The sequence below is a fragment of the Enterobacter cloacae complex sp. SHL012 genome (genome assembly GCF_049237505.1).
Lineage (GTDB): Bacteria > Pseudomonadota > Gammaproteobacteria > Enterobacterales > Enterobacteriaceae > Enterobacter > Enterobacter kobei.
Genome location: NZ_JBMKIZ010000006.1, coordinates 57672 through 114009, shown reverse-complemented (window position 1 = coordinate 114009; position 56338 = coordinate 57672). Strand labels below are relative to the sequence as shown.

The 56338-nt window shown below is 53.9% G+C and carries 56 protein-coding genes (2 of these 56 only partly in view); 20 read left to right on the top strand and 36 right to left on the bottom strand.

All coding sequences use genetic code 11. The features are described from left to right. A protein-coding gene (gene gltS / locus ACOTY9_RS18425) for a sodium/glutamate symporter (RefSeq protein WP_014881973.1) crosses the window boundary here: on the top strand, positions 1-793 show its 3' portion. 410 nt of this gene lie to the left of the window's left edge; only the last 793 of its 1203 coding nucleotides appear in the window; the start codon falls outside the window, past its left edge; it ends in the stop codon at positions 791-793. A 2-nt stretch (positions 794-795) separates the two neighbouring features. On the opposite strand, the gene recG is transcribed toward gltS, so the two are convergent. From recG to gmk, 5 genes are read right to left on the bottom strand one after another with little or no spacing between them, the layout of a single operon-like run. Beyond that, entirely contained in the window at positions 796-2877 is a 2082-nt protein-coding gene (recG, locus tag ACOTY9_RS18420) for an ATP-dependent DNA helicase RecG (RefSeq protein ID WP_032629793.1), read from the bottom strand. A gap of 3 nt (positions 2878-2880) precedes the next feature. Further along, positions 2881-3570: a tRNA (guanosine(18)-2'-O)-methyltransferase TrmH gene (gene trmH, locus ACOTY9_RS18415; protein WP_014881975.1), complete on the bottom strand. Its 690-nt coding sequence runs from the start codon at positions 3568-3570 to the stop codon at positions 2881-2883. Positions 3571-3574: 4 nt separating this feature from the next. Next, on the bottom strand, positions 3575-5689 hold the full coding sequence (spoT, locus tag ACOTY9_RS18410) for a bifunctional GTP diphosphokinase/guanosine-3',5'-bis pyrophosphate 3'-pyrophosphohydrolase (RefSeq protein ID WP_014881976.1): 2115 nt from the start codon (positions 5687-5689) through the stop codon (positions 3575-3577). A 19-nt stretch (positions 5690-5708) separates the two neighbouring features. Beyond that, positions 5709-5984: a DNA-directed RNA polymerase subunit omega gene (rpoZ, locus tag ACOTY9_RS18405; protein ID WP_000135058.1), complete on the bottom strand. Its 276-nt coding sequence runs from the start codon at positions 5982-5984 to the stop codon at positions 5709-5711. Between the two features lie 54 nt (positions 5985-6038). Further along, positions 6039-6662 (bottom strand): guanylate kinase, encoded by a 624-nt coding sequence (gene gmk, locus ACOTY9_RS18400; protein WP_348566020.1) that lies wholly within the window; start codon positions 6660-6662, stop codon positions 6039-6041. Between the two features lie 251 nt (positions 6663-6913). On the opposite strand from gmk, the gene ligB reads away from it, so the two are divergent. Next, positions 6914-8584 carry an NAD-dependent DNA ligase LigB gene (gene ligB / locus ACOTY9_RS18395; protein WP_336228328.1) on the top strand — a complete coding sequence of 557 codons (1671 nt, stop codon included), beginning with the start codon at positions 6914-6916 and terminating at the stop codon, positions 8582-8584. Between the two features lie 2 nt (positions 8585-8586). On the opposite strand, the gene ACOTY9_RS18390 is transcribed toward ligB, so the two are convergent. Both ACOTY9_RS18390 and ACOTY9_RS18385 read right to left on the bottom strand, forming a co-directional pair. Beyond that, positions 8587-9204, bottom strand: coding sequence for a trimeric intracellular cation channel family protein (locus ACOTY9_RS18390; protein ID WP_023331717.1), 618 nt, complete (start codon positions 9202-9204; stop codon positions 8587-8589). 206 nt (positions 9205-9410) lie between these two features. Further along, positions 9411-10274: a YicC/YloC family endoribonuclease gene (locus ACOTY9_RS18385; RefSeq protein ID WP_008502687.1), complete on the bottom strand. Its 864-nt coding sequence runs from the start codon at positions 10272-10274 to the stop codon at positions 9411-9413. Positions 10275-10399: 125 nt separating this feature from the next. On the opposite strand from ACOTY9_RS18385, the gene rph reads away from it, so the two are divergent. Beyond that, on the top strand, positions 10400-11116 hold the full coding sequence (rph, locus tag ACOTY9_RS18380; protein ID WP_048996469.1) for a ribonuclease PH: 717 nt from the start codon (positions 10400-10402) through the stop codon (positions 11114-11116). Positions 11117-11181: 65 nt separating this feature from the next. Further along, complete coding sequence (gene pyrE, locus ACOTY9_RS18375; protein ID WP_023331719.1) at positions 11182-11823, top strand: orotate phosphoribosyltransferase; 642 nt, start codon at positions 11182-11184, stop codon at positions 11821-11823. Positions 11824-11907: 84 nt separating this feature from the next. Here pyrE and slmA read toward each other — a convergent pair whose 3' ends face one another. The 3 genes from slmA to coaBC all read right to left on the bottom strand — a co-directional run bounded on the left by slmA (position 11908) and on the right by coaBC (position 14272). Next, on the bottom strand, positions 11908-12504 hold the full coding sequence (gene slmA / locus ACOTY9_RS18370; protein ID WP_014881982.1) for a nucleoid occlusion factor SlmA: 597 nt from the start codon (positions 12502-12504) through the stop codon (positions 11908-11910). A 120-nt stretch (positions 12505-12624) separates the two neighbouring features. Beyond that, a complete protein-coding gene (gene dut, locus ACOTY9_RS18365) occupies positions 12625-13083 on the bottom strand; it encodes a dUTP diphosphatase (protein ID WP_015570042.1) in 459 nt (152 codons plus the stop codon). Beyond that, positions 13061-14272, bottom strand: a complete 1212-nt coding sequence (gene coaBC, locus ACOTY9_RS18360) for a bifunctional phosphopantothenoylcysteine decarboxylase/phosphopantothenate--cysteine ligase CoaBC (protein WP_348566041.1) — start codon at positions 14270-14272, stop codon at positions 13061-13063. Before coaBC ends, dut begins: the two co-directional genes overlap by 23 nt. A 171-nt stretch (positions 14273-14443) precedes the next feature. Here coaBC and radC point away from each other — a divergent pair, with 171 nt between their 5' ends. From radC to mutM, 4 genes are all read left to right on the top strand, one after another. Continuing rightward, positions 14444-15112 carry a RadC family protein gene (gene radC, locus ACOTY9_RS18355; RefSeq protein ID WP_059372042.1) on the top strand — a complete coding sequence of 223 codons (669 nt, stop codon included), beginning with the start codon at positions 14444-14446 and terminating at the stop codon, positions 15110-15112. Between the two features lie 218 nt (positions 15113-15330). Then, positions 15331-15567: a 50S ribosomal protein L28 gene (rpmB, locus tag ACOTY9_RS18350; RefSeq protein WP_002436699.1), complete on the top strand. Its 237-nt coding sequence runs from the start codon at positions 15331-15333 to the stop codon at positions 15565-15567. Positions 15568-15589: 22 nt separating this feature from the next. Next, the gene (gene rpmG, locus ACOTY9_RS18345) at positions 15590-15757 is read left to right on the top strand and encodes a 50S ribosomal protein L33 (RefSeq protein WP_003024094.1); all 168 of its coding nucleotides are present in this window, start codon (positions 15590-15592) and stop codon (positions 15755-15757) included. 72 nt (positions 15758-15829) lie between these two features. After that, positions 15830-16639: a bifunctional DNA-formamidopyrimidine glycosylase/DNA-(apurinic or apyrimidinic site) lyase gene (gene mutM, locus ACOTY9_RS18340; protein ID WP_014881985.1), complete on the top strand. Its 810-nt coding sequence runs from the start codon at positions 15830-15832 to the stop codon at positions 16637-16639. A 2-nt stretch (positions 16640-16641) separates the two neighbouring features. Here mutM and coaD read toward each other — a convergent pair whose 3' ends face one another. The 7 genes from coaD to rfaQ all read right to left on the bottom strand — a co-directional run bounded on the left by coaD (position 16642) and on the right by rfaQ (position 23533). Beyond that, positions 16642-17121, bottom strand: coding sequence for a pantetheine-phosphate adenylyltransferase (coaD, locus tag ACOTY9_RS18335; RefSeq protein ID WP_014881986.1), 480 nt, complete (start codon positions 17119-17121; stop codon positions 16642-16644). A 3-nt stretch (positions 17122-17124) separates the two neighbouring features. Then, on the bottom strand, positions 17125-17895 hold the full coding sequence (locus tag ACOTY9_RS18330; protein ID WP_059372041.1) for a glycosyltransferase family 2 protein: 771 nt from the start codon (positions 17893-17895) through the stop codon (positions 17125-17127). Then, positions 17895-19169: a lipid IV(A) 3-deoxy-D-manno-octulosonic acid transferase gene (gene waaA / locus ACOTY9_RS18325; RefSeq protein WP_014881988.1), complete on the bottom strand. Its 1275-nt coding sequence runs from the start codon at positions 19167-19169 to the stop codon at positions 17895-17897. Before waaA ends, ACOTY9_RS18330 begins: the two co-directional genes overlap by 1 nt. A 65-nt stretch (positions 19170-19234) precedes the next feature. Then, on the bottom strand, positions 19235-20224 hold the full coding sequence (locus tag ACOTY9_RS18320) for a glycosyltransferase (protein WP_014881989.1): 990 nt from the start codon (positions 20222-20224) through the stop codon (positions 19235-19237). A gap of 11 nt (positions 20225-20235) precedes the next feature. Continuing rightward, positions 20236-21336 carry a glycosyltransferase gene (locus ACOTY9_RS18315; protein ID WP_023331722.1) on the bottom strand — a complete coding sequence of 367 codons (1101 nt, stop codon included), beginning with the start codon at positions 21334-21336 and terminating at the stop codon, positions 20236-20238. Between the two features lie 2 nt (positions 21337-21338). Next, complete coding sequence (locus ACOTY9_RS18310) at positions 21339-22466, bottom strand: glycosyltransferase family 4 protein (protein WP_032635315.1); 1128 nt, start codon at positions 22464-22466, stop codon at positions 21339-21341. After that, positions 22463-23533, bottom strand: a complete 1071-nt coding sequence (rfaQ, locus tag ACOTY9_RS18305; protein ID WP_023331724.1) for a putative lipopolysaccharide heptosyltransferase III — start codon at positions 23531-23533, stop codon at positions 22463-22465. Before rfaQ ends, ACOTY9_RS18310 begins: the two co-directional genes overlap by 4 nt. A gap of 150 nt (positions 23534-23683) precedes the next feature. Here rfaQ and ACOTY9_RS18300 point away from each other — a divergent pair, with 150 nt between their 5' ends. Continuing rightward, the gene (locus ACOTY9_RS18300) at positions 23684-24640 is read left to right on the top strand and encodes a polysaccharide deacetylase family protein (RefSeq protein WP_032629639.1); all 957 of its coding nucleotides are present in this window, start codon (positions 23684-23686) and stop codon (positions 24638-24640) included. Positions 24641-24664: 24 nt separating this feature from the next. Here the strand turns inward: ACOTY9_RS18300 and ACOTY9_RS18295 are convergent, their stop codons facing one another. The 6 genes from ACOTY9_RS18295 to rfaD are packed head-to-tail and all read right to left on the bottom strand — an operon-like array spanning position 24665 to position 30862. Beyond that, positions 24665-25879, bottom strand: a complete 1215-nt coding sequence (locus ACOTY9_RS18295) for an O-antigen ligase family protein (protein ID WP_248197447.1) — start codon at positions 25877-25879, stop codon at positions 24665-24667. Next, positions 25867-26775, bottom strand: a complete 909-nt coding sequence (locus ACOTY9_RS18290) for a glycosyltransferase family 2 protein (protein ID WP_348566019.1) — start codon at positions 26773-26775, stop codon at positions 25867-25869. The genes ACOTY9_RS18295 and ACOTY9_RS18290 overlap by 13 nt, the downstream gene beginning before the upstream one ends. 5 nt (positions 26776-26780) lie before the next feature. Beyond that, positions 26781-27890: a glycosyltransferase family 9 protein gene (locus ACOTY9_RS18285; RefSeq protein ID WP_023331727.1), complete on the bottom strand. Its 1110-nt coding sequence runs from the start codon at positions 27888-27890 to the stop codon at positions 26781-26783. Between the two features lie 3 nt (positions 27891-27893). Then, on the bottom strand, positions 27894-28877 hold the full coding sequence (rfaC, locus tag ACOTY9_RS18280) for a lipopolysaccharide heptosyltransferase RfaC (RefSeq protein ID WP_023336550.1): 984 nt from the start codon (positions 28875-28877) through the stop codon (positions 27894-27896). Positions 28878-28880: 3 nt separating this feature from the next. Beyond that, positions 28881-29927: an ADP-heptose--LPS heptosyltransferase RfaF gene (rfaF, locus tag ACOTY9_RS18275; protein WP_248197438.1), complete on the bottom strand. Its 1047-nt coding sequence runs from the start codon at positions 29925-29927 to the stop codon at positions 28881-28883. A gap of 2 nt (positions 29928-29929) precedes the next feature. Continuing rightward, on the bottom strand, positions 29930-30862 hold the full coding sequence (rfaD, locus tag ACOTY9_RS18270) for an ADP-glyceromanno-heptose 6-epimerase (RefSeq protein WP_014881999.1): 933 nt from the start codon (positions 30860-30862) through the stop codon (positions 29930-29932). A 215-nt stretch (positions 30863-31077) separates the two neighbouring features. Between rfaD and kbl the strand changes: the two genes are divergently transcribed. The 3 genes from kbl (at position 31078) to ACOTY9_RS18255 (ending at position 35054) form a co-directional block, all read left to right on the top strand. After that, positions 31078-32274 carry a glycine C-acetyltransferase gene (gene kbl, locus ACOTY9_RS18265; protein WP_014882000.1) on the top strand — a complete coding sequence of 399 codons (1197 nt, stop codon included), beginning with the start codon at positions 31078-31080 and terminating at the stop codon, positions 32272-32274. A 9-nt stretch (positions 32275-32283) separates the two neighbouring features. Further along, complete coding sequence (tdh, locus tag ACOTY9_RS18260; RefSeq protein WP_047026793.1) at positions 32284-33309, top strand: L-threonine 3-dehydrogenase; 1026 nt, start codon at positions 32284-32286, stop codon at positions 33307-33309. 164 nt (positions 33310-33473) lie between these two features. After that, positions 33474-35054, top strand: a complete 1581-nt coding sequence (locus ACOTY9_RS18255) for a phosphoethanolamine transferase (protein WP_047026794.1) — start codon at positions 33474-33476, stop codon at positions 35052-35054. A 69-nt stretch (positions 35055-35123) separates the two neighbouring features. On the opposite strand, the gene ACOTY9_RS18250 is transcribed toward ACOTY9_RS18255, so the two are convergent. Beyond that, entirely contained in the window at positions 35124-36224 is a 1101-nt protein-coding gene (locus tag ACOTY9_RS18250; protein WP_047026819.1) for a glycosyltransferase family 9 protein, read from the bottom strand. A gap of 315 nt (positions 36225-36539) precedes the next feature. Between ACOTY9_RS18250 and ACOTY9_RS18245 the strand changes: the two genes are divergently transcribed. Beyond that, complete coding sequence (locus ACOTY9_RS18245) at positions 36540-37340, top strand: glycosyltransferase family 2 protein (RefSeq protein ID WP_180253874.1); 801 nt, start codon at positions 36540-36542, stop codon at positions 37338-37340. Here the strand turns inward: ACOTY9_RS18245 and ACOTY9_RS18240 are convergent, their stop codons facing one another. The 3 genes from ACOTY9_RS18240 to gpmM are packed head-to-tail and all read right to left on the bottom strand — an operon-like array spanning position 37341 to position 41114. Then, entirely contained in the window at positions 37341-38273 is a 933-nt protein-coding gene (locus tag ACOTY9_RS18240; RefSeq protein WP_047026796.1) for a divergent polysaccharide deacetylase family protein, read from the bottom strand. Between the two features lie 3 nt (positions 38274-38276). Further along, positions 38277-39536, bottom strand: coding sequence for a murein hydrolase activator EnvC (envC, locus tag ACOTY9_RS18235; protein WP_230278613.1), 1260 nt, complete (start codon positions 39534-39536; stop codon positions 38277-38279). Between the two features lie 33 nt (positions 39537-39569). Beyond that, the gene (gpmM, locus tag ACOTY9_RS18230) at positions 39570-41114 is read right to left on the bottom strand and encodes a 2,3-bisphosphoglycerate-independent phosphoglycerate mutase (RefSeq protein WP_045281321.1); all 1545 of its coding nucleotides are present in this window, start codon (positions 41112-41114) and stop codon (positions 39570-39572) included. Positions 41115-41360: 246 nt separating this feature from the next. On the opposite strand from gpmM, the gene ACOTY9_RS18225 reads away from it, so the two are divergent. The 5 genes from ACOTY9_RS18225 (at position 41361) to cysE (ending at position 44471) form a co-directional block, all read left to right on the top strand. Further along, the gene (locus tag ACOTY9_RS18225) at positions 41361-41792 is read left to right on the top strand and encodes a rhodanese-like domain-containing protein (RefSeq protein ID WP_014882007.1); all 432 of its coding nucleotides are present in this window, start codon (positions 41361-41363) and stop codon (positions 41790-41792) included. Positions 41793-41803: 11 nt separating this feature from the next. After that, positions 41804-42055: a glutaredoxin 3 gene (grxC, locus tag ACOTY9_RS18220; RefSeq protein WP_014882008.1), complete on the top strand. Its 252-nt coding sequence runs from the start codon at positions 41804-41806 to the stop codon at positions 42053-42055. A 32-nt stretch (positions 42056-42087) separates the two neighbouring features. Then, complete coding sequence (gene secB / locus ACOTY9_RS18215) at positions 42088-42555, top strand: protein-export chaperone SecB (RefSeq protein ID WP_008502716.1); 468 nt, start codon at positions 42088-42090, stop codon at positions 42553-42555. Beyond that, positions 42555-43574, top strand: a complete 1020-nt coding sequence (gpsA, locus tag ACOTY9_RS18210) for an NAD(P)H-dependent glycerol-3-phosphate dehydrogenase (RefSeq protein ID WP_014882009.1) — start codon at positions 42555-42557, stop codon at positions 43572-43574. The genes secB and gpsA overlap by 1 nt, the downstream gene beginning before the upstream one ends. A 75-nt stretch (positions 43575-43649) precedes the next feature. Next, positions 43650-44471, top strand: coding sequence for a serine O-acetyltransferase (gene cysE, locus ACOTY9_RS18205; protein WP_008502718.1), 822 nt, complete (start codon positions 43650-43652; stop codon positions 44469-44471). On the opposite strand, the gene trmL is transcribed toward cysE, so the two are convergent. From trmL to ACOTY9_RS18160, 9 genes are all read right to left on the bottom strand, one after another. Further along, positions 44468-44941 carry a tRNA (uridine(34)/cytosine(34)/5-carboxymethylaminomethyluridine(34)-2'-O)-methyltransferase TrmL gene (trmL, locus tag ACOTY9_RS18200; protein WP_014882010.1) on the bottom strand — a complete coding sequence of 158 codons (474 nt, stop codon included), beginning with the start codon at positions 44939-44941 and terminating at the stop codon, positions 44468-44470. The two genes, cysE and trmL, sit on opposite strands and share 4 nt — an antisense overlap. 45 nt (positions 44942-44986) lie before the next feature. Beyond that, positions 44987-46327, bottom strand: coding sequence for an MFS transporter (locus ACOTY9_RS18195; RefSeq protein ID WP_047625634.1), 1341 nt, complete (start codon positions 46325-46327; stop codon positions 44987-44989). A gap of 182 nt (positions 46328-46509) precedes the next feature. Then, on the bottom strand, positions 46510-47697 hold the full coding sequence (lldD, locus tag ACOTY9_RS18190; RefSeq protein ID WP_348566017.1) for an FMN-dependent L-lactate dehydrogenase LldD: 1188 nt from the start codon (positions 47695-47697) through the stop codon (positions 46510-46512). Further along, positions 47694-48467 (bottom strand): transcriptional regulator LldR, encoded by a 774-nt coding sequence (lldR, locus tag ACOTY9_RS18185; RefSeq protein ID WP_014882013.1) that lies wholly within the window; start codon positions 48465-48467, stop codon positions 47694-47696. Before lldR ends, lldD begins: the two co-directional genes overlap by 4 nt. Continuing rightward, positions 48464-50119: an L-lactate permease gene (gene lldP / locus ACOTY9_RS18180; RefSeq protein WP_014882014.1), complete on the bottom strand. Its 1656-nt coding sequence runs from the start codon at positions 50117-50119 to the stop codon at positions 48464-48466. The genes lldR and lldP overlap by 4 nt, the downstream gene beginning before the upstream one ends. A 271-nt stretch (positions 50120-50390) precedes the next feature. Continuing rightward, entirely contained in the window at positions 50391-50753 is a 363-nt protein-coding gene (locus ACOTY9_RS18175; protein ID WP_014882015.1) for a YibL family ribosome-associated protein, read from the bottom strand. Positions 50754-50811: 58 nt separating this feature from the next. Further along, positions 50812-51402, bottom strand: a complete 591-nt coding sequence (gene mtlR / locus ACOTY9_RS18170) for a mannitol operon repressor MtlR (protein WP_045269050.1) — start codon at positions 51400-51402, stop codon at positions 50812-50814. Further along, entirely contained in the window at positions 51399-52547 is a 1149-nt protein-coding gene (gene mtlD / locus ACOTY9_RS18165) for a mannitol-1-phosphate 5-dehydrogenase (protein WP_014882017.1), read from the bottom strand. The genes mtlR and mtlD overlap by 4 nt, the downstream gene beginning before the upstream one ends. Positions 52548-52649: 102 nt before the next feature. Continuing rightward, positions 52650-54557, bottom strand: coding sequence for a PTS mannitol transporter subunit IICBA (locus tag ACOTY9_RS18160; protein WP_045134455.1), 1908 nt, complete (start codon positions 54555-54557; stop codon positions 52650-52652). A gap of 661 nt (positions 54558-55218) precedes the next feature. Between ACOTY9_RS18160 and ACOTY9_RS18155 the strand changes: the two genes are divergently transcribed. After that, positions 55219-55575 (top strand): DUF3302 domain-containing protein, encoded by a 357-nt coding sequence (locus tag ACOTY9_RS18155; protein ID WP_045134454.1) that lies wholly within the window; start codon positions 55219-55221, stop codon positions 55573-55575. Positions 55576-55577: 2 nt separating this feature from the next. Beyond that, positions 55578-56338: the 5' portion of an HlyD family secretion protein gene (locus tag ACOTY9_RS18150; RefSeq protein WP_014882020.1), read on the top strand. The gene runs 376 nt beyond the window's last position; 761 of the gene's 1137 nt are visible here — the first part of the coding sequence; it begins with the start codon at positions 55578-55580; its stop codon lies off the right edge, out of view.

Here is a 56338-nt window from a genome sequence, read left to right as displayed (position 1 = left end):
CCATGGTACTGGAGCCGCGTGGAGTAAGCTGTTTATCGAGCGTTACGGCTTTGAAAACGCAACGGAAGTGGCGATGGCCTGCGCAACCTTTGGTCTGGTGCTGGGTGGCCTGATTGGCGGCCCGGTGGCCCGTTATCTCGTTAAACATTCCACCACGCCGAATGGCAGACCGGACGATGAAATGGTGCCCACCGCGTTCGAAAAGCCGGATGTCGGGCGCAGCATCACCTCGCTGGTACTGATTGAAACCATCGCGATGATTGCCATCTGCCTGACCGTGGGCAAAGTGGTTGCGCAATGGCTGGCGGGTACCGCGTTTGAACTTCCGACCTTTGTCTGCGTGTTGTTTATCGGGGTCATTCTGAGCAACGGTCTGGCGCTGATGGGCTTCTACCGCGTGTTTGAACGTGCGGTATCGGTGCTCGGAAACGTCTGTCTGTCGCTGTTCCTGGCGATGGCGCTGATGAGCCTCAAACTGTGGGAGCTGGCCTCGCTGGCGCTGCCGATGGTGGCGATTCTGGCGGTGCAGGCACTGTTTATGGCGCTGTACGCCATGTTCGTGACCTGGCGCCTGATGGGGAAAAACTACGATGCAGCGGTGCTGGCAGCGGGTCACTGCGGGTTTGGTCTGGGGGCAACCCCAACGGCTATTGCCAACATGCAGGCGATCACCGAACGGTTTGGGCCATCGCACATGGCGTTTCTGGTGGTGCCAATGGTCGGGGCGTTCTTTATTGATATCGTCAACGCGCTGGTGATTAAGCTGTACCTGATGCTGCCGATGTTTGCCTGAAATCAGGCGTTGGAATAGCGCTCGGTTTCCGGCATCCAGCGCTCAATTAACGCTGCCGCCTGTTCGGGGTAGCGTTCATGAATATGGCGTGCGAGGCGCTGAACTTCCGGGATCATGGCCTGATCGCGCAGCAAATCCGCCACCTTAAATTCGGCATTTCCCGTCTGACGCGTGCCCAGCAATTCGCCCGGGCCGCGTATCTCAAGGTCTTTTTGTGCAATCACAAAACCGTCGTTGCTGTCGCGCAGCACCTGCAAACGCATCTGGGCAGTTTTTGAGAGCGGCGCTTTATAGAGCAGCACGCAGTGGGAGGCCACTGCGCCACGCCCAACGCGCCCACGCAGCTGGTGGAGCTGAGCAAGGCCAAGACGCTCCGGGTTTTCGATGATCATCAGGCTGGAGTTGGGGACGTCGACGCCCACTTCAATAACCGTCGTCGCGACCAGTAAATGCAGCTCACCCTGTTTGAACGCCTGCATCACCGCCTGTTTTTCGGCAGGCTTCATGCGCCCGTGAACCAGACCCACGTTTAGCTCCGGCAGCGCCAGCTTTAGCTCTTCCCACGTTGCTTCAGCAGCCTGCGCTTCAAGCAGTTCTGACTCTTCAATCAGGGTGCAGACCCAATAGGCCTGACGCCCTTCGTGGGTACAGGCGTTGCGCACGCGGTCGATGATATCGCTGCGGCGCGTATCCGGTATGGCGACCGTCGTGACCGGCGTACGCCCCGGCGGCAGTTCATCGATGGTGGAGGTATCCAGATCGGCATAGGCGGTCATCGCCAGGGTGCGCGGGATTGGCGTGGCGGTCATGATCAGCTGATGCGGATGGAAGCCCTGCTGCAGCCCTTTTTCCCACAGCGCCAGACGTTGATGCACGCCGAAGCGGTGCTGTTCGTCGATAATCACCAGCGCAAGGCCGTTAAACAGTACCTGCTCCTGGAAGATAGCGTGTGTGCCGACAATCATCTGCACCTGGCCGCTGGCGATGGCTTCCTGCTGCGCAAGACGCGCTTTGCCTTTTTGCTTCCCGGCAAGCCAGCCTACCTCAATCCCGAGCGGCGCGAACCAGGCGCGGAAATTATTGGCGTGCTGTTCAGCCAGCAGCTCGGTCGGCGCCATCAGCGCCACCTGTTTACCGTGGGCAATCGCGCGCAGTGCTGCCAGGGCGGCAACCAGCGTTTTACCGGACCCGACGTCGCCCTGCACCAGGCGCATCATCGGCACGTCGAGGGCCATATCGCGTTCAATCTCGGCCGTTACGCGCGCTTGTGCGCCGGTCGGCTTAAACGGCAGAGAGGCCAGCAGCTTATCTTTGAGCGCATCATTCTGGCTTAACGGCTGAGCGTGGAAACGCTGCGCGCCTGCGCGAAGCGCCAGCATGCTCAGGTTATGTGCCAGTAATTCCTCAAGGATAAGACGCCGTTGTGCGGGATGTTTGCCGCTTTCTAAATCGCTGAGCTGTAATGTGGGTGGTGGACGATGCAGTGTGCGCAGTGCCTCGGGCAGGCTCATCATGCCCTGTGCCAGCTCGGGGGGCAGAAGTTCGGTAATCGCGCAGGTATCCAGCAGCTCCAGCGCCTGATCGGTGAGTTTACGCAGCGTTGCCTGCTTAATGCCTTCAGTCGTCGGGTAAACCGGCGTAAGCGTCTCCTGCAGTTCCGGTGTGCTGAGGTCGCCCTGCACGCGGTACTCCGGGTGGATCATCTCTGCGCCGTATTTACCGCGTTTGGCTTCGCCATAGGCCAGCACTCGGCGGCCTGTCGCCAGGCTGTTTTTCATCGCTGCGCTGAAGTTGAAAAAACGCATGGTGAGAATGCCGGTACCGTCGCTGATCTGACAGGTCATCATCCGGCGTCCACCAAACGTGATGTTGCAGTTCAGGACTTCGCCTTCAACGGTGGCGTAAATGGCAGGCAGCAGATCGCCAATTTTGTAGAGCTGAGTGCGGTCTTCGTAACGCAGAGGGAGGTGCAGGAGGAGATCCTGCACGGTATGCAGGCCAATTTTTGCCAGCTTACTGCTTTGCGCCGCGCCCACGCCCGTCAGGCTATTGAGCGGAATGGCATCCAGCAGGCGGCCTTTCATCAGTTACCCGGCGTACTGCATGGTGGACCACCACTCGGCATCGGCTTCAATTTCGCCCTGCGCGTTGACGTGGGGGTAAGGCAATTTTTTCTGCTTCGCGACGCGAGCCAGCACCGGATAACCGCCTTCAAACAGCAGGCGCTGCTGTTCCTCTTCCGGCAGCATACTGTTGCTGCGCTCGTACATTCCGGCGTTCTGGCGCTGGCGCTGCGCTTCATACAGAATCAGCGCAGAGGCAACCGACACGTTCAGGGACTGAACCATACCGATCATCGGGATGATGATGTCCTGATCCGCCAGATCCAGCGCTTCCTGGGTGATCCCGGTTTTCTCCTGCCCCATCAAAATGCAGGTTGGGCGGGTGTAGTCGATCTCGCGGAAATCCACAGCTTTAGCAGAAAGGTGAGTCGCAAGAACCTGCATACCGCGGCCTTTCAGGTGCGATACGGCTTCACCAATCGTCTGATGCGTTTTGACGGACACCCAGCTGTTGCTGCCTGCGGCAGCAGACACCATGTTTCGCATGCGGGTGCCCGGCCAGACGGCGTGCACTTCATGCACGCCGACGGCGTCTGCGGTACGAACGATAGCAGAGACGTTATGAGGCTTATGAACCTGCTCCATGCAGACCGTCAGGTCAGGCTGACGCCTGGCGAGCATTTCGCAGATACGTGTATAACGTTGTGAATTCATAAACCTAGTTTCGGTTTCGGGTAACTTTAATCACGTCCGGCATGACGCGGATCTTGCGCATAATATTCGCCAGATGCACGCGGTCGCGGGCGGTCAGACGAATAAAGGCGCTATAAACGCGGCCGTCTTTTTCTTCCGTATTCAGGCTCTGAATGTTGGACGAGGCCGTGTTGATCGCTGCCGTCAGGTTTGCCAGGGCACCCTGGTGATTGAACATATCCACCTTAATTTCGGTGATAAATTCCTGCGCCGTCTCTTTGTCCCACTCGACCGCCATAAACTTCTCGGCTTCTTTCTGGTAGCCGCGAATGTTACGACAGGATTCATGGTGGATAACCAGCCCTTTACCGGGGCTGACGTGCGCAATAATCGGGTCACCTGGTATTGGACGGCAACATTTTGCGAAGGTGATCAGCACCCCGTCCGCGCCTTTGATTGGCAGATGAGCGTGGCCGGATGCGCCTGGAGCAGAAGGTATCGCTTCGCCCTGCTGCAGGTTTTTCGCCACCACGACGCTCATGGCGTTACCGAGACCAATTTCCGCCAGCAGATCGTCCAGAGACGTGAGCTTCATGCGGTCGAGTTCGCGCTGGATATGCTCTGGTGGAATTTCAGCCAGCTTACGGCTACCGCCCAACGCGTGGTTGAGCAGACGGCGTCCCAGGCTGACGGAGTCGTCGCGCTTGAGGTTTTTCAGCAACTGGCGGATTTTGGCGCGCGCTTTGGAGCTCACCACAAAGTTCAACCAGGCCGCGTTCGGGCGTGCGCCCGGTGCGGTAATAATTTCTACCGTCTGGCCGCTGGAGAGCGGCTGAGACAGCGGGTAAGGCTGTCTGTCGACGCGTGCGCCCACGCAGGCATGCCCGATATCGGTATGTACTGCGTAAGCAAAGTCGACCGGCGTTGCGCCCGCAGGCAGTTCGACAATGCGACCTTCTGGGGTGAAAACGTAAATCTCATCCGGGAAGAGATCGGATTTCACGCTCTCGATAAATTCAAAGGAGCTACCCGCACTCTGCTGCAGTTCCAGCAGGCTCTGCATCCAGCGCTGGGCGCGGATCTGTGCAGTCGTGCTGCTTTCGCCACCGTGCTCTTTATACGCCCAGTGCGCGGCGACACCCATCTCTGCCATCTGGTCCATGTCTTCGGTGCGGATCTGCACTTCGACAGGCACGCCGTGTGGACCGATCATCGAGGTATGCAAAGATTGATAGCCGTTCGCTTTTGGAATGGCGATGTAATCTTTCATGCGCCCCGGACGCGGTTTGTAGAGGCTGTGCATCTGCCCCAGCACGCGATAGCAGGTATCGGCATCGTGGACGATCACGCGGAACGCGTAAATATCCATGATCGAGTGAAAACGCTGCTCTTTGAGCACCATTTTGCAGTAAATCGAGTACAGATGTTTCTCGCGACCGCTGACGCGGCACGGAATACCCGCTTCCTGTAAACGCCCTTCAATTTCCGAGAGGATCTTTTGAATCATCTCTTTACGGTTACCGCGTGCGGCTTTCACCACCTCTTTAATGACGCGATAGCGGTTCGGGTATAACGCTTCAAAACCCAGCTCTTCCAGCTCGGTTTTAATGTGGTGAATACCTAAACGGTGCGCCAGCGGACTGTAAATTTCCAGGGTTTCACGAGCAATGCGGCGACGCTTGTCCGGGCGAAGTGAGCCCAGCGTGCGCATGTTGTGGGTACGGTCAGCGAGTTTGATGAGAATGACGCGGATATCCTGCACCATCGCCATAATCATCTTGCGGAAGTTTTCGGCTTGCGCCTCTTTCTTGTCGCGGAATTTCAGCTTATCAAGCTTAGAGACCCCTTCCACCAGTTCGGCAACGCTTTTGCCAAACAGCTGTTCCATATCCTGGTAGGTGGCAGGGGTATCTTCGATCACGTCATGCAGCAGCGCAGCCATCAGCGTTTCGTAGTCGAGTTTCATCTCGGCCAGAATGCAGGCTACCGCAACAGGGTGCGTGATGTAGGGTTCACCGCTTGAACGTGTCTGGCCCTCGTGAGCGTCACGTGCAACGAGATACGCCTGCTGAAGACGCTTAATCTGGTCTTCAGGCAGGTAGGTTTGAATCAGTTGATTCAGGCTTTCAAACAGATACAAGGGCGACCCGCAGGTTTAATTAACGACGACCTTCAGCAATGGCGGTTACGGCCTGCAGTTCTGCGGCTTCCTGCTCTTGCTGCTCCTGGCGCTCACGCACGTCGAGGATCTGGTTGTTGATCAGACCTTCTTCGATTTCGCGAAGTGCAATAACGGTGGTTTTATCGTTTTCTTCCGGTACCAGCGGATCTTTACCGCCTACCTGCATCTGACGAGCGCGACGCGCGGCGACCAGTACCAGGTCAAAACGGTTACCAATTTTCTCTACAGCGTCCTGAACAGTTACGCGTGCCATACTTAAAATGCTCCACAGGTGAAGAAATGACTGGGCATGATACTGAAAGTGGGTTCAGTCTGCCAACAGTTTGGTGATTAATGCGTCATGTCGCTGCTTCTGGCGGCTCATACGCAGACGTTCTGCGCGAAGGATGGTTTTGAGATCGCTCAGCGCGGCATCAAAATCATCATTCACAATAAGGTAATCATATTCCGCGTAATGGCTCATTTCTGCAACTGCCTGGGCCATACGCTTTGCAATCACGTCTTCGCTGTCCTGACCACGGCCACGCAGACGGCGATCCAGCTCATCTTTCGATGGCGGTAAAATAAAGATACTGCGTGACTCCGGCATTTTCTTACGAATTTGCTGTGCGCCCTGCCAGTCGATATCCAGGAAGACATTCACGCCCGTGGCCAGAACCTGCTCAATGGTTTCACGCGAGGTACCGTAGTAGTTACCAAACACTTCAGCGTGTTCAAGAAACGCATCCCTGGCGATCATCGCTCTGAACTCGTCGTGATCCACAAAGAAATAGTGTTCACCGTGCACTTCACCCGGACGCGGCTTACGCGTGGTGTGAGAAACAGATACCTGTGTGTCGTACAACGGTTGGGTTTTTAACAGTGCCTGAATAAGGCTGGATTTACCCGCGCCACTAGGGGCAGAAACAATATAAAGCGTGCCTTGAGCCATGAGAGTCTTTTGTATGTGTTAGCGAAGAAGTCCTACATACGGGCTTATTATACACGTCGGCGCAGTGTGACGTAGCCTTTGTCACACTTTTTCCCCTGGATTATTGAATTTTGCGTACCGTTTTCAGGTTTTACCCGCGGTTTGCTGCAATAAAAATGAATACTGGATAGCGTCTCGCATGATGAGAAGTTGTTATTAGCCATGTTTCTCACGTCAGGTTATACCTCCGGCATTGCAAAGGAGGGGTAGCGATGTGGCGATGGATAAGCGGGTTAATGCTGTTGTGGTGTGGTTATGGGGCGGCGGTGTGTCCGGTGTGGTCACAGGCTAAAGCCGGAAAAGAGATTGCATCCTTAAGCGCACAGATCAAACGCTGGGATGAAGCCTACTGGAAGCAGGGCGTCAGCGAGGTCAACGACGAGGTATACGACCAGCTCAACGGACGCTTAGCCCAGTGGCAGCGCTGTTTTGGCCATGATCTCTCAGAGAACACCTTACCTGCGCTGACGGGAAGCGTAAAACATCCTGTTGCCCATACGGGGGTGCATAAGGCCGCCAGCAAAGAAGCGCTAGGTCAGTGGATGCGAGGCCAGAAAAATCTCTGGATGCAGCCAAAAGTCGACGGCGTGGCGGTGACGCTGGTGTATCGCAACGGAAAGCTCGCCCAGGCTATCAGTCGCGGTAATGGGTTAAAAGGTGAGGACTGGACCGCTCGCGTGCGTTTGATTCCGTCAGTGCCTAAAGAGGTATCCGGCGCGCTGGCAAACAGCGTCCTGCAGGGGGAGCTTTTCTGGATGCGCGAGAATCATATTCAGCGGCAGATGGGCGGAATGAATGCACGCGCAAAAGTGGCGGGGGCGATGATGCGGCAGAACGACGGTGCGCTTCTGAACCAGACAGGAATATTTATCTGGGCCTGGCCGGATGGTCCGAAAGAGATGGAAAGTATGCTTTCTGCGCTGTCCGGAGCAGGGTTTTCCCTGACGGCGCCCTATACTTTGCCCGCCCGAACGGTTGATGAAGTTGAAAAGCAGCGTTTGGCCTGGCAAAACACAGCATTACCCTTTGCCACGGATGGCATTGTGGTTCGGTCCGCGGAGTCGCCTTCAGGGGAGCGCTGGCTGCCTGGCGAAGGCAACTGGGTCATGGCGTGGAAATATCCGCCAGTTGCGCAGGTTGCTGAGGTCAGGGATATTCATTTTTCAGTTGGGCGTACGGGTAAAATTTCCGTCGTGGCGGCGCTGGAGCCGGTGCAACTGGATGATAAACAGGTACAGCGGGTGAGCCTGGGGTCGGTTGGACGCTGGCAGAGGCTGGATATTGCCCCTGGCGATCAGATCCAGGTGAGCCTTGCCGGGCAGGGTATCCCACGGTTTGATAAGGTTATCTGGCGAGGGACGGACAGACAAAAACCAGAACCACCGGCCTCGCGTTTTCACTCCCTGAGCTGTTTTTATGCTTCGCCAGAGTGTATGGAACAGTTCTTCGCCCGGTTGACGTGGCTCAGTTCTAAGCAGGTATTCAACATTGAAGGATTAGGCGAGTCAGGCTGGCGAACACTCTGGCAGGCGCATCGTTTTGAACATCTCTTCTCATGGCTGCTCTTAACGCAGGCGCAGCTCCAGTCTACGCCGGGGTTTTCTCCAGCGCGGGGGCTGGCGCTCTGGCATCGCTTCAACCTGGTACGTGAACAACCTTTTATCCACTGGATGATGGCGTTGGGTGCGCCATTGCCACAAGCCTCGCTGAAGGCGTTGGGGGATATGTCATGGCAACAGATGCGTGAACGCAGCGCAAAGGCGTGGCAGGCCTTGCCGGGTACGGGGGAAGAGAGGACGCGGCAGATCGTGAGCTGGATAAATGCACCAGAGATTGATGTGCTGGTCCGGTGGCTTGCCCGGCAGCACATCAACGGTTTCTGAGATCAGTGTACGCCGTGCTTATAGTGAAACACGGGCAGTCCCAGCTTCAGACGCAGCGCCAGCATGCGGGCCGTAAAGCCAAACAGCAGCGTAGAGATAACCACCACATCATGGTTAGAAACATAATGCTGCAGGGCGATGTAGAGCACCGCCGCGGCGAAGGAAATGCCGGCATAAAGCTCTTTTTGAAAGACCAGGGGAATGCGTTTACAGAACATATCGCGCAGTACGCCGCCGAACACCCCCGTGACTACAGCAGCAATGGTGGCGATAACTGGTCCTTCACCCATATCGAGCGCTATTTGTGCTCCGATGATCGAAAAGACAATCAGCCCCAGCGCATCCAGCACCAGAAACAGACGGCGCAGATGGGGCATAACGGGTGCCACAATGGTGGTTAACACGGCGGCTGTTGCCACAATAATCACATACTCAGGGTGTTTAACCCAGCCGAGAGGGTAATGGCCAAGCAGGATATCGCGCACGGATCCGCCGCCCAGCGCGGTCGCGGTGGCAATAATGATCACGCCGAAGGTGTCCATGCGGCGTCGTCCGGCTGCAAGTGCGCCGGTCATGGCTTCTGCGGTGATACCAATAAGATAAAGAGTGTGAAGCAGCATATACCCTCCGGTCAGAACGCGGGCAGGTTAGCGATTTGTGCGCAAGATCACGATTGAGATTTTCTAAGGTGAATCCCTTTGCGCTATAAAAATTTATTCATTTCCCTTAAAGGGGCCTGATAAATGGAGGTAAGGAAGGAGAGTGGGTGGAAATTCGGATTAAAAATACTAATGGGTGGTGTCCAGCGGACACCACCTGAAAGCGATTACTCGATATTCTGGATTTGCTCACGCATCTGCTCAATCAGCACCTTCAGCTCGATCGCTGAGTTGGTTACTTCAGCATTGATCGACTTAGATGCCAGGGTGTTCGACTCGCGGTTGAACTCCTGCATCATAAAGTCGAGGCGGCGGCCTACCGCTTCCTTCTTCTTCAGGATGTTGTAGGTCTCTTTCACGTGTGCTTCCAGACGATCCAGCTCTTCGGCAACGTCAATACGCTGCGCCATCAGCACCAGCTCTTGTTCCAGACGGGTGTTTTCCAGCTGAACTTCCGCTTCTTCCAGTTTGGCTACCAGACGCTCGCGCTGCCATTGCAGCACTTCCGGCATATGGGTGCGGACTTTTGCCACTTCGGCGCTTACGCCTTCAAGACGCTGCTCAATCATCGCTTTCAGCGCCTGGCCTTCGGTTTCGCGGGCCACGATAAAGTCATCCAGGGTACCGTCGAGGGCGGCAAGGATTTCGGCGGCGATGGCATCCAGATCCTGCTCACCGGCAGCCATGACGCCAGGCCAGCGCAGAATATCAACCGGGTTGATTTCGCCTTCATCACTTTGCATTTTGACCCAGTTCGCCGCATTCACGAGCTGTTTAGCCAGTTTTTCATTCAGGATCAGTTCGCCCTGCGCACTGGCATCAGGCTCAAAACGCAGGTTACATTCCACTTTACCGCGCGTCAGACGAGTACGGATGCGCTCGCGTACAACGGGCTCGAGGCTGCGGAACTGCTCCGGCATACGGAAATATGTTTCCAGATAGCGCTGGTTTACCGAGCGCATTTCCCAGGTAGCGCTACCCCAGCTACCCTTGATTTCACGCCGGGCGTAGGCGGTCATACTGCGGATCATAGACATTCCCGTTTTTAAAGGAGAGATGGGGGGATTATAGCTTTCGGGGGCTTCTCAGGATAGGAATAAGCGTCCTTTATCCGTATAATGCGCAGCCACATTCGTTTCAAGCCGGAGAATCCATCATGCGTCCATCAGGTCGTAGCGCCAATCAGGTGCGTCCCGTCACCCTGACCCGTAACTATACAAAACACGCTGAAGGTTCCGTGCTGGTTGAGTTTGGTGACACCAAAGTACTGTGCACCGCGTCCATCGAAGAAGGTGTTCCGCGTTTCCTGAAAGGCCAGGGCCAGGGCTGGATCACCGCAGAATACGGCATGCTGCCGCGCGCGACCCACACCCGTAACGCCCGTGAAGCGGCGAAGGGTAAGCAGGGTGGCCGTACCATGGAAATTCAGCGTCTGATCGCGCGTGCGCTACGCGCCGCTGTGGACCTGAAAACTCTCGGTGAATTTACGATTACGCTCGACTGCGACGTGATTCAGGCTGATGGCGGCACGCGTACCGCGTCCATTACCGGTGCCTGTGTGGCGCTGGCCGATGCCCTGAACAAACTGGTTGCAGCCGGTAAGCTGAAAACCAACCCAATGAAAGGTATGGTTGCGGCGGTTTCCGTGGGTATCGTTAACGGTGAAGCGCTGTGCGATCTGGAATACGTCGAAGATTCCGCCGCCGAGACCGACATGAACGTAGTGATGACCGAAGATGGTCGCATCATTGAGGTACAGGGTACGGCGGAAGGCGAGCCGTTCACCCATGAAGAACTTCTTACCCTGCTGGCTCTGGCCCGAGGGGGAATCGAATCTATTGTCACGTCGCAGAAAGCGGCGTTAGAAGATTGATTTTAAAGGCGACCAATGAGTCGCCTTTTTTTTGCCTGCAAGACTGAAACCAAAGGAGCGAATCCATGAAATCGTATCAGCGCCAGTTTATTGAGTTTGCGATTAATAAACAGGTCCTTAAGTTTGGCGAGTTTACGCTGAAATCCGGTCGTAAGAGCCCTTATTTCTTTAACGCCGGGCTGTTTAATACCGGGCGCGATCTGGCGCTGTTGGGTCGTTTCTATGCCGAAGCGCTGATGGATTCCGGAATTGATTTTGACCTGCTTTTTGGCCCGGCCTACAAAGGCATTCCGATTGCGACCACCACCGCAGTAGCGCTGGCGGAACATCACGATCGCGACGTGCCGTACTGCTTTAACCGTAAAGAGGCTAAAACCCACGGTGAAGGCGGTAACCTGGTCGGCAGTGCACTGCAGGGCCGCGTGATGCTGGTGGACGATGTGATCACCGCAGGCACTGCGATTCGTGAATCGATGGAGATTATCCAGGCTCACGGCGCGACGCTGGCTGGCGTACTGATTTCTCTGGATCGTCAGGAGCGTGGGCGCGGCGATATCTCTGCTATCCAGGAAGTTGAGCGTGATTACGGCTGCAAAGTGACCTCTATCATTACCCTGAAAGAGCTGATTGCGTATCTGGAAGAGAAGCCTGAGATGGCGGACCATCTGGCTGCGGTGCGTGCATATCGCGAAGAGTTTGGCGTGTAGCTGAATTGCCCGGTGGCGCTACCGCTTACCGGGCCTACACCACCCGCAGGCCGGATAAGGCGAAGCCGTCATCCGGCACCGGAGTTATTGCAACTGAGCGGCGACGAGCGGCCAGCGGGCGTCAAAATCGTCCGTTGGACGGTATTTAAATTCGCTACGGACAAAGCGTGAGAGCATACCTTCACAAAACGCTAAGATCTGGCTTGCCAGCAATGTCTCATCCATCGTGTATCCTTCGCCTTCACGCATTTTCTTCTCGCGTAGTACCTGGCGCAGCTGCGCTTCAATACGTTCGAAAAGCTGATTAATGCGGCCCTGTAGCCTGTCCTGCTCAAACATCAGCGCGTGGCCAGTGAGGATACGGGTCAAGCCCGGGTTACGTTCACCAAAGCCCAGAATTAACAGCACAATCAGACGCAGACGCGCGGTGGTGTCTTTTTCGTCTTTCAGAATCAGGTTGATGCGTGTGATCAGGCTGTCTTCAATAAACTCAATCAGGCTGTCGAACATCCTGGTTTTGCTGGGGAAATGACGGTACAGCGCCGCCTCAGACACGCCTACAGAGGCGGCCAGTTTAGCGGTGGTGATGCGTTGACTGCCATCGCTGGATTCAAGCATCAGAGCCAGAGATTGAAGTATTTCTTCGCGACGATTCCTTTTCGCGGTTTGTTTTTCTGCCATGTTACAAAATACCCCTGAAAATAAGCACTTGCCAGGCTGGCATCCACACAGCGACCGCAAACGGACGTTTGCGGTTTGTTATTGCATTATGGCGCTGTGAGATACGTGTTTGTTGGGCGTTTATTTGCGCCCGGAATGGCCGAAGCCGCCTTCGCCACGGTCGGTGGCGTCAAAATCTGCCACCAGGTTAAATTCTGCCTGAACCACCGGCACAAAGACCATCTGCGCGATACGCTCGCCCGGTTCAATGGTGAAGCTGTCCTGACCACGGTTCCAGACGGAAACCATCAGTTGACCCTGATAGTCGGAGTCGATCAGACCAACCAGGTTGCCCAGCACAACGCCATGCTTATGGCCAAGGCCAGAGCGTGGCAGGATGACTGCCGCCAGAGACGGGTCAGCAATGTGAATGGCCAGGCCCGTCGGGATCAGGGTGGTGGCACCCGGAGCCAGTTCTACGGCGTCATCGAGACAGGCGCGCAGGTCAAGTCCGGCAGAGCCGGAGGTGGCATAGGTTGGCAGCGGGAATTGCTCGCCAACACGCGGGTCCAGAATCTTAACGTCGATTTTTTTCATCATAACGGGTAACGATCTCGTCCAGTAATTGTTGGCCCAGGAGTTCCTTGCGCTCAAGCGGTAAGATTTTATCTCCATCCTGCCAGAAAAGGTGCAGTGCGTTGCTGTCGCTGTTAAATCCTTGCGTGGCCAGCGATACATCGTTCGCGCAGATTAAATCGAGGTTTTTGCGCGTACGTTTTTGCCGGGCATATTCTTCCACATTATTCGTTTCTGCGGCAAACCCAACAACGTAAGGACGATGGTTTTTTAGTGCGGCGACACCGGCAACAATGTCCGGGTTTTTCACCATTTTTAGCGTTAATTCATCGCCTTGCTTTTTGATTTTCGCATCAGAGATGGTCTCAGCGCGGTAGTCTGCCACGGCCGCACAACCGATGAAAATCTGCTGGCTTTGCGCATGAGCCTGCACGGCGGCTTCCATCTCCAGGGCGGTGGTGACGTTAATGCGCTGCACAAAAGGCGGCGTAGGCAACGAGACCGGACCGCTTACCAGCGTGACGTTGGCGCCGCGTTTTGCTGCGGCGGCGGCAATGGCAAAACCCATTTTGCCGGAACTGTGGTTAGTGATGTAACGCACCGGGTCCAGCGGCTCGCGCGTAGGGCCCGCGGTAATCATGATGTTGAGATGTTGCAGATCGTTGACAGGTGAAAAATGGGCTGCGGCCATGTCGACAATCATCAGTGGATCAAGCATGCGACCCGGGCCCACATCGCCGCAGGCCTGGCTGCCGCTGTCTGGACCCCAGATAAGCAGGCCGCGTGATGCCAGCGTCTCCAGATTATGCTGGGTGGCAGCGTTACGGTACATCTGCTGGTTCATCGCAGGCACAACGGCGACCGGGGCAGGTGTAGCGAGGCATATGGTTGAAACCAAATCGTTCGCCATACCGGCCGCCACTCGGGCAATCAAATCAGCCGTGGCAGGGGCAAGAATCACGAGGTCTGCCCATTTACCAAGCTCAATATGGCCCATTGCGGCTTCGGCGGCCGGATCGAGCAGGCTGTCAGATACCGGGTACCCTGAAACGGCCTGCAGGCTCAGGGGAGTGATAAAGGCTTTGCCGCCTTCGGTTATCGCGACCCGCACATCCGCCCCGCGCTCGCGCAGACGACGCACCAGCTCCGGCGCTTTATAGGCAGCAATACCGCCGCTTACGCCAAGAACGATTTTTTTACCGGCCAGGCTCATCATGATTCTTTCCTGTTGGGTTTCACCAGAGAGCGGGCATTTTATCACAATCCCCTGAGCGCGGTGATTTTGTCCTTAGCTCACTTTGCGAGGCGCTACGCAAGAACGATACGAGGCCGTCGAGTGCCTGACTGGCCTGTGGCAGCATGTGGGTAAAAAGGGAGAAAGAGCATGGAAGAAGAGGATGAACTGCTGCTGCCGCGCGAAAAGTTGCTGCGCAACGGCGTCACCCCATTAACAGACGATGAGCTGCTGGCGCTCTTTTTGCGTACCGGGACCCCGGGGAAAACGGTCTTTACGCTGGCAAAAGAGCTGATCGCTCATTTCGGTTCACTGTATGGCTTGCTGACCGCCGACCTGGTGCAGTTTAAGCATATTGGCGGGATCGGCGTGGCGAAATATGCTCAGCTGAGGGCGATTGCCGAGCTGGCCCGCCGTTTTAACAATGTCCGCATGGAGAAGGAGGCGCCGATCCTGACGCCAGCGATGACGCGTGAATTCCTGCAAAGTCAGTTAACCGATGTTGAACGCGAGATCTTTATGGTGATCTTTCTCGACAACAGGAACCGGGTACTGAAACACAGCCATCTTTTTTCAGGTACCCTGAACCATGTTGAGGTACATCCGCGTGAAATTGTGCGCGAAGCGATAAAAGTGAATGCAGCGGGCGTGATCCTCGCGCATAATCACCCCTCTGGCTGTGCAGAACCGAGCAGAGCTGACAAAGAAATGACCGAGCGCATTATCAAATGCTGTCAATTCATGGACATTCGTGTGCTGGATCATCTGATAATTGGCCGCGGAGAGTACCTTTCTTTTGCCGAACATGGCTGGATTTAGGCTATTTCTGGCGATCCATCGGGATCTTTGTCTGTTCGGGACTTGAGCACACCGCCGAGTCAGCGTATACTACGCCACCTTTGAGAATCTCGGGTTTGGCATTTGGGCCTGGCAATCGAGAGTTCACTTAGAACTATGCGATGACCGGGCTGTAAAGCCTGACGAGGCGCCGATACCCCATACGAAGCTCGAGCTAATTTGATTTTTGGAGAATAGACATGTCCCGAGTCTGCCAAGTTACTGGCAAGCGTCCGGTGACCGGTAACAACCGTTCCCACGCACTGAACGCGACTAAACGCCGTTTCCTGCCGAACCTGCACTCTCACCGTTTCTGGGTTGAGAGCGAGAAGCGTTTTGTCACCCTGCGTGTATCTGCTAAAGGTATGCGTGTAATTGATAAGAAAGGCATCGATACAGTTCTGTCTGAACTGCGTGCCCGTGGCGAAAAGTACTAAGTACTTAAAGAGGAAATAAATCATGGCTAAAGGTATTCGCGAGAAAATCAAGCTGGTTTCTTCTGCTGGTACAGGTCACTTCTACACCACCACGAAGAACAAACGTACTAAGCCGGAAAAACTGGAACTGAAAAAATTCGATCCAGTTGTACGCCAGCACGTACTGTACAAAGAAGCTAAAATCAAATAATTTTAGCCTCCTTGTATTGAAAAACCCCGCAACTGCGGGGTTTTTTGCATTCTGCATCTCAACGGAGGAACCATGCCTGAATTACCTGAGGTAGAGACCAGCCGCCGCGGCATTGAGCCCCATCTGGTCGGCGCGACGATTCTTCATGCTGTCGTTCGCAATGGACGTCTGCGCTGGCCTGTGTCCGATGAGATCCACGCGTTAAGCGATAAACCCGTGCTTAGCGTGCAGCGCCGCGCGAAATACCTGCTGCTGGAGCTGCCTGACGGCTGGATTATCATCCATCTGGGGATGTCCGGGAGCCTGCGCATCCTTACTGAAGAACTGCCCGCGGAAAAGCACGACCACGTCGATCTGGTGATGAGCAACGGCAAAGTGCTGCGTTACACCGACCCACGGCGCTTTGGCGCGTGGCTGTGGACTAAAGAGCTGGACGGGCACAACGTGCTGGCGCATCTGGGCCCGGAGCCGCTCTCAGACGCGTTTAATGCGGAATACCTGAAAGCGAAGTGCGCGAAGAAGAAGAGCCCGATTAAGCCCTGGCTGATGGATAACAAGCTGGTGGTCGGCGTGGGGAATATCTATGCCAGCGAATCGCTGTTTGCCGCCGGGATCCATCCCGATCGGCTGGCCTCTTCACTGTCGGCTCAGGAGTGCGAACTGCTGGTCAGAGTGATTAAAGCGGTATTGCTGCGCTCGATTGAGCAGGGCGGAACCACGCTGAAGGATTTCCTGCAAAGCGACGGCAAGCCGGGCTATTTTGCTCAGGAGCTGCAGGTGTATGGCCGTAAAGGCGAGCCATGCAGAGTCTGCGGAACGCCAGTTATTGCCACGAAGCACGCACAGCGCGCCACGTTCTACTGCCGTCAGTGTCAGAAATAGCGCTACTTTAGCTTTTCTAGCAACGCCTGGTGGACGTTTACCGGCAGGAAGTGGGTAACGTCCCCATGATGGCGAGCCACCTCTTTTACCAGCGTGGACGAGATAAAGGACCACTCTTTGGACGGCATCAGGAATACGCTTTCCAGTTCCGGCATCAGGTGGCGGTTCATGTGCGCCAGCTGCATCTCATACTCGAAGTCTGCCACCGCGCGTAACCCGCGAATCAGGATGTTTGCCTGCTGGGCACGGGCGAAGTTTGCCATCAGGTCGCTGAAGCCCACTACCTCTACATTCGGCAGGTGTGCAATCGCATCGCGGGCAAGCGCAACACGCTCGTCGAGGTCAAACATGGGTTTCTTGCTGGGACTGGCGGCAATCGCCAGAATCACCGTGTCGAACATGCACGCCGCACGGGTGATGATATCAAGATGACCGTTGGTGATCGGATCGAAGGTACCCGGATAAATCGCTTTTGTGCTCATGGCTCACGTTTTCTCTGAGTAGCCGCGGCAGAGCGCCCACAGCTCGGTGTATTTGTTGAAAGTATACTGGGCATTCACCACCGCCAGTAACCAGCCCTGCTTACCGTCCAGCACCCCGCCACGCAGCAGCAACGTTTTCAGAAACGCGCCCAGCGTGTGGGTGAAGATGCCGGTCAGCGTGGCCTTCTTGCCGCGCTGGTGGCGTTCCTGCGCCCACGCAGTGGCATAGCTGAGCTGTTTACGCTGGAAGCTGGCGAAATCGCGGCAGGTCAGGTGTAGCAAATCGCCCGTCAGGGGGATCAGCCGGGCGTTGTCGCAGGCCAGTGACTCATGGACCAGGTTGTCGTTGTACTGATAGCGCTCGCGCTCATAGAGGCGCATTACGCGGTCTGGATACCAGCCGCTGTGGCGCATAAAACGGCCCAGGAAATAGTTACGACGGGCAATGCTGTAGACCGCTTCGGGCTGCGGTGCGGCAAGCACGGTCTGAATGGCTTGCTGGAGTTCCGGGGTGACACGCTCGTCGGTGTCGATCATCAACACGTAATCACCGGTAGCATACTTTTGCGCGCGCTGGCGCTGGATGCCATAGCCTTGCCAGTCCGTATTGATAAAGACCTTTGCACCCGCTGCGCGGGCAACGTCCACCGTGTTGTCCGTGCTGCCGGAGTCAAGGACGACGATTTCGTCAGCCCAGGCGATCGAAGCCAGGCAGTCCGGAAGCAGGTCGGCGGCGTTTTTGGCGATCATCACGACCGACAGACGCGTTGACATTAGTGGCTCCGCTGAGGCAGATAAGGTTGCAGAAGCTGCAGAAGACGGGTGAGTGCGCCCTGGTTCTGATGCAGCACTTCGACGGCATGGCGACCGTACCACAGACGATAATCTTCGTCAGTCAGAAGGGTCGACACCTCTTTGACTACGGAGTCCGCGTCGGTCACGGTAATTAAACCATCGGCCTGCTGCAATTTGGCGCAGATATCTTTGAAGTTAAACGTGTGCGGACCCATCAGCACCGGAATGGCGTGCGCAGCTGGCTCGAGCGGGTTATGGCCGCCGCGTTCCACCAGGCTGCCGCCGACAAAGGCGAGGTCGGCAATGCCGTACAGCAACATCAGCTCGCCCATGGTATCGCCAATCACCACCTGGGTGCTGCCGGAAGGGATCTCACCGCTGCTGCGCAAGGTGAAGCTGAAGCCGCCTTTCTGCACCATTTCACGGGCATCTTTAAAACGCTCCGGATGGCGGGGAACGAGGATCAGCAGTAAATCAGGGAATTTTTCCAGCAGCTTGCGGTGCGCCTGCAGGATGATCTCTTCTTCGCCATCATGGGTACTGGTTGCAATCCAGACCTGACGACGCGGGGCCCACTGGCGACGCAGCGTGATCGCGCGGGCGGCGAGTTCAGGGGTAACAGAAATATCAAATTTCAGGCTGCCCGTTACCGCAAGCTGGTTGCGTTTCAGGCCCAGCGCGATAAAGCGTGCGGCATCTTCTTCATTCTGCGCGGCAATCAGGGTGATTTTGCTCAGGAGACGGCGCATAAATTTACCCAGCTTGCCGTAGCCTTTCGCTGAGCGCTCTGACAGGCGCGCGTTGGCAATCACCAGTGGAATTTTACGGGCATGCAGGGCGGAAATCATGTTCGGCCACAGTTCAGTTTCCATCACGATCACCAGTTTCGGGCGAACGGTATTCAGGAAACGATTCATGGCGCAGGGCAGATCGTAAGGGAGGTAGACGTGATGAACGTCTTTGCCAAAGGCGGATAACGCGCGCTCTGAGCCGGTCGGGGTCATCGTCGTGACGGTGATGGGCAGCGACGGGTAGCGGTGACGCAGGGCGCGAACCAGTGGGATCGCTGCCAGCGTTTCACCAACAGAAACGGAATGCAGCAGAATACCGTCCGGAGCGACTTTATTGCGGCAAAAGCCATAGCGCTCAGCCCAGCGTTTACGATACGCAGGCGCTTTACGGCTACGAAGCAACAGTCTCAGCCACACCAGTGGCTGAATGATGTAGAGCAGGGCGGTATACAACAATTCCAAGCGATTATCCGTTTTTTAGTTTCGGCCGGGAAATTCTAAGCATTTAAGCGTGCTAAAGCTATCTCTTATGCCAGATACCGTTTTAAACGGAAGTAGCGTCGACCCAGACGCCAGCGCAAACGCGGACTTTTAGCACTTTTCCAGATAAGCTTCCAGATCCCGGTATCAAAGAACTCTTTGATAATCATGGTCTTCTTCGCCTCATCCTTCATGTTGTCGAAGGTGTGAATGATCCCCAGCCCCTCTTTGGCGATTTGCCAGTGGCAAGCCGGGATATTTTTCACTTTATCCGGGTAACGCTGGTTAATGGCGTCAAGCATCTGCAGAATTTTCATGTAATGACGAGCGGAGCGAATCAGCGTGTCGTCATTATCCGGAGTATGCGATACCGAAGCAGAGTGAATGTAGTAGTCATAAAAGCGTTCGCTGGTGTACTGAACGCGTTCCGCGGCAAGCAGCACTTCGGTCGTCCACGGAATATCCTGATGGCGAAGGCCGGGTTCAAAATGGAAACTGTGTTTACGAATAAAGTCGTGGCGATAGATGTTTAACCAGGTGACGTGCAGGAACTTTCGTGAATCCAGCGCCTTCTTTAACCACGCCGGGCCAGTCATGACATCCGTCGAGGCGAGTTTATCTTCAGGGAAAATAGGGCGAGAGGGTTTCTTGTTGTTTTCCCAGACGTAGTTCCCATTGCAGGTCGCGACATCCAAATCCTGCGTGACGGCCATATCCAGAAGACGCTGGTACATGCCCGGCTTGAAGACATCATCAATATCCGGGAAAGAGAGATACTGACCCGTTGCTACGGCCAGGCCGGTATTACGCGCGATGGATACGCCCTGATTTTGCTGTTCAATCACCTGCAACTGCGGCAATTTTTCACGCCAGCTTTCGACGATCTGCATCGAACGGTCAGTAGAGCCGTCATTGACAATAATGACTTCCATGCTGTCGATGCGTTGATTCACAAGGCAGGTAAAGAACTGATCCAGAAAAGCTTCACCGTTATATACGGCAACCACCACGCTTAATAATGGCGCTGAATTTTGCATAAGAAACCTGATTATTTTTGATTGTCTACCAAAGCAATATATTGCCGGCAAATGGCATTGATGCCGAACGACGCAATGGTTGCACCGCCAACGACCGGCGGGGAGGTATAAATATCGACCAGCGTTTTTGCCAGTGATTCGTCGTTTAACTCTGACAGCCCGCGCGCCAGGTCTCCCGTGAGGATTTCAGCGGGGCCTCCTGGACAATTTGTACTGACCGGCGGGGTCTGGCAGATAATGGATTCGACCAGCACATTACCAAAACCTTCGCAGTCAGAACTTAACACTAAGAGCCGCGCCCCTTTTATCCAGGGGTAGGGGTTGGCGTCGAATGGGCGGAAAACCGTTTTGTTTTCAATACCCAAATCTCTGGCAAGCTGCTGTAATTTTTGGATTTTGGCGTCGGATCCATTGCCCATCATGACCAGTGTAGTGTCAAGTTGACTCAGTGCGAACGCACGTAAAAGCCGATCGTGACGTTTGTGCTCATGGAAGCGGCCAACATGAATGATGTAATCCTTCCCTTGCATTTCAAAGGGGGCATCAGCCAGACGCTGAATTTCAGGGATATCAAACGGGTTATGGATTACCGCTTTGCGTCGAAGCGTGAGCGCCAGCGTCTCTGAAAGATCTTTCAACACGGCGCCTGAAACAGCGACAACATTACGATTTTCGTAGGTATGACGAATTTTAAGATGCTTAAACCAGCGAGAAAGCCCGCGGCGATGGCGCAAATAGGAGAACGAGAACATGCCATGCACGCAAAACCAGACTTTATCGCGTTCCAGCGCACGGCAGTGTGCAACAATGCGGTCGGTTTTGTGCAAATGAGAGAACACAACGTCAAATTTTCCGCTGCGTTCAGCCCGCTCAATAGCCCGATCCAGCAGATGGGCGCGGCGTGGGATCTCCGTCAGCTTTCGCCACGGTTTTTTGCAGGTATCCTGAACAACCTGATAATCAATGCCTTCCGGGATGGCGTAATCGCACACTTTCCGCAGGGAGAAGAGAGAGACCTGATGTCCCATTTCTATCAATCCACTGGAAAGTGTAAGAACCGTTTTTTCAGCTCCCCCACCGGGTAAACCATCAATAATCATTAGGATGCGCATTTTTAATCCAGTAATTTTTGATAAAGCGAAATAAGCTGACTTGACAGTTTTTCGGGGGTGGCGTCTTTCACACGTTCCCGTGCCGCGCGTCCCATATTGTAATTTTTTTCCAGAGAAGGAATGGCGGATATCGCTTCCTTCAATGTCTTGATATCAAGGGCGTCGCAATAAAATCCGTTCTGGCCTTGCTGAATAAATTCAGCGCCTCCGCAACTCTCTGAAGTAATGACGGGTAAACCGCAGGCCATTGCTTCAAGAATGACGTTAGGAAAGGGATCATACAGCGTTGGCAACAGTAAACCATCGGATAGCTGATAAAAAGGAAGCGTTTCTTTTTGCATCCCCAGGAAACGGATTTGCCCTTCGCAGCCGAGTGAACGGGCAAGATCGCGATAACGACGTTCTGCTTTATCCTGTCCAACCACAATCAGCCATGCCGCTGTTCCAGCGATAGCCCGTATGGCGCTGGCAAGGCCTTTTCGTTCGAACCCGGAGCCGACAAAACAGAACACTACGGCATCGGCTGGCAAACCAAATTGCTGACGCAACGCGGCACGTTGTGCCTCCTGAGCCGGAACGAAGCGGCTGGAATCAATAGAATTATAAATTACATGTATTTTTTTTGCGTCAATATCAAAATCTTCGACAATTTCGCGTTTGATCATCTCCGCATTACAGATAACCGCTTTGAGTTCCGGTGCCTGGTACATCTCTCGTTCGGCATGCATCACATAGCGGTGATAGCGATCGACCATCAGCATCTTTGCACGCCAGGCGGGTAGAATGCGTGCACGCTGCAGTAGCCAGCGGCGGTGGACGCCATCGCCTGCGCGGTAGATGTCACAGCCCGGGATTCGCTCGTGGCTTTGCACAATATCAAACTGTTGTTGTTGCCACAGTTCACGTGCGGCATGAGCAAAACCACGCTCGCGGCTGATGCGGCCCCACTTTCGCGGATCGCAAATGTGGATATGCCAGTCGTCCTGCTTTTCTCCCTGCCATTCACGGGTGATGACATTCAGCTCAAGATTTTGGTTGCTTAACGCGGTGAGCGCGCGGGAGACGAACCGTTCCGCTCCGCCATCAGGACGATATTTTTGGCGCACAATCGCCAGACGATGGTGTTTCATGACAGATATCTCTTTGCAGCAGAGACGACAGCATCCACGGGAATGGCGTCGAGATAGCGCTCTTTAGTGTTGGTATCAATGGCGTCCGGATCGGGGAGCGGGCCGAAGTCGCCAGCCCAGATAACGTCGCCGTTGACCTGCCACGGAGACCAAAACGTCAGTTTGGAAGGGCCAAAGAGTGCCACGCAGGGCGTCTGCAGCGCGGCGGCCATATGCATCGGAACCGAATCAACCCCAATGAACAGGCAGGCATGATCGATAAGCGCTGCAAGCTGGCGCAGCGTTAATTGACCGGCCAGCGAGACGACGCCGGTCTTCGGTGACGCGGCGAGAATGCGATCGATCATCGCCATCTCTTTTTTATCCGGCCCGGCCGTGAGTACGACGGTATGCCCATCTTGCTGCAGTGCGGTAATAGTTTGCGCCATTTTGTCTTCATCCCAGCATTTGAAGAACCAGCGGGATGTTGGCTGAATCACGATATAGTTATCACTCACACCCTTTTTCTCCAGCTGTTGGCGGGCGAAGTGCCAGTCATCTGCGCTGTAGGCCATGGTGACGGCGGGCTGCGCCGCGACCTGTAATGGAGACAGAATGGAGAGGTTTTGCTCGACGGTGTGCAGAGACTGGTGATTTGCAACGGAGACTAAATCGCTGTGACAAAAACGCCAGAATGCATTGTTGCGTTTGTTAAAGGCAAATCCGAGACGAACCGGCGCGCCGGTGAAGCGGGTGACAATAGCGCTACGCCACTGATCGGCAAGGTTAATCACCAGATGATAATGTTGTTTCCTTAACGCACACAGCAACTGCCACTCTTTTTGTAGATGCTTGAGTGTGCCCAGGTGCTTCCATTTACGATCGATTCCATAAATGGTGCCAATTGCCGGATGCGCGGCGAGCATGTCGCGCGTTTCTTCATACAACAGCACATCAATTTGCGCGTGTGGCCAGTGTTGACGTAATGAATCAATGACGGGGGTGGTCAATAACATATCGCCATGATGGCGGAGTTTGATCAGTAAAATGCGCAAATCAGGCGTGTCAGGTAAGTTATTCATCATCATCTTATCGGCGTTGTACTGTTGGCAATTCTAATAGACCTGATAGCGACTTGCACTCTTTCTCCATAATCTCAGGAATTTCCCAGCAAGGGTTTACTGATGGTTTGGAGAGTGCGTAACATAGCGCTAACTTCCCTGTCTTGCGGACTCATTATGAAAAAACCCGCGTTTATCATCACGATTGATACTGAGGGCGATAATCTCTGGCAGAACCACCGCGTCATTAAAACGGAAAACGCGCGCTATCTGGCCCGGTTCCAGACGCTGTGTGAACGTTTCGGCTTTAAGCCCGTGTGGCTGACAAACTATGAGATGGCGATCGAGCCCGTTTTCATCGACTTCGCCAGGGACGTGATCGCTCGCGGCCAGGGGGAGGTGGGCATGCACCTCCACGCATGGAATAGCCCGCCTGAGCACGATCTCACGGGTGATGACTGGCGCTGGCAGCCTTATTTGATTGAATTTTCAGACGAGGTGATGCGCGAGAAAGTGCTGTTCATGACCCGCCTGCTGGAAGAGACGTTCCAGACCAAAATGTTAAGCCACCGCGCCGGGCGCTGGGCGTTTGATAGCCGTTATGCCAGGTTACTGATTGAGCTGGGGTATCAGGTTGATTGCTCGGTGACGCCGCGAGTGAACTGGCGCAATGCGAAGGGGGCTCCGCAAGGCCATGGTGGGACGGATTACCAACATTTTCCGGACCGTGCCTACTTTATTGACGTTAACGACATTTCCCGGGCGGGCACGAGCCCTTTACTCGAAGTGCCAATGAGCATTCAGTATAAACATCCTGCCTGGCTGAACACGATCAAACAGGGTTACGATCGTCTTCGTGGTAAATACCGCTCACCTTCTGTGAACTGGTTACGTCCGACAGGTGGTAATGCGTCGCAGATGATTGAGGTTGCGCAGCAATGCCTTTCTCAGGGAAATGATTACGTCGAGTTTATGCTCCATTCGTCGGAATTTATGCCCGGGGGCAGTCCTACGTTTAAGGACGAGGCGGCGATCGAGGGGTTATACCAGGATCTGGAAGCGCTGTTTAGCTGGTTATCCGACAAGACGGTGGGGATGACGCTGGCGGAGTTTTATCAACACAAGAAAAAATAATGCCCGCATGGCGGGCATTATCACTTACTGGCGCTGTCTGGTTTGTGAAAAGAGTGTACTCAGCGCAAACACGGTGACAAAGAAGATGAGCGCCTCTGAGCTCAACAAAATGACGTCCGTCAGACCATAGAGCAATAAAAGAAGCATGGTCGTCAGTAGCAGACCATTTTTATTCTTAAGTGCGTACACGATCATCGAGATATAGAAAAAGAATAATATTACCAGCCCGGGGATCCCCTGCAGAGAGTATTTTTCAATAAACTCGTTGTGCAAATGTACCCTGATAAATTTGAGTGCTGCGGCGAGGTGTGGATGCCCATTTTTCACATATTGCTGTGTCCAGACTTCACGGTCCTCGACTGACTGTCCCAAAGGATGGGCAAGTCCATTTTGAATACCCACATTCCACATAGAAAAACGTGCGCCGAGTGAGGTGGCATCATATCCTTTTTGATAACGTTCTATTTCAGTTTGTGTTTGTTGTATCTTAGGCAGAATTAACGGCTTGTAACTTACAACCACTATACCTGCCACAATACATAAGAAAATTAGCGTTGATTTCAAATGGATTCTTCTGAAGTGGTAGAGTGTGAGTACAATCGCCAGGAGCAAATATAATCCCATTGCGGCGCGCGTAGCCGTCAAAAGAATGACGAAATAAGATATCAAGATGGTGAGTCCTGCGGCCACATACAGCTTTCTATTTTTCTGAAGATAAAGACTGTATACAAACGCCAGTGACAGTACAGAGTAAACATAGGCCGTCACGGTCGCTCTATTTATTGCCATTTCGATACGTCCCATACCCTGAGACGCTTGCCATAAACCATAGCCAGTGGCAAGGACAAACCCTGCACCAGAGGCATACAAGAAATATTTCTGAAAAGCTTTTTTATCAATATAAGATTTGAACCGATCAAGATAGAAAACGAGAATACTCGCCAAAATCAATTTCTTGCTGGCGCCAAGGTAATCGCTATAAGCGTTCAAGCCTTCGTTATGGTATTCATAGGTCATATACCAGATAAGATTGAGCAACCCAATCAGCATAATGGGCAGTGCAATGGAAAAGGGGCGCAGGGTGATTCTTTTATATTCGAACGCCAGGCCGATAATGCTGGCATAAACCGCAATATAGAAGAATTCACGCTGTTTCCCTGAGCTCAGTAACGCCAGCGCAAGCGAAATGAGGCTCAAAATAAGCGTCAGTTGATAGAGCCGCAGTTTTACTTTTTCCATAATGCCTCAATAACCCTTTTTTTGTAGCTGAAACGAACATCGCTGGAGAAGAAAAAAGAGAACGAATAAAGTGCTTTTACTCGTTGCATAACCAGTTTGAGTTGCGCGTCGGTCAGATATTGTCGATGGTTACTGTAAATATCAAACCAGTGGCAATTAATGAGATGCCTGAATGATTGCGGGAATATCTTTTCTATCTGTAATGTGCATTCTACAAGCGTAGCGATTTTACTGGCGTCAAGACGGCTCGATAAACTATCGTTACGTTTGATGTAATAATAGTGCCCCTTCCGCTGATAGACTATTTTACTCGATTGCATCAGCATGCCGGGAAACACGGCGAAATCTTCATAACAGACCATTGAAGGGATCGGGTTGCTTTCGTACAGCTTCCGATGAACGAATTGCCCGATGAGGTGCGCCTGAAAGTCTTTATGCTGCAGGAAACGCGTTATTGCCTCGTGTTGTGATAAAGCAACGGGAGAGAACCCATGCCAGTCAGCGGTGATTTTTTGCGTATCGCGTATTTCCAGCAGGCGCGTCAGGAGCATATCAGGCCGCTGTGCTTGCAGAAATGCCACGGCGTCCCGGATGCTGCACGGTTTCAATCGGTCATCGCTATCCAGCATGGTAATGTACTCACCTGACGCCAGAGAGAGTGCGCTGTTTCGAACATGACCGACGTTACGGTACTCAACGTATCGGGATTGCGCATTCGGAAGCTTTGGCAACCACGTCTCAATAATATCCTGTGTGGAATCATTGGAACTGTCATTAAAGATAATGATTTCTACATCATCGCCCGCATTATCAATCGCGTTTTGCAGGCTTTGTAGCGTTGCGTCAAGCGTGTCCTGGGCGTTATGTGCGGCAATAATGATGCTTAGAAAAGCCATAACAATTAGTTTCCCTGGGCATCAACGGTATATGCGGCCGCGTTAGCCGTTGGTAACGCGCAAATGAAATGTCTAATGTTGTCCAGCGATTCATCTGTTACAGAGAAGAGTTCTTCCCGGCTTTGTGAGAAGTAATAGCGAGTCTCAAAAACATACGAGCAAATATTGTCATCATTCCCAACCAACAGTACGTTGCCAAGCGGACGCTGTTCATAGTGGCAACAGGGTCCAAACAGTAAGATTACCGGCACGTCCACCGCGTCGGCAACGTAGACATTTCCTGAGTCGGACGCGATATAACAATCCATTTTTGAAATGGCCCACGGGAGTTCTTCAAGCGAAATTTTGCCAATCAGATTGATGAAGTTGGGCAATTCGCCATACGCGCGGGTGATATCATCCATCCACGATTGTTCGTTCGGGGCGCCAAACACATAAAACTCGCAGGGCAGGTCGGCGAGATGATCGGCAATCCGCTTCCAGATGCCCGGCGGGACGGTTTTCGCTTTATTTCCTGCGGCAATACTGATGCCAATGCGGATCACGCCGGGTTTATCAAGGATTGCCGGATATGTCGCGGGTTTAAAAAGTGGTCTGGTGGCGTGCTTTGGTGAGTCTTTCCAGGTCAGCGTGCGGTCGGCAAGCTTGAGATAGTTAGTCACCGACAATGTCTTTTTGCCGTGTTCAACGGTGCCGTCTGCCGTTGCATAGAAAATTCCGTGATACCACCTGCGTGTGTATGTGCTTAAGAACTGTTTGTTTTTGGCGTTACAAACGGAGGCAAAAAAAAGATTTACGCTGTTAGGCTGCAGAAGATACACATTGTCATAGCGGTTCATGATCCGGCAGGCAAAGCAGAGCTTTCGCCACAGGTTACGCTTATGCTGTTCGATGAAAAAAATCTCGTCGATCGTCTCATCATGCTTCGCCAGTGCACCTACGCTGCGACTAATAAGTACGTCGCTTTTTTGCAGGTATGCCAGAAGGGGCGTTGCATTAACAAAATCGCCGATTTTTGCTGTCTGAATAACCAGGTTTTTACCTGTGTCTTTGCGAAACAGCTTTCGGATGAGTTTCACCGGAAAGAGTAAAATCAGCAGAAATACATAACTCATGGGTTAAATATCCCTGTCAGAAAGCCGATGGCTGCCCTGTAAAAATGAAAAAATAGCATCTGCGCTAATATCCTTCGTGTGTTGCGTTGGGCTGACCATCTGGTGCTGGTTTTTGCCGTAGCCCCCAATCAGACCCGGATCGGTCGGGCCGAATATCGTAATATTCGGGCGATCCAGCGCTGCGGTTAAATGGCTTAATCCTGTATCCACGGAAACGACGGCATTCGCCCCCGCCAGTTCTGCGGCCACCTGCGCCAGCGTGAGTCTTGGCAATACCTCAACGTGCGAAAAACCGGAGGCCAGACGTTCTGCACGCTGTCGCTCATGTTCAGCGCCCCAGGGCAGTTTAATATGGATCCCGGTAGGTTGCATTAGTTCAATCAGTCTTCGCCAGTGCGTTTCCGGCCAGTGTTTATCGTCGCGCGTTGTGGCATGGAGGAAGACAAGATAAGGCTGAGTACAGGGGTCTGTATTGCGCAAAAAGTGCTGCGCAATGGCGTAGTCGCCCTGGGATTCCGGTTTTACATAGCCAAGACTCTTTGCAAACAGTTCACGGGTACGCTCCACCGCGTGCTGTTGTTTTGCAATACGGTGGCGACGGTTATAGAACAGGCTTGCCAGCGGCTCGCGGGCGGAGTGCCAGTCCATGCCGTGCTTTACGCCGTGTGCCAGACGCGTCACCAGCGCGGCGCTTTTCACCAGCCCCTGCGCGTCGATGATCGCGTCGTAACGCTGCGCCTGAACCGCTTCGCGGAAGGCGGTGCGCTCGGCTTTAATCGGTGTGGAGAACCATGCTTTGCGCCAGCGGCGAATGGCCACCGGGATCACGCGGTCTACTGCTTCATGCCAGGTAGGGATCTGCGCGAAGCCTTCTTCCACCACCCAGTCAAAACGGATGCCCGGAATGGCCTGCATCGCGTCCGTCAGCGCAGGCAGCGTATGCAGAACATCACCCATAGAGGAGGTTTTAACGATCAATACCCGCATCCGTTACCCTTCTTCGCTCAACAGCAGTTCGTTGAGTTCTTCGAGAACACGCTGCGGCGTGATGTCGATCAGGCTCTGGTGATAGCCTTCTGCGGCATCGCCTTTGCGCACCTTGTGGTAGCCGGTAATCAGGCGAATGACGCGCGCTTTGTGCGACAGCGGCGGCGTGAAGTCCGGGCTGCTTGGACCATACAGCGCGACCAGCGGGCGGTCCAGCGCGGCAGCGACGTGCATCAGGCCGGAATCATTGGTCACCACGGCTTTACAGGCGGCGATCAGAATAACAGCTTGTTCGAGCTGCGTTTCCCCGGCCAGGTTTCGGCACCAGGCCTGCTGCTCTGTGCTGAGCGTGGCGAGAATTTCATTGCCTGCTTCGTGGTCTTTTGCCGAGCCAAACAGCACAATCTGATAGCCTTCGTCGATCAGCTGTTTTGCCAGCTCCGCATAGTGATAGTGCGGCCAGCGTTTTGCCGGACCGAACTCCGCACCAGGGCAGAAGCCAATCATCGGGCGTTCAGACGAAAGACCAAACGCGTTGCAGGTCTGGGATTTCTCGCCGTCATTAACCTGAAGCTGCGGCCAGAGCAGCGGCTGCGGCAGATCTTTCGCACTGCGCATCACGCCTTTGTCGTAGGCCAGCGCCACGTAGCGCTCCACCATTAGCGGCCAGGCCTCTTTGTCCAGCACCCGCGCGTCGTTCAGCAGGCCGTAGCGCATTTCACCGCGCCAGCCGGTACGGTGCGGAATACCCGCAAAGAAGGGCAATAAGGCAGATTTGAAAGAGTTCGGCAGGACATACGCGCGATCGTAGCGCTTCTCGCGCAGGCTATGGCCGAGCTTGCGGCGTTCGCCGATTTCCAGCGCACCGTGGCCGAGCGGCATCGGGATCGCCTCGTTCACTTCCGGCATACGCGATAACAGCGGACGGCACCACGCGGGTGCCATCACGTCGATTATCGCCTGGGGATAGCGCGCCTTGAGCGTGCGATAGAGACTTTGCGACATCATCATGTCGCCCACCCATGACGGGCCGATCACCAGAATTCTCATACTTACGCGTCGCGGTTCAGCCAGGCCATATATTCCGTTACGCCTTCGGCAACGGTCTTGAACGGCTTGTCGTAGCCAGCTTTACGCAGGTTAGTCAGGTCTGCCTGGGTGAACGCCTGGTAGCGGCCTTTCAGCTTATCCGGGAACGGAATGTACTCAATGCTGCCTTTTTTGTGGTACGCCAGCGTCGCGTCTGCCACTGCCTGGAAGGATTCCGCGCGGCCAGTCCCCAGGTTGAAGATGCCGGACACACCGTTTTCCCAGAACCACAGGTTGACTGCAGCCACATCGCCCACGTAGACGAAGTCGCGCTTAAAGCCGTCGCTGCCTTCGAACAGTTTCGGGCTTTCGCCATTATTCAGCTGGGTATTCAGGTGGAATGCCACGCTCGCCATGCTGCCTTTGTGCCCTTCGCGCGGCCCGTAGACGTTGAAGTAACGGAAGCCGACAATCTGGGAGTTCGCTTCTGGCAGAATCTGACGCACGTATTCGTCGAACAGGAATTTGGAGTAACCGTAGACGTTCAGCGGTTGCTCGTATTCGCGGGATTCGATGAAGTCTGAGGTACGCCCGCCGTAGGTGGCAGCAGAAGAGGCGTACAGGAACGGAATTTCACGCTCCAGGCAGTAGTGAAGGATCTCTTTGGAGTACTGATAGTTGTTGTCCATCATGTACTTGCCGTCCCACTCGGTGGTGGATGAGCACGCACCTTCGTGGAAAATGGCTTCAATCTCGCCAAACTCTTCACCTGCCATAATCTGGATAAGGAAGTCTTCTTTATCCATGTAGTCAGCGATGTTCAGATCCACCAGGTTAACGAACTTGGTGCCATCTTTCAGGTTGTCCACCACCAGGATGTCGGTGATGCCTTTGTCATTGAGAGCCTTAACAATATTGCTGCCGATAAAGCCTGCGCCGCCGGTAACGATGATCATAACGGTAACCTTTGAAGTGTGGAGTCCGGGGACAATCCCGAACGCTAATGTTTCTATCATATCATCACAATGCCCTGTCTTCAGCCATTCACCGATATGCGGTAGGGGTACACGTGATTTATGCTGCAAAAACGACAAGAGATACTGCGTCATCTCGTCATGAACTATAGGTTTGGGTAATATGTCCCGAAATTTGCCGAGTCTGGAGAATTGCAATGCGTGGTGATTTTTACAAACAGTTAAACAGCGACCTCGACACCGCACGTGCGGAAGGGTTGTTCAAGGAAGAGCGTATTATCACGTCTGCTCAGCAGGCGGACATCACCGTTGCCGACGGCAGCCATGTGATCAACTTTTGTGCGAACAACTACTTAGGTCTTGCGAATCACCCTGAGCTGATTGCCGCAGCGAAAAACGGCATGGATACTCACGGTTTCGGTATGGCCTCCGTACGCTTTATTTGCGGTACCCAGGATAGCCACAAGCAGCTTGAGCAAAAGCTGGCGAGCTTCCTTGGAATGGAAGACGCGATTCTCTACTCCTCCTGCTTCGACGCCAACGGCGGTCTGTTTGAGACCCTGCTTGGCGCAGAAGATGCGATTATCTCCGACGCCCTGAACCACGCCTCCATCATCGACGGCGTACGCCTGTGTAAAGCGAAGCGTTTCCGCTACGCCAACAACGACATGGTTGAACTGGAAGCGCGCCTGAAAGAGGCCCGTGAAGCGGGTGCTCGCCACGTGCTGATCGCCACCGACGGCGTGTTCTCCATGGACGGTGTGATCGCTAACCTGAAAGGTGTCTGTGACCTGGCGGATAAATACGACGCGCTGGTCATGGTCGATGACTCTCACGCGGTCGGTTTTGTCGGCGAAAATGGCCGCGGTTCCCACGAATACTGTGACGTGATGGGCCGCGTGGATATCATCACCGGTACGTTGGGCAAAGCGCTCGGCGGCGCGTCCGGTGGTTATACCGCTGCGCGTAAAGAGGTGGTTGAATGGCTGCGTCAGCGCTCCCGCCCGTATCTGTTCTCCAACTCCCTGGCGCCGGCCATTGTTGCCGCCTCCATCAAGGTACTGGAGATGGTGGAGTCCGGCGCGGGGCTGCGCGATCGCCTGTGGTCGAACGCCCGTCTGTTCCGTGAAAAAATGAGCGCCGCAGGTTTCACCCTGGCCGGTGCCGATCACGCCATCATCCCGGTGATGCTGGGTGATGCGGTCGTGGCGCAGCAATTTGCTCGTGAACTGCAGAAAGAAGGGATTTATGTCACCGGGTTCTTCTTCCCGGTGGTACCAAAAGGCCAGGCGCGTATCCGCACCCAGATGTCTGCGGCGCATTCGCCTGAACAAATTGAACGTGCGGTGGAAGCCTTTACCCGCATCGGCAAACAGCTGGGCGTAATTGCCTGAGGACGTGTGATGAAAGCGTTATCCAAACTGAAAGCGGAAGAAGGGATTTGGATGACCGACGTGCCGGAGCCGGAAGTCGGTCATAACGATCTGCTGATCAAAATTCGTAAAACCGCCATCTGCGGTACTGACGTTCACATCTACAACTGGGATCAGTGGTCACAGAAAACCATTCCGGTCCCGATGGTTGTCGGTCACGAATATGTGGGTGAAGTGGTTGGCATTGGTCAGGAAGTCAAAGGCTTCCAGATTGGCGACCGCGTCTCCGGTGAAGGCCATATCACCTGCGGCCACTGCCGCAACTGCCGCGGCGGGCGTACGCACCTGTGCCGTAATACCATTGGCGTGGGCGTAAACCGCCCGGGCTGCTTCGCGGAATACCTGGTGATCCCGGCGTTTAACGCGTTCAAAATCCCGGACAATATCTCTGACGATCTGGCCTCCATCTTTGACCCGTTCGGTAACGCGGTACACACGGCACTCTCCTTCGACCTGGTGGGTGAGGATGTGCTGGTGTCTGGCGCGGGCCCCATTGGCATTATGGCGGCAGCCGTGGCGAAGCATGTGGGCGCGCGTAACGTGGTGATCACCGACGTGAACGAATACCGTCTGTCGCTGGCGCGTAAAATGGGCGTCACCCGCGCGGTGGATGTTTCCAAAGAGAGTCTGACCGACGTGATGGAAGAGCTGGGCATGACCGAAGGCTTTGACGTAGGTCTGGAGATGTCCGGTGCGCCACCGGCGTTCCGCACCATGCTCGACACCATGAATCACGGTGGCCGTATCGCGATGTTGGGTATTCCGCCGTCAGATATGTCTATCGACTGGAACAAGGTCATCTTCAAGGGGCTGTTCATCAAAGGCATTTATGGCCGTGAAATGTTCGAAACCTGGTACAAGATGGCGGCATTAATTCAGTCAGGTCTGGATCTGTCCCCGATTATTACTCACCGCTTCTCAGTTGATGAGTTCCAGAAAGGCTTTGACGCGATGCGTTCAGGCCAGTCTGGGAAAGTGATCCTGAGCTGGGATTAAACCCGTTTGCTGGCACCCTATGAACGGGTGCCAGTGCTTTTTTTGGTAGCTTGATTTTTTCAGAATTTTCTTGTTTAATTTCAATTAAATACCACTCTTTGTTTTCCTGTCATCTGTTAATGATAATTACGCCAGGAAGATGCTGTCAGGCTCGTTAAAATATTATGTCCACACACTTTTCGCTGAGGTTGGTTGATACAGCTTCACGTTTCACCTCTTTTTTAAATCTAGCAATATCCCTTTTTATATTTATTGCAGTAAATATATTACATGCCAGATATAATTTAGTAATTAACAGGGCGCTTGTTTTCTTGCTGATGTTATTAATGCTGAAGTGTATAAGTAATAAATTTATAAGAAATATGCTGGCGATTGTGCTACTTATTCCAGTTGCGGCAGATATTTCTCTCCAGTTATTTGCATGGAGAAATTTTGATTCTGCATTTAGTTATGGGTTTGCAATGAGTATAATTCATTCAGCACCGGATGAAGCAATTTCAATGCTCAACTTGTACTGGCGCGAATGCATTATCTTTATCACATTGTCTGCTTTTTTTATTTATACCGCCAATACGGGTACATGGCCTGTTGCACCGCGTTTTCGTCGCTGGCCTGCTATTGCCCTTAGCGTTACGTTGTTGGCTTTCTATGGTCAGGCTTTACAGCATCAGCTCAGGAAAAGTAGTGTCGAAAGTCTGGCACAGCGTGTGGTTCAGGCGACACCAGTCAGTACGGCAAAAGTTTTTATGCAGGCTATCGAAGATAACGCGGTCATTGCTAATATCGGTAATAACATTCCTGATTACAAACTCACGCTTACGGATACAGGTATTGATAACTATGTGCTGGTGATCGGTGAGTCTGAGCGAGCGGTGAATATGGGTATTTATGGTTATCAACGAGATACTACGCCGGAGCTGGAAAAGCAAAAATCGCAACTTTTACTGTTTCGTAATGCTGTAGCACCAGCGCCGGTCACGATAATGGCCGTACCGTTGGCCATGACCGCTGATAAAGTGAATATCCGAGATCCGCGAAAGTATAGTGATAATGTTATAAATATTGCCAACAAAGCGGGTTATGAAACTTATTGGTTTAGCCGTCAGGGAAAAGGTGGGGCGCATAATAACGTTATCACCGGGATTGCCATGAATTCGAAACAACATGAATGGATCGACGGAGGTTACGATGAAGATCTGCTGCCTTTGCTGCAGAATGCCCTAAAAGCTCCAGGCAAAAAAGTGATCGTCTTGCATTTATATGGCAGTCATGAACCATCGTGTGTACGTTTTCCGGCAAACCAGGCGGTGTTGCATGGGGGTAGTGAGGCCGATGACTGTTATGATAACTCGGTACGATATACAGATACTTTGATGGGTAAGATGTTTAGTATGCTGGACAATTCGCGTTCATCTGTCATGTATTTCTCCGATCATGGTTTGATTCGTAATCCGCAGCGTGCTGTAGTTTACTCCCACGGCAATGTGAATCCTCCCCGAGAGGCCCTGCATATCCCTGTGTTTATCTGGTATGGGCATCAGGTTAAAAAAGATAAGCAATACACCGGAGAGTATAATACTACCTGGTCTGCTGATGATGTTAATACCCTTGCTGAACTGTGGCTGGGGATCCATCGTCAGGAGCAACCTTTCCAGTCGTTACCATCCTGGCTTGACGGTTACGATAAGAATGTCTCAGTACTGGATACAACAGGCAAGACCTATTACTGGAGCAATATACATTAACACGAACACGTTCTTTATTTACTCAAAGAACGAGAATACAAAGCAATAAAAAGGGGCTGAGCCCCCTTGTTATTGCTTAGCAGGCTTATCGTAGGCAAGTTTACTCAGTACTTTTGACGAAATATCATCAATGTTAATTTTGTTTTGGCGCTTATCAAAAATTAGCTGCTCTGAGTTTTTACCAATAGGCGCGAAAATAGTATTGCCCTCAAAGTTTTTATTGTGATCTAGTAGCATTGAAAAATATATGGCAATAAGTTTTTTATCGAACGCACAGGCTATATGAACGATGGCTGTATCAACCGAGACCACCAAATCAGCTTTTTTGATCAGCGTGATGGCATCCCAAAGTGATTTAAAGCGACAAATAGTGATTTTCTCATTATCAAAGGCAAGATCTACCAGCTTTTTACCCTCACCAATGATAAAGACTTGAGTATCCGGGCACTGAACAATCCCATTAGCCAGTTTTTCCAGTTGAGGTTGTGAAAGACTCCGTTCCGCGACGCTCGCGAACGGGTTAAGCACAACGATCTTCTTCCCTGCATGAGGTTGTAGATAATTTTCAATAAAATCATCATGTTCTGGCAGGAGAGGTAGGGAGTAGTTAAGAGATGCTGGCTTAACGTTCAATGCGTTAAGTATTTTCTTTTGGGGATGGACGATGTGGAACTCAGGGCTAACGGGTAACATTAAGTTATAAGGTTTATCCAGCCAACCACCAAACCCGATCGCATATTTATAATGAATTTTAGCCAAAATTTGGATGTTAAATAATTCCTTCCTTTTCATCCATGAATAATGGCTTATGACCAGGTCTGTCTCAATATCTTTCATTGCACTGATATTATTGATATCAACAACATAAACTTCATCAATGTCTGTCATCTTCTCAAAGAGATCGCGATTTCTCTCTTCAACAATGACTTGAAGCTGATACCCTGCATCTTTCAGGTTACGCCATGTTCCTGTGTGACATACCGCATCGCCAATTCCGAGATCAACGAAAGGGAAAAGAATTCTCTTAACGCTGGAAACATCAATTTTTTCTTGTCGCTTATCGTGTAACTGTCGCGATAATGAAAGCAACGTTAACCGTCTTTTTAACTCTTTAGTTTTATAGTTTCGCTGCCTGTTAATTTCCTTTAGATAACCAATTATTTTTTTCATAACCACGCCAAACCAGATTAAGCATTTTTCTGTGGGTAGTATAATCTTAACGCCAACGAAAAGGAATGACTGAAGGAATAGCATGTCGGGGTGAGTTTTTTATCTTGATTAACATAGGGTTAAGGATTTATGTCGCTTTGTGAGTTTCGTCGTTTCTTCTGGATGACTAACGTGGTATAGAGCTTCTTTATTGATCAAAATGGCTATGCCAGCATTTTCATAAAAAATAATAAACGAGGTACAGATTCGGAGGTGACAATACTGATACCTGGCACTATCTTGTCATGAGTGACTTCGCTGAGTTCAGGAGACCACATGTTTAAACTAACCGTATGTCTTTTGACATACAACTCTGCTCGCTTGTTACATAAAGTTTTAGCCCCGTTAATGAGTATTGCAGATGAGTTTATTGCTGTAGATTCTGGTAGTTCAGATGAGACGTTAGTTATTCTTCAGGAATATGGCATTACGCCAATATTCCATCCGTATGCAATGCACGGTGAACAGATGAATATTGCCATTTCCCGCTCATCTAACGACTGGGTGTTGTGTATGGACAGCGACGAAATACTTGATGAAGACACGATTCACTATATCCTGGCGTTAAAGTCTGGAGATGAGCCATCCCCCGATTGCGGATGGAGTCTGTCACGCTACTGGTATGTCTTAGGTGAACGAACGCGAACCATCTATCCGATTTCTTCTCCAGATTTTCCATTAAGATTGTTCAACCGTCAGAATGTCAGATTTAACAATCGACCAGTGGATGATAAGGCCGTAGGTGCGGTCCGGGTTATGCGTATACCAGGCCATGTCAGGCATGACACATTCTATTCCCTGCATGAAGTGTTTAATAAGCTAAATGTCTATACTACGCGAGTCGTAAAATACCAGATGCTCAGGCCTTCAATCGCACGTGGTGTGGTGAGTGCTATTGGGGCTTTCTTTAAATGGTATTTATTTAGTGGAGCATGGCGCCAGGGAAAAGTTGGCGTGGTTACAGGGGTCTATGCCACCCTGTACAGCTTTTTAAAATACTTTAAAGCCTGGTATCAGTATCAGGATGAAAAGGAGTCCGCTGCCCGGAAGCATACGGACTCTCACCTTATAAAATAGTTATAATTTCTTACCCCATCCCTGCCACTGGTGCTGGAAGTATTGCACCAGCGTACTCTGGCTCACGCTTTCGCTGATGACCGCGAAGAAGCGGGTTGCATGCACCGGTTCAGGCGGTTGTTTCAGCTTGCAATTCTTCACGCCACGGAACGGGTTACGCGGCTGCGTTGCGGGTGGTTGTGCGCTACCCGGGCGAGACGTATCGACCTGCGGCTCATTGAGCAGATCGCTCGGACGTACCAGTGTGATATCTGGTGGCAAGGTCGGCAACATCTGCTGCAGAACGCGCACCGTAGAAGGATGCGGGTGGCCGATGGCAATGGCTGAACCATTGCGTCGGGCGAGCTGCACGGCGCGATTGAACTGCGCGCGAATGTCGGCCTCGTTCTGAGTATCATCCAGGAACACCTTGCGCTTGATCACCTTCACTCCCGTTCCCTGAGCGGCACGCATCGCCTGGCTGTTGCCGATGGTCATGCTGTCGAGGAAGTAGAGGTTGTAGCGTTCCAGCGCCTGCATCACTTTTAGCATGCCGTACAGGCTGGAGGTCATCGCGCTACCCATATGGTTGTTCAGGCCAACGGCATACGGCACGTTGTTGTAAGCGTCACGGATGATGCGCTCGATCTCATCGCTGCTCATATCCGGACGAAGCGTATCTTTTTCCAGCGGCTGTTTACTGAGCGGTGCCATTGGCAGATGGATGAGGACCTGATGTCCGCTGTTGTGGGCTTTGGTCGCCATCTCACGGGCGTGAGGCGCATTCGGAAGGACGGCGACAGAGATGGCTGGCGGCATCGCCAGCACCTGATTTTCATAGTGCGGACGATAACCGAAGTCATCAATCACAATCGCGAGTTTACCTGCGTATACCGGTGCAGCCAGCGCCAGCGCGCTGACGACGGAGAGAACCATTCGACGAAATTGAAGCAAAACTTATCTTCCCAACCACGGCTGTGGATTGACCGCCTGACCCTGACGACGAATTTCGAAATAGAGTGACGGGCGGCCCTGACCGCCACTGCTGCCCACAAGGGCGATGGGTTGGCCTGCGCGCACCTGTGTGCCAACGCTGACCAGTGCGCTCTGATTGTAGCCGTAAAGACTCATGTCGCCTTTACCGTGCTCAACCACTACCACAAGACCGTAACCCTGCAGCCAGTCGGCCAGAATCACTCGTCCATCGGCAATGGCTTTCACTTCACTACCTTCAGACGCACCGATAACGATCCCTTTCCAACGTAGCTCACCCTGCAGCTGTTCGCCATAACGATGCAGAAGCGTACCGCGAACGGGCCAGTAGGCCTGACCGCGTGGGGAACCCAGACCGCCGGTACGCGACATCAGGGAACGTTCGCTTTCGCTTGGTTTGTAGGTGGTACCTTTGCGGGAGGCTTCCTGCTGCTTGTCGCGGACAGCCTGCGCCTCGCGGGCCTCTTTTTCGGCACGCGCTTTCGCCGCGGCTTCGGCACGGGCGATACTGTTACGCAGTTTTGATTCGTTGGCACGCATTTCACTCAGCTGGCTCTGACCTTGCTGAATGGAGGACTCAAGACCGGAAAGGGTTTTCTTGCGCTCGTTACGGGCCTGCTCAAGTTTCGCCTGCTGCGCTTTTTGTTCGTAGAGCAACGTCTGCTGCTGACTCTGCTTCTCTTCCAGCTCAGCTTTTTGGGTGGAGACCTCTTCACGCGTCTGTTTCAACTGCGCAATGGTCTCCTGACGCGCCTGGTTCAGATAACCGAAGTAGGCCTGCAGACGCTGACCGCGCTGGCTCTCTTCACCGCTGAGGATTAACTGAAGGCCGGTGTGTTCACCCTGTCGGAAAGCGGCATCAAGCTGTGCGGCAAGATTGCGCTCCTGTGCATCACGCTGGCGCTCCAGTTTGGCAATCGACGCGTTCATCTCGTCGATCTGTTTATTCAACTGAGCGAGGGTATCTTGCGTTTCACGGAGCTTACGGGCTGCGGCCGAAATAGCTTCTTCCTGCTGCTTAAGCTGGGCGAGCAGGGCGGAGCGTTGCTGTTGTTGCTGGCGTACCGCACGCTCTTTAGCGGCGATATCCGCCTGAATGGATTTCAACTGGTCGCGATCGTCCGCGTGGGCGGATGCGGCGCACAGCAATACGCCAGCGCTGAGTGCGCTGGCGCAAAGCAGGGGTCTGACTGATAACCTAAGCGGCTTCACGACCCATGTGATTGAAAAAATCGCCTTTCCCCTCATGGGGAGGGATTATTCCACGATGAACAGCGGCTTACCAGTCATCTCTTCAGGGATCGGCATACCCATCAGCGACAACATGGTTGGCGCGATGTCAGAAAGCTTGCCGCCTTCCACTGCTTTCAGTGATTTATCACCGACATAAATCAGCGGAACAGGCAGGTTGGTGTGAGCGGTATGCGCCTGGCCCGTTGCCGGGTCGCGCATCTGTTCCGCGTTACCGTGGTCAGCGGTGATCAGCAACTGACCGCCTACGGACTCAACCGCTTTTGCAACCTGCTCAACGCAGTGATCCAGTGCTTCAACCGCTTTCACGGCGGCTTCCATCACGCCGGTATGACCGACCATGTCGCCATTCGGGTAGTTACAGATGATGGTGTCGTACTTGCCGCTCTTGATGGCCGCGACCAGTTTTTCAGTCAGCTCAGCAGAGCTCATCTCTGGCTGCAGATCGTAAGTCGCGACTTTCGGTGAGTTGATCAGAATGCGCTCTTCACCTTTGAACGGCTCTTCCACGCCGCCGTTAAAGAAGAAGGTCACGTGCGCATATTTTTCGGTTTCGGAAATACGCAGCTGCGTTTTGTCATTCTTCGCCATCCACTCGCCGAAGGTATTAGCCAGCGAGGCTGGTGGATACGCGCATGGGGCTTTGATGTCTGCCGCGTATTCGGTCAGCTGGATGAAGTCGAGGTTTACCACTTTCTTACGGGCAAAACCGTCGAAGTCGCTGTTGACGAAAGCACGGGTGATTTCACGCGCGCGGTCAGCGCGGAAGTTCATGAAGATCAGCGCATCGCCATCTTCCATGGCGGCATCGGGCTGGCCTTCAGCACGAATCACGGTCGCTTTCACGAATTCATCGTTTTCATCACGTGCGTATGCGGCTTCCAGGGCTTCAACGGCAGTCGGGAACTGGAACTCACCTTTTGCCAGGGTCATCAGGTCATAGGCCTGTTCAACGCGATCCCAGCGGTTGTCGCGGTCCATGGCGTAGTAACGACCAATGATGGAGGCGACGCGGCCTTTGCCCAGTGTGGCAAATTTCTCTTCGAAGGCTTGCAGAGAGCCTTTTGCGCTGCGTGGTGGCGTATCGCGACCATCCAGGAAGGCGTGCAGATAGATTTTTTCTGCACCGCGCTCGGCGGCCAGTTCAACCATCGCCATGATGTGATCTTCGTGGCTGTGTACACCGCCCGCGGAGAGCAAGCCCATGATGTGAACGGCTTTACCTGCCGCAACGGCTTTATCTACCGCGCCGCAAAGAACCGGGTTCGCGAAGAAGGTGCGTTCTTTGATTTCGACATCCAGACGGGTCAGGTCCTGATAGACGATACGGCCCGCGCCCAGGTTTACGTGACCGACTTCAGAGTTGCCCATCTGGCGATCTGGCAGGCCGACTTCCAGACCGGATGCATCGATCAGGGTATGGGGACGTTTCGCCCACAGCGCATCCATCACCGGGGTTTTTGCGCTGAAAATAGCGTTATCCTGGCTGTCTTCACGGTAGCCATAGCCATCCAGAATCACCAGTACCATAGGTTTTTTAGAAACCGACATTGCAACAACCTCATGCTCAAGAGTCAAAATTTGCGTAATTTTACTACAGCTGAATCGATCAAATAGCCGCAGAAGATCAAAGAAAGCGCAGGGGCAAGGCGCTGACCGGACCATTTTGAGGCATTTTTTTAGGTGGCATGCCGCAGAAAATGGATTAGGTTAGGGTCGCTGGCTGTATTTGCCAGAACGCACAGGTATACTCCTGTCCTGGTTTTTTTATCACTTAGTCGGGAGTAGTTACCCTCCATGCAAGAAATTATGCAATTCGTTAGCCGCCATCCGGTTCTGAGCATCGCGTGGATTGGCCTGCTGGCTGCTGTGCTGTTCACCACATTTAAGAGCCTGACGTCTAAGATTAAGGTTATCACCCGTGGTGAAGCGACGCGTCTGATCAACAAAGAAGATGCCGTCGTTGTCGATCTGCGTCAGCGTGACGATTTCCGTAAAGGTCACATTGCAGGCGCAATCAACCTGCTGCCAGCTGAAATCAAAGCGAACAACGTGGGTGAGCTTGAAAAACACAAAGCCCAGCCAATTATCGTTGTTGATGCAACCGGTATGCAGGCGCAAGAATCTGCCAGCGCGCTTTATAAAGCGGGCTTCGAAAATGTAACGGTACTGAAAGAAGGGATCTCCGGCTGGAGCGGGGAAAATCTTCCTTTGGTTCGCGGTAAATAAGGAGTTCAGTCATGGCCAATATTGAGATCTACACCAAAGCGACGTGCCCGTTCTGCCACCGTGCGAAAGCGCTGCTGAACAGCAAAGGCGTCACGTTCAAGGAACTGCCGATCGACGGTGACGCGGTTAAACGCGAAGAGATGATCCAACGTAGTGGTCGTACGACGGTTCCGCAGATTTTTATTGATGCGCAGCACATTGGCGGCTGTGATGACTTGTATGCGCTCGACGCCCGTGGTGGACTCGATCCGCTGCTGAGCTAAGAGACTTTAGGACAATTAAAAAGGGTTTTTCCATGTCAGAACAAAGCAATAATGAAATGATTTTCCAGATCCAGCGCATCTACACGAAAGATGTCTCTTTTGAAGCGCCAAATGCGCCGCACGTTTTCCAGAAAGACTGGCAGCCAGAGGTTAAACTTGATCTGGATACCGCATCTACCCAACTGGCAGATGACGTGTATGAAGTTGTACTGCGTGTGACCGTGACCGCCTCTCTGGGCGAAGAAACCGCGTTCCTGTGTGAAGTACAGCAGGGCGGCATCTTCTCCATCGGCGGCATCGAAGGCAACCAGATGGCGCATTGCCTGGGTGCATACTGCCCGAACATCCTGTTCCCGTATGCGCGCGAATGCATCACCAGCCTGGTTTCTCGCGGTACATTCCCGCAACTGAACCTTGCGCCAGTTAACTTTGATGCGCTGTTCATGAACTATCTGCAGCAGCAAGCTGGCGAAGGTGCTGAACAACATCAGGATGCCTGATGAGCACTGTTAATGCTTCAATGACTGTGATCGGTGCCGGCTCATACGGCACCGCTCTTGCCATCACGCTGGCAAGAAATGGTCACGACGTAGTCCTGTGGGGCCACGATCCAAAACATATCGCCACGCTGCAGCACGACCGTTGCAATGTGGCGTTTCTCCCGGACGTTCCGTTCCCTGACTCCCTGCACCTGGAAAGCGATCTTGCGACCGCGCTGGCGGCCAGCCGCAACATTCTGATTGTCGTCCCGAGCCATGTGTTTGGCGAAGTGCTGCGTCAGATTAAGCCGCTGATGCGCCCAGATGCCCGTATTGTCTGGGCAACCAAAGGTCTTGAAGCGGAAACCGGACGCCTGCTGCAGGACGTTGCCCGCGAAGCGCTGGGTGATGCGATCCCGCTGGCGGTCATCTCCGGTCCGACCTTTGCCAAAGAGCTGGCTGCTGGCCTGCCGACGGCGATCTCGCTGGCATCGACTGACCAGGCTTTCGCCGACGATCTCCAGCATCTGCTGCACTGTGGCAAGAGTTTCCGCGTCTACAGCAACCCTGATTTTATCGGTGTCCAGCTGGGCGGTGCGGTGAAGAACGTGATTGCTATCGGTGCCGGGATGTCTGACGGTATTGGCTTTGGCGCCAACGCCCGTACGGCGTTGATTACCCGCGGCTTAACCGAGATGTCCCGTCTTGGCGAGGCGCTGGGCGCCGATCCGGCTACCTTTATGGGGATGGCGGGTCTGGGCGATCTGGTGCTGACCTGTACCGACAACCAGTCTCGTAACCGCCGCTTTGGCATGATGCTCGGACAGGGCAGCGATGTAAAAAGCGCGCAGGAGAAGATTGGACAGGTGGTGGAAGGCTACCGCAATACCAAAGAAGTCCGCGAATTGGCGCACCGGTTTGGTGTCGAAATGCCAATAACCGAGGAAATTTATCAGGTATTGTATTGCGGAAAAAATGCGCGCGAGGCAGCATTGACCTTATTAGGTCGTGCGCGCAAGGACGAGCGCAGCAGTAAGTAGTCGGAACCGTTGTCACCTGAATGACCCAGCCAGCGCAGAACTGGCTGGTCATTAACTTATCGTCTGGAGTAAGCAATGCCGTGTGAAGAACTGGATATCGTCTGGAACAATATTAAAGCCGAAGCCCGGGCGCTGGCCGACTGTGAGCCTATGCTGGCCAGTTTTTACCACGCTACGCTACTCAAACACGAAAACCTTGGCAGTGCTCTCAGCTACATGCTCGCCAACAAGCTGGCCTCCTCGATTATGCCTGCTATCGCCATCCGCGAAGTGGTGGAGGAGGCATACGCCGCTGACCCGGAAATGATCGCCTCTGCCGCCTGTGATATTCAGGCCGTGCGTACGCGTGACCCGGCGGTAGATAAATACTCTACGCCTCTGCTATACCTGAAAGGCTTCCACGCCCTGCAGGCGTATCGCATCGGCCACTGGCTATGGAATGAAGGCCGCCGCGCGCTGGCAATCTTCCTGCAAAATCAGGTCTCCGTGACCTTCCAGGTCGATATTCACCCGGCAGCGAAAATTGGCCGTGGAATTATGCTCGACCACGCCACCGGCATTGTTGTGGGTGAGACGGCGGTGATTGAAGACGACGTTTCGATCCTGCAGTCGGTTACCCTTGGCGGTACCGGTAAAACCAGCGGCGATCGCCATCCGAAAATTCGTGAAGGGGTGATGATTGGCGCGGGTGCCAAAATCCTCGGCAATATCGAAGTCGGACGCGGCGCGAAGATTGGTGCAGGGTCGGTTGTGCTCCAGCCGGTTCCGCCGCACACCACCGCGGCTGGCGTACCGGCGCGTATCGTCGGCAAACCAGACAGCGATAAGCCGTCCATGGATATGGATCAGCACTTCAACGGTATCCACCATACGTTTGAGTATGGTGACGGCATTTAACTTCTGAGAATGGCGCCCGGGTACCCCAGCTGGCGCCATGCTTCATACACCACCACCGACACTGCGTTCGACAGGTTCATGCTGCGGCTGTCCGGCATCATCGGAATTCGGATTTTCTGCTCAGCGGGCAGGGCATCCAGAATCGTGGCTGGCAGGCCGCGGGTTTCTGGGCCAAACATCAGATAGTCACCGTCCTGATAGCTCACGGCGCTGTGCGCTGGCGTGCCTTTGGTGGTCAGGGCGAACATGCGCTGCGGCTTTTCGCTTTCCAGAAACGCGGCGTAATCATGATGGCGCACGACGGCAGTAAATTCATGGTAATCCAGCCCCGCGCGACGCAGACGCTTGTCGTCCCACGTAAAGCCCATCGGCTCAATGATGTGCAGACGAAAGCCGGTGTTGGCACACAGGCGGATGATATTGCCGGTATTCGGCGGAATTTCTGGTTCGAATAAAACGATGTTAAGCATGCTGCCCCCTTAATTGCGGGGGCAGAATAGCAGAAAAGTGAGGAATTACGCGACGCCAGGTTCCTGCGCACGGCAACGCAGCATTTTGTAGCACGTTGCCGCTGCGGCGACCAGGGCAGGCACGCTGAGGATCATCAAAATACTGTCCGCCTGCCACTGCAGGGAAAGCAGCTGAGCGCTGGTCATGGTTCCCGCCACGCCGCCAAAGCGGCCGATCCCCTGCATCCAGGCAATACCCGTTGCGCGGCACTCTGTTGGGTAAAAAGTCGCTGCCAGGGTTTGCATGCCCGATTGCGCCCCGTTCATCGCGATCCCCATCAGGAAAATCAACCCGCCAAACAGGGCGATATGATTATGCTCAATGCCCAGTAACAGAATGAGACCCATTGTCAGCACAAAGCCACCCGCGACCACTTTGTGTGCCTCCCAGCGATCCATCATCCAGCCCGCGAGCAGAATGCCTGCGGTACCGCCGAAGGTGAACAGCGAGGTGAGCCAGGCGGATTCCGCCAGCGCATAGCCCATCCCCTGCATCAGGGTCGGCATCCAGCTCAGCAGGACGTAGTAAATCACCAGCCCCATAAAGTAAGTGACCCACAGCATCAGTGTGCCGGGCAGCCAGGGCATGGAGAAGAGCTGCGCCACGCTCCCTTTCTTAGAAGCGACTTTTTCCTCGGCCAGGAAAAAGCCGGTAACGCTCTCCAGGGTGCTGCGGCTGAACCGGCTGGCGATACGGCGGATCTGCATGACCTCCTTCCCGCGCTGCACCAGAAACTTCACCGACTCCGGCAAAAACAGCGCCAGCAGCAGCGTCAAAATCAGCGGCGCAATTGCACCCGTCAGCAGCACGCTTCGCCAGCCATGGTGGGGAATAAGCCACGAAGAGATCGCACCACCCCCTGCGGCACCCAGAGGGAAGCCGCAGTACATGGTATTAATCGCCATGGCGCGGCAGCGCTGGGGGGCGAACTCGGAAATCAGCGTGATGGCGTTAGGCATCGCGGCGCCCAGCCCAAGGCCCGTCAGAAACCGCCACAGCGTCAGCGTGTTCAGAGTTTGCGCCCAGGCCGTGCCCAGGCTTGCAAGGCCGAAGAACAGGCAGGAGAAGACCAGCACGCGCTTGCGCCCCATCTTGTCCGATACCGGGCCTGCAATGAGGGCACCCAGCGACAAGCCCAGCAGGGCTGCGCTCAGCACCGGCCCCAGATCCTGTTTATGTATCCCCCATTCTGCCGACAGCGTAGGGGCGATGTAACCCATTGCTGCGGTATCAAATCCATCGATCGCCAGAACCAGAAAGCCCAGTACGATAAGAAGCCAGTGAAACCCTGAAAAGGGACTCTCATCGATCACCTGCTGAATATCCACCTTGCCTGAATATGTCATATGCTCCTCTCCGATGTGATGTTGTTTTTGTGTTCTTATATTTGCTTGTCTATACAATTGCGGGGGGGGTAAATATGTCAAATTTTCTTATCCAATTTGTTATCTAAGTGTTATTTTCGGCAAAAAAAAGCGCCCGAAGGGGGAACCGGGCGCGTGAACAGCGGTGTTAACAGGAGGGGTATTCAGGCAGCGTTTCCCTGCGCAAGGGGAGCCAGCGCCGCCGGTAATCGACTTAACTCCTGCACCAGAGAGTCTTTGCTGATTTCGCTAATGGTTTTCGCACCGGTCAGCGTCATCGCGACTTTCATCTCTTTTTCGATCAGGTCAAGCAGGTTCGCCACGCCAGCCTGACCTGCCGTCGCCAGCGCGTACAGATACGCACGGCCCAGCAGCACGCTGTCGGCGCCGAGCGCGATCATGCGTACCACGTCCAGCCCGTTGCGAATGCCGCTGTCGGCCAGAATCGTGATATCGCCTTTCACCGCATCGGCAATGGCGGGCAGCGCGCGTGCGGAGGAGAGCACACCGTCGAGCTGACGCCCGCCGTGGTTTGAAACCACAATGCCGTCTGCGCCAAAACGTACCGCGTCGCGGGCATCTTCCGGGTCGAGGATCCCTTTGATCACCATCGGGCCGTCCCAGAATTCGCGGATCCACTCCAGGTCTTTCCAGGAGATGGACGGATCGAAGTTGTTCGCCAGCCAGCCGATGTAATCTTCCAGCCCGGTCGGTTTACCGAGGTAAGCCGAGATATTGCCCAGATCGTGCGGACGTCCGTTCAGACCCACATCCCACGCCCACTGCGGGTGCGTCACCGCCTGCCAGTAGCGGCGCAGAGCGGCATTCGGGCCGCTCATGCCGGAGTGGGCGTCGCGGTAGCGCGCGCCCGGCGTTGGCATATCGACGGTAAAGACCAGCGTGGAACAGCCCGCCGCTTTGGCGCGCTCCAGCGCGTTGCGCATAAAACCGCGATCGCGCAGGACGTACAGCTGGAACCACATCGGACGCTTGATGGTCGGCGCGACCTCTTCAATCGGGCAGACGGAGACGGTAGAGAGGGTAAACGGAATACCTTTGGCATCCGCGGCCGCCGCCGCCTGCACTTCGCCACGACGGGCGTACATACCGCACAGGCCGACGGGGGCGAGGGCGACCGGCATGGAGAGCGTTTCGTTGAACAGCGTCGTCTCAAGGCTCAGGTCAGACATATTCTTCAGCACGCGCTGACGCAGGGCCACCTCTGACAAGTCTTCCACATTGCGGCGCAGGGTGTATTCGGCATACGCCCCGCCGTCGATGTAGTGGAACAGGAACGGGGGCAAAATGCGCTGCGCCGCGGCGCGATAGTCACTGGCTGCTGAAATGATCATGCTTTGTTCTCCCTGGAAATATCACTGTCGCCAGGCAGACGGGTAATACGCGCCTGTCGGGCCTGGTCTTCATCGAATCGTTTAATGGTGGTGTGAACGAAGCCGAGATGCGCCATCATCGCCTTGCGTGCGGCCTCGGCATCACCGGCCAGAATGGCGTTAAGCACCGCCTCGTGTTGTTCAGTCAGTTGGGCAAACACCGGCGGAACCAGGTACATGCGCTGGCGGCTTTGTTTGACAGAGGATTGCAGCAGGTCGAAGAACCCGCGCATGGTCTGGAGCAGAACCACATTGTGCGACGCTTCGGCAATGGCCAGGTGAAAACGCACGTCAGCCTGGGAGGCGATATCCGGGTCGCTGCTTTGCGTGGCCTCAAAGCAGGCTTTGAGCTTCTCTTTGTCGGCCTCGGTTGCCCGCATGGCCGCATGCCAGGCGGTGCTGGTCTCGATGGCGTGACGCGCTTCGAGGATGTCAAAGCTGTAGTCCGGGTCATTTTCCATCAGCGTCTTCAGCGGCTGAACGATGTTTTGCTCGGACCAGTCGTCATGCTGCCAGCGCACAAAGGTGCCGCCGCCGCGACGGCTCACCAGTACCCCTTCGCTGACCAGCGTGGCCAGCGCTTCACGCAGGGAATTACGCGATACACCAAGCTGGGCGGCGAGCTGGCGTTCAGCGGGCAACTTCATGCCCGCTTCCAGCTGTTGTTCTTCAATCAGCGCCCGTACGCGAGAGGCTATCTCGTCGGACAGGCGTCTGGGCATCACTATCATGGGATCATCCAGGTTAAGACATAAGCCTGCAGGGTGGTGATCACCCCGACCATGCAGGTGAATATCAGGCTGTGTTTCACGGTAAAGCGGAACAGATCCGACTCTTTACCGACCAGTCCCACCGCCGCACAGGCAATGGCGATGGATTGCGGGGAGATCATTTTCCCGGTCACGCCGCCGGTGGTGTTCGCAGCGACCAGCAGGACATCCGACACGCCAATCTGCTGGGCCGCCGTAGCCTGCAGTGCAGCAAACAGGGCGTTCGACGAGGTATCTGACCCGGTCAGGAACACACCCAGCCAGCCGAGGAACGGTGAGAAGAAGGTGAAGGCGTGGCTGGTATGGGCCAGCGCCAGTGCCAGCGTCGATGACAGGCCGGAGTAGTTCGAGATAAACGCGAACGCCAGCACCATGCCGATGGAGTAAATCGGCAGCATCAGCTCTTTAATCGTCGCTGCGAAGGTCTGCACCGCGGCGGCAGGCTTCATGCGCAGCCACACCACGGAAAGGATCGCGGCAAACAGGATGGCGGTCCCGGTGGCGGAGAACCAGTCGAACTTATAGACCGCGGCATACGGTGTGGCGGCATGCACGACTGGCGGCATGCGGGCGACCATTTTGTCGAGGAACGGCACGGAGATATTAATCACCATGTCGTACAGCGCGCCGCCCGGGGCGAACAGGGCTTTAAACGGCGGGATGCTCCACAGCGTTACCGTTGCGGTCAGGAACAGGAACGGTGACCAGGCACGGATCACCTGCCCTGCGGTATAGCCCGTGCGTGCCAGGGTTTGATCGACCTGCGAGGCACCCATGTCGGCGAAGCGGAAAATACGTACCGGCTGCCAGCGTTTCAGGAACAGTGTCAGGCAAACCAGCGAGACCAGCGACGAGATAATGTCCGGCAGCTCCGGACCGAGGAAGTTTGAGCTGAGGTATTGCGCGATGGCGAACGAACCGCCCGCCACCATTACAGCAGGCCACGTCTCTTTCACGCCGCGCCAGCCGTCCATAATCGCCATGATCCAGAACAGCACGATGATGGTCAGGAACGGCAGCTGGCGACCCACCATCTGGCCGATCTCAAAGCTATCCAGCCCGGTCACCTGTCCGGCGACCAGAATCGGAATCCCCATTGCGCCAAACGCCACCGGGGCGGTATTCACAATCAGGCACAGGCCCGCGGCATAAAGCGGGTTAAAGCCGAGGCCCACCAGCAGGGCGGCCGTAATGGCGACCGGTGCGCCAAATCCGGCGGCACCTTCCAAAAACGCCCCGAAGGAGAAGCCGACAATCAGCATCTGCAGGCGCTGGTCCGGCGTGATGGAGAGAATCGACGAGCGGATGATGTCGAACTGCCCGGTTTTCACCGAAATTTTATAGACAAAGACAGCGGCGATGATGATCCACGCAATTGGCCACAGACCGTAGAAGAAACCGTAGACAACGGAGGCCAGCGCGCGATCGACCGGCATTTTGTAGAAGAACAGCGCCACCAGCAGAGCGATGGCAACGGTGTACGTCGCGGCAAGGTAGCCCTTCAGCTTGAGCTTAATCAGCGCAAAGAAGAAGAACAGGATTGGAAGCGATGCGATCAGGCTCGACAGCCAGATATTTCCGGCCGGGTCGTAGTTTTGTTGCCAGAGGCTCATGCAGGTCTCCTGGGGACCAGATAACCTGCGCGGCGGGTGAGTCTCCGCTCATCTCTGCATCACAGGTTATGTAAAAGTGGTCCTGCCAATGTTGTGTTGTAGGGTTAATGACAATGAATGGTTAATCAGATGTTATGGGGTGGCAATGGTTTTGTGAGCGGAAATAATGGAATTGTGAACCAGGGGAGGATTGATTGCGCAATTGGTTGGACCAATTCACACGAAGGGGAAAAGAGTAGGCCGGGTAAGCGCAGCGCCACCCGGCATGAAATCAGAATGCGGTCTTACAAAAACCCGTCATCTCTTTCAGGCCCATTTCACGGCCAAGCTCGGTCATCGGGTGCACGACCACCAGGCCACGGACGCTTTTCTTCAGCTTGCCCATGTCAGCCTGTTCTTTTTTAGTGATTGCGCGGCGGTGTGGCATGTTCATCAGCTTCTGCGCTTCGTTGCTCAGCTTCTGGCCTTTTACTTCGCGCAGGCGCTCGATCTCTGCCTCCAGCTTCGCGGTCTCTTTCTCCAGCTCGGCGTACTTCTCGGCGGAATCGACCAGTGACAGACCCGCCATCTGGTGACGGATCAGATCCAGGCGGTCGCTCAGGCGTTTAATTTCGTTCTTTTCGACTTCTTTCATGACAAATAACTCTGAAAACGGGGAATTTACAGGGAAGGATACACCAATGTGAGCAGGCTTACTTCTGAAACGCTTTTTTTAAGCTGATCCGGGAAATCAGCTCAGTCAGGGAAAGGACCATCGTGGAGCGGACAACCTGCTGATAACGCAGCTTTTGCATCGCGTATAGCTCAGGGTCGCTGCTGTCGAAATGAGGGGCAGGGGGCAGCGCGGTCACGCAGTGCAGCTCGCCGAAGGGCCCCAGGATCTCATCATCGGTAAAGGCGTATTCGTTACCGTCATGATTGAGCTCCTCACGTAGCGCCATTAACAGCTCTGCATCTTCGTACTCTTGCCGATTCAGCACGCCAAGACCGTAAATCAGCTTCAGACGCACCGATAAATCGCCCAGCGGTCCATCGCCGTCCAGTAACGGTTCTACAGCATATTTTACCGCGTAGTCGTCTTTGCGAAACACCTGAAGCACCAGGATATTTACCGCCTCGGTTAACAGCTCGACGGCGGCAATCAGGAAGCTTCGTACGGTTTTGCCAGCATTCAGACGCTCAAGCACACGATTTTCAAAGGCCTGGGTTTGTTCCATTATTGCCTGCATATCTGACAATCTGTTATCTGGGCGCAGGCTAACCTGCGCCACACTGTGCATCATTTGGTTGCGTTGTATGCGTTAACCGCCTCCACAACCACGTCGCTATTGGCGTCCAGACCGGAAATCTGCGCCAGCGCAGCCTGCGCGCCTTTGTCATCAATCAGCTGAGCCAGCTCGATCGCCTGCGGGTCCTGATCGCTGCGGTAGTGCATTGCAGCGGCAATCCCTTTCACCAGGTTGGCATGCGGCAAACCGTATTCCAGCGTGCCGAGCAGCGGCTTAATCAGACGGTCGCCTGCACTCAGCTTACGCAGCGGTTGACGTCCCACGCGCTCAACATCATCTTTCAGATACGGGTTTTCAAAGCGACCGAGGATTTTCTGGATGTAGGCTGCGTGTTTATCAGCATCAAAACCGTAGCGTTTGATCAGCACCGCGCCGCTCTCTTCCATGGCCCCTTTTACCACCGCGCGGATTTTCTCATCGAGGATCGCATCGCGAATGGTCTGATGACCGGCCAATTTTCCGAGGTACGCGGTTATAGCATGCCCGGTGTTCAGCGTGAAGAGTTTGCGTTCGACAAATGCCATCAGGTTATCGGTTAATTCCATTCCCGGAATAGTTGGCAGTGCACCTTTAAACTGAGTTTTATCGACGATCCACTCGCTGAAGGTTTCCACGGTCACTTCCAGCGGGTCGTGGGTGGCGGATGCTGACGGCGGAACGATGCGGTCCACGGCGGAATCCACAAACCCAACGTGCGCGTCGACCCAGGCTTTATCCTCGTCAGCCACGGCCGCCATGACATGGCCTTTCAGCTGTGTGGTGCCGCGTACCATGTTTTCACAGGCGATGATGTTCAGCGGGGTGTCGATGCCCTGCGCTTTACGTTTTGCCAGGCCTTTAGCCACCGCCGGGGCGATACGCTCCAGAACCACCGGACCTACCGCCGTGGTGATAAGGTCAACGCTGGCAATCAGGTCGATTACGTCGTCGCCAATGCTGCTGACCGCGTTCACGCCTGAGACGGTATCGACCTGCTCGTTTTCGCCCACCACATGGACCTGATAGCTATGACGGGCATTCAGGGCATCCAGGACCACCTGATTCACATCGGCGAACGTCAGCGTAATGCCCGCGTCTGCCAGCAGTTTGCCGATAAAACCACGACCGATGTTACCTGCGCCAAAATGTAATGCTTTCATAGTGTTAACCTTCATCAATGTTTTTACCCGAGAGGGCTGGGGTGAGGAGCTTTCTCCCCCTCACCCTAGCCCTCTCCCCGGGGGGAGAGGGAAGAGGCGCTGTTATTTGTTCAGCAGTGCCAGAACTTCTTCAACGCTGGTGGTTTTGGCCAGACGCTCGATAACGGACTCATCGTCCAGGGCGTTGGTCAGGCTGGTGATCACCTGGATATGCTCGTTGTTGCGAGCGGCGATACCAATCACCAGGCGGGCGATGTCATCTTCTTCTTCACCGAAGCGTACGCCATCAGGATACTGACAGAACACCACACCGGTTTTCAGCACGCGGTCTTTCGCCTCAACGGTACCGTGTGGAACCGCGATGGATTCACCGAGATAGGTTGGGGTCAGTTTTTCGCGTTCCAGCATCGCATCGACATATTCAGGCTGAACGTAACCGCCTTTTACCAGCTGTTCACCGGCAAAGCGAATCGCTTCTTCTTTAGTAGCCGCGGTACGGCCGAGGAAGATGTTCTCCGCACCCAGTTTAAACAGGTGGGCATTACTCTCGTCAAAGCTATCCTGCAGGCTGGTGCGCACTTTCACTTCGTTATCTTCATGACGCTGCGCGGCAACCAGACGTTCGGTCAGGCTGGTGTACAGGCCGCTGTCGAGGAAGTTAGTCAGCGAAATGTGCTGTGCCTGCGGTACCTGACGCATGGCGCGTTCGGTCAGATCGCGGTGGGTGATCACCAGGTCAACGTCCGGCGGCAGACTGTTAATTGCGCTGTTGGTCACGGAGATGTTGGTCAGGCCCGCATCCTGTACTTTCTTACGCAGCACGCCGGCACCCATTGCACTGGAGCCCATACCGGCATCACAAGCAACGATGATTTTACGCACGTGGCTCAGGTCGTTAGAGACATCGCCAGCCGCCAGCGGGGTCGCGCCTTTGGATTCCGCCTTCATGTCGTGCATACGGCGGGTTGCCGCTTCGATATCGTCATCTTCTTTCACTTTGCTGGTTTTCAGCAGGATAGAAGAAACCACGAAGGAGACCGCCATGGCCGCACAGATAGCCGCGATGTTAGCGAAGTAGGCACCTTTCGGGGTCATCGCCAGCACGGCCAGGATAGAGCCCGGAGAAGCAGGAGAGACCAGACCGCCGCCCAGCACGCTCAGGGTGAACACGCCGGTCATACCGCCGAGGATAACGGCCAGGATCAGGCGTGGGTTCATCAGCACGTACGGGAAGTAAATTTCGTGGATACCGCCCAGGAAGTGGATGATAGCCGCACCGCCAGCAGACTGCTTAGCGCTGCCGCGACCAAAGAACATGTATGCCAGCAGAACGCCCATACCCGGACCTGGGTTTGCTTCAATCAGGAAGAAGATGGACTTGCCGAGATCGTGAGACTGCTGAATACCCAGCGGCGAGAAGATACCGTGGTTGATGGCGTTATTAAGGAACAGAATTTTCGCCGGTTCAACGAAGATAGACGCCAGCGGCAGCATGTCGTGCGCCACCATAAAGTTAACGCCTGCCGCCAGAATTTTGGACAGCACTTCAACCGCAGGACCAATGCCGAGGAACGCCAGAATCGCGAGGATCATCCCGATGATGCCCGCAGAGAAGTTGTTCACCAGCATTTCGAAGCCGGATTTGATCTTACCATCTACCCAGACGTCGAATTTCTTAATCGCCCAGCCGCCCAGAGGACCGGCAATCATGGCACCGAGGAACATCGGCATATCCGCACCGACGATAACACCCATTGTGGTGATGGCACCCACAACGCCACCACGGTCACCGCCTACCAGACGACCACCGGTATAACCGATCAGCAGCGGCAGGAGGTAAGTAATCATAGGGCCAACAAGTTTCGCCAGCGTTTCGTTAGGCAACCACCCTGTCGGAATGAACAATGCGGTGATAATACCCCACGCGATAAACGCGCCGATATTTGGCATCACCATGTTGCTGAGGAAACGACCAAAGCTTTGAACTTTGATCTTGAAATCGGATGACATAAAACACCCCTTCTTATGTTTACGCTTAGGCTTGCGGCCCGAGGTTTATCGTTAATGTGCGGCGGCAGAGGTAGCCGGGCCCTGTTCTGATGCTGTGAAATCTGGCACTGAATCGTTCAACTGTCCAGACAGTGAAAATTTGTGTGACACATGTCACGTAAATGTAGGGGGTGTGGCATTTAATGACGTGATCCGAGTCACAAAATTAGTGGGTAAAAAAAATACGATGGCGAAAAACAAAGCAAAAACTACGCGTTTCTGTGATTGTGATCTCATTTTTGTTTTGTGGGTTTGTTTCTGGATTGTGACTGATTTCACAAAATATTTTTATGCAGATTTCTCTGGCTGTGATCGGCGGCAAACTCTGCTTTGCGAATTGGCGTCAGGATAGTCTTGCGTGACACGTAAAGCTAAAAAACCACTTTTCATGTGTGGTATGGCGAAAAGTTAAAAGGTGGATTACGCTCATAATGTAAGGTTAAGTATATTATTATTCAGGTTATATTTTGACACGTTTATAAACTTGCATGGAGATATTATAAAAACCGATACTCCCCGGCTCTGAAATAACCAGTGTGCCTTTTAAATTTAAAAATAAATTAATTAGGCTGCGTGCTGTTTTATTCGTTTAATGAGTTGACGTTGTTTAAGTGAGGAAAATATGTTTCTCAACTATTTTGCGTTGGGCGTATTGATTTTTGTATTTCTGGTGCTTTTTTACGGGATTATCGCTATTCATGATATCCCTTATAATATGGCTAAAAAACGTAATCATCCCCATGCCGATGCGATTCATACGGCAGGCTGGATTAGCCTGTTCACCCTCCATGCCATCTGGCCGTTTCTGTGGATTTGGGCCACGCTCTACCGTGAAGATCGCGGTTGGGGCATGCAGAATCACATTACAAAGCCAGATGAGGTCCCGGGCATGGATGCGCTGTCCAAACGCGTGGCCGAATTAGAACAAAAGCTGGCGGCGGTACAGCTCACTGCCGATCAGAACACGCTGGAGCGCTAATCATGGATCTGTTGATTATTTTGACCTATGTGGCATTTGCCTGGGCGATCTTTAAAATATTCCGCATTCCGGTAAATCAGTGGACGCTCGCCACCGCAACGTTGGGTGGGGTATTTATTGTTGCCGGACTGATTCTGTTAATGAACTATAACCATCCGTATACCTTTACGGCGCAAAAAGCGGTTATTTCCATTCCGATTACACCGCAGGTGACGGGCGTGGTCACCGAAGTGACTGATAAAAACAACCAGCTCATTAAAAAAGGCGAAGTATTATTTAAACTTGATCCGGGCCGCTACCAGGCGCGGGTCGACAGACTCAAGGCCGATCTGGTCACCGCAACCCACAATATCGATAGCCTGAAAGCGCAGCTTGCAGAAGCCGTCGCTAATACCACGCGCGTCTCGGCAGAGCGTGACCGCCTGTATAAAGATTATCAGCGTTACCTGAAAGGCAGCCGGGCGAAGGTGAACCCGTTTTCTGAAAGCGATATCGACAACGCGCGGCAGAACTATCTGGCGCAGGATGCGCTGGTGAAAGGTTCTGTGGCTGAACAGACGCAGATTCAAAGTCAGTTAGACAGCATGGTGAACGGTGAACAGTCGCAGATTGCCTCATTACGCGCCCAGCTTGCCGAAGCGAAATACAATCTCGATCAGACCGTGGTGCGCGCGCCGAGCAACGGCTATATCACCCAGGTGCTGATCCGTCCGGGGACCTATGCCGCCGCGTTACCTCTGCGCCCGGTCATGGTCTTTATTCC

What these genes read in the sequence shown, in the direction of transcription:
- tdh (WP_047026793.1), top strand. Translation starts at nt 32,284, where the DNA reads ATGAAAGCGTTATCCAAACTGAAAGCGGAAGAAGGGATTTGGATGACC.
- ACOTY9_RS18290 (WP_348566019.1), bottom strand. Translation starts at nt 26,775, where the DNA reads ATGGCTTTTCTAAGCATCATTATTGCCGCACATAACGCCCAGGACACG.
- ACOTY9_RS18245 (WP_180253874.1), top strand. Translation starts at nt 36,540, where the DNA reads ATGTTTAAACTAACCGTATGTCTTTTGACATACAACTCTGCTCGCTTG.
- ACOTY9_RS18300 (WP_032629639.1), top strand. Translation starts at nt 23,684, where the DNA reads ATGAAAAAACCCGCGTTTATCATCACGATTGATACTGAGGGCGATAAT.
- ACOTY9_RS18320 (WP_014881989.1), bottom strand. Translation starts at nt 20,224, where the DNA reads ATGCAAAATTCAGCGCCATTATTAAGCGTGGTGGTTGCCGTATATAAC.
- rfaD (WP_014881999.1), bottom strand. Translation starts at nt 30,862, where the DNA reads ATGATCATCGTTACCGGCGGCGCAGGCTTTATCGGCAGCAATATTGTT.
- ACOTY9_RS18285 (WP_023331727.1), bottom strand. Translation starts at nt 27,890, where the DNA reads ATGAGTTATGTATTTCTGCTGATTTTACTCTTTCCGGTGAAACTCATC.
- ACOTY9_RS18330 (WP_059372041.1), bottom strand. Translation starts at nt 17,895, where the DNA reads ATGTCAACGCGTCTGTCGGTCGTGATGATCGCCAAAAACGCCGCCGAC.
- coaD (WP_014881986.1), bottom strand. Translation starts at nt 17,121, where the DNA reads ATGAGCACAAAAGCGATTTATCCGGGTACCTTCGATCCGATCACCAAC.
- gmk (WP_348566020.1), bottom strand. Translation starts at nt 6,662, where the DNA reads ATGGCTCAAGGCACGCTTTATATTGTTTCTGCCCCTAGTGGCGCGGGT.
- rfaC (WP_023336550.1), bottom strand. Translation starts at nt 28,877, where the DNA reads ATGCGGGTATTGATCGTTAAAACCTCCTCTATGGGTGATGTTCTGCAT.
- ACOTY9_RS18255 (WP_047026794.1), top strand. Translation starts at nt 33,474, where the DNA reads ATGTCCACACACTTTTCGCTGAGGTTGGTTGATACAGCTTCACGTTTC.
- ACOTY9_RS18295 (WP_248197447.1), bottom strand. Translation starts at nt 25,879, where the DNA reads ATGGAAAAAGTAAAACTGCGGCTCTATCAACTGACGCTTATTTTGAGC.
- coaBC (WP_348566041.1), bottom strand. Translation starts at nt 14,272, where the DNA reads ATGAGCCTGGCCGGTAAAAAAATCGTTCTTGGCGTAAGCGGCGGTATT.
- mutM (WP_014881985.1), top strand. Translation starts at nt 15,830, where the DNA reads ATGCCTGAATTACCTGAGGTAGAGACCAGCCGCCGCGGCATTGAGCCC.
- ACOTY9_RS18385 (WP_008502687.1), bottom strand. Translation starts at nt 10,274, where the DNA reads ATGATCCGCAGTATGACCGCCTACGCCCGGCGTGAAATCAAGGGTAGC.
- grxC (WP_014882008.1), top strand. Translation starts at nt 41,804, where the DNA reads ATGGCCAATATTGAGATCTACACCAAAGCGACGTGCCCGTTCTGCCAC.
- pyrE (WP_023331719.1), top strand. Translation starts at nt 11,182, where the DNA reads ATGAAATCGTATCAGCGCCAGTTTATTGAGTTTGCGATTAATAAACAG.
- rph (WP_048996469.1), top strand. Translation starts at nt 10,400, where the DNA reads ATGCGTCCATCAGGTCGTAGCGCCAATCAGGTGCGTCCCGTCACCCTG.
- rpoZ (WP_000135058.1), bottom strand. Translation starts at nt 5,984, where the DNA reads ATGGCACGCGTAACTGTTCAGGACGCTGTAGAGAAAATTGGTAACCGT.
- dut (WP_015570042.1), bottom strand. Translation starts at nt 13,083, where the DNA reads ATGATGAAAAAAATCGACGTTAAGATTCTGGACCCGCGTGTTGGCGAG.
- mtlD (WP_014882017.1), bottom strand. Translation starts at nt 52,547, where the DNA reads ATGAAAGCATTACATTTTGGCGCAGGTAACATCGGTCGTGGTTTTATC.
- ACOTY9_RS18195 (WP_047625634.1), bottom strand. Translation starts at nt 46,327, where the DNA reads ATGACATATTCAGGCAAGGTGGATATTCAGCAGGTGATCGATGAGAGT.
- ACOTY9_RS18390 (WP_023331717.1), bottom strand. Translation starts at nt 9,204, where the DNA reads ATGCTGCTTCACACTCTTTATCTTATTGGTATCACCGCAGAAGCCATG.
- lldD (WP_348566017.1), bottom strand. Translation starts at nt 47,697, where the DNA reads ATGATCATTTCAGCAGCCAGTGACTATCGCGCCGCGGCGCAGCGCATT.
- radC (WP_059372042.1), top strand. Translation starts at nt 14,444, where the DNA reads ATGGAAGAAGAGGATGAACTGCTGCTGCCGCGCGAAAAGTTGCTGCGC.
- trmL (WP_014882010.1), bottom strand. Translation starts at nt 44,941, where the DNA reads ATGCTTAACATCGTTTTATTCGAACCAGAAATTCCGCCGAATACCGGC.
- ACOTY9_RS18175 (WP_014882015.1), bottom strand. Translation starts at nt 50,753, where the DNA reads ATGAAAGAAGTCGAAAAGAACGAAATTAAACGCCTGAGCGACCGCCTG.
- rfaQ (WP_023331724.1), bottom strand. Translation starts at nt 23,533, where the DNA reads ATGATGATGAATAACTTACCTGACACGCCTGATTTGCGCATTTTACTG.
- mtlR (WP_045269050.1), bottom strand. Translation starts at nt 51,402, where the DNA reads ATGATGCACAGTGTGGCGCAGGTTAGCCTGCGCCCAGATAACAGATTG.
- secB (WP_008502716.1), top strand. Translation starts at nt 42,088, where the DNA reads ATGTCAGAACAAAGCAATAATGAAATGATTTTCCAGATCCAGCGCATC.
- slmA (WP_014881982.1), bottom strand. Translation starts at nt 12,504, where the DNA reads ATGGCAGAAAAACAAACCGCGAAAAGGAATCGTCGCGAAGAAATACTT.
- ACOTY9_RS18160 (WP_045134455.1), bottom strand. Translation starts at nt 54,557, where the DNA reads ATGTCATCCGATTTCAAGATCAAAGTTCAAAGCTTTGGTCGTTTCCTC.
- ligB (WP_336228328.1), top strand. Translation starts at nt 6,914, where the DNA reads ATGTGGCGATGGATAAGCGGGTTAATGCTGTTGTGGTGTGGTTATGGG.
- ACOTY9_RS18155 (WP_045134454.1), top strand. Translation starts at nt 55,219, where the DNA reads ATGTTTCTCAACTATTTTGCGTTGGGCGTATTGATTTTTGTATTTCTG.
- lldR (WP_014882013.1), bottom strand. Translation starts at nt 48,467, where the DNA reads ATGATAGTGATGCCCAGACGCCTGTCCGACGAGATAGCCTCTCGCGTA.
- trmH (WP_014881975.1), bottom strand. Translation starts at nt 3,570, where the DNA reads ATGAATTCACAACGTTATACACGTATCTGCGAAATGCTCGCCAGGCGT.
- ACOTY9_RS18310 (WP_032635315.1), bottom strand. Translation starts at nt 22,466, where the DNA reads ATGAAACACCATCGTCTGGCGATTGTGCGCCAAAAATATCGTCCTGAT.
- gpmM (WP_045281321.1), bottom strand. Translation starts at nt 41,114, where the DNA reads ATGTCGGTTTCTAAAAAACCTATGGTACTGGTGATTCTGGATGGCTAT.
- cysE (WP_008502718.1), top strand. Translation starts at nt 43,650, where the DNA reads ATGCCGTGTGAAGAACTGGATATCGTCTGGAACAATATTAAAGCCGAA.
- kbl (WP_014882000.1), top strand. Translation starts at nt 31,078, where the DNA reads ATGCGTGGTGATTTTTACAAACAGTTAAACAGCGACCTCGACACCGCA.
- rfaF (WP_248197438.1), bottom strand. Translation starts at nt 29,927, where the DNA reads ATGAGAATTCTGGTGATCGGCCCGTCATGGGTGGGCGACATGATGATG.
- ACOTY9_RS18250 (WP_047026819.1), bottom strand. Translation starts at nt 36,224, where the DNA reads ATGAAAAAAATAATTGGTTATCTAAAGGAAATTAACAGGCAGCGAAAC.
- lldP (WP_014882014.1), bottom strand. Translation starts at nt 50,119, where the DNA reads ATGAGCCTCTGGCAACAAAACTACGACCCGGCCGGAAATATCTGGCTG.
- ACOTY9_RS18315 (WP_023331722.1), bottom strand. Translation starts at nt 21,336, where the DNA reads ATGCGCATCCTAATGATTATTGATGGTTTACCCGGTGGGGGAGCTGAA.
- rpmB (WP_002436699.1), top strand. Translation starts at nt 15,331, where the DNA reads ATGTCCCGAGTCTGCCAAGTTACTGGCAAGCGTCCGGTGACCGGTAAC.
- recG (WP_032629793.1), bottom strand. Translation starts at nt 2,877, where the DNA reads ATGAAAGGCCGCCTGCTGGATGCCATTCCGCTCAATAGCCTGACGGGC.
- gpsA (WP_014882009.1), top strand. Translation starts at nt 42,555, where the DNA reads ATGAGCACTGTTAATGCTTCAATGACTGTGATCGGTGCCGGCTCATAC.
- ACOTY9_RS18225 (WP_014882007.1), top strand. Translation starts at nt 41,361, where the DNA reads ATGCAAGAAATTATGCAATTCGTTAGCCGCCATCCGGTTCTGAGCATC.
- rpmG (WP_003024094.1), top strand. Translation starts at nt 15,590, where the DNA reads ATGGCTAAAGGTATTCGCGAGAAAATCAAGCTGGTTTCTTCTGCTGGT.